A 57671-nucleotide genomic window follows, 5' to 3' on the forward strand; every position below is an offset into this window, starting at 1 on the left:
GTGGTTTCCATCAGTGCTTGAAGAGGAGCGATTAAGTGATCAGGAAAGATTAGACTCTGCTACTTACGCATGGATTTGGGAAGGCGCTTATCTTGAAAACTCCGATAAGCAGGTGTTGGCAAATAAATACGTTGTTAAATCGTTCCCTGACGACTTATGGCAGAAAGCAGACAGATTACTATTCGGTGCAGACTTCGGTTTTGCTAAAGATCCGAACACGCTATTGCGTCAGTTTATTCTGGATGATTGTCTGTACATCGAGTATGAGGTATACGGCGTAGGGGTTGAACTTGACCATATGCCAGCGTTTTACGACAAGATACCTGAATCACGTAAGTGGCCAATCAAAGCAGACTCCGCACGACCCGAAACCATCAGCTATTTAAAGCGTCAGGGATTCAATATTTCCGCAGCCAAAAAGTGGCAGGGTAGTGTAGAAGATGGCATCACGTATTTGCGCGGATTCAAGAAAATAATCATTCATCCTCGCTGTAAAGAAACAGCAAAAGAAGCCCGTCTTTACTCGTATAAAACAGACCGGATCACAGGTGAAGTTCTTCCCGTTATTGAGGATAAGAATAACCATTGCTGGGATGCGGTTAGGTATGGGCTTGATGGGTATATCACACAAAAATCAAATGCAGGCCTATTGGTTCCAAAACGATTACTGAGGCGATAATGCAAGAAAACATGAAACTAGCCGTCAATCACATGGTGAGTGATGCGATAGCTCGTGCCCGTATGTCTTTGGTTAATCCAACTATGGGGCTTGATGCGAAGCGATCATCTGCTTGGTGTGAATACGGATTCAAACAAGATTTAACCTTTGAGGATTTATATAAGCTATTTCGCCGTGGTGGCATTGCCTTTGGTGGGGTAACGAAACTCGTAGGTAATTGCTGGAAAACATCACCTCAAGTGATTGAAGGTGACAAAGCAGATAAATACAAGAAAGAAACCGCTTGGGAGGCTTCATTTAAAAAGTACGTGAATAAACGTATTTGGAAGGCTTTCAAAGAAGCAGATCAGAAGCGTCTTGTCGGTCGCTACGCAGGCTTGATCCTTCATATCAACGATAGCGGAAAGTGGCATGAGCCTGTCACGAAATCAAAGTTACTTAAGAAAGCCACACCAGCTTGGGCGAATGCAATTAAGCCTACTGATTGGGTGACGGATATTAACTCTCCTAACTACGGTCAACCTAGTATGTGGCAGTACACGGAGACGCTACCGAATGGTGGGACGAGAAATATCAATATTCATCCAGACAGGATTTTCATTCTTGGTGATTATTCGGTTGATGCTATCGGTTTTCTTGAGCCCGCCTATAACGCATTTGTAAGCCTTGAAAAGGTTGAGGGTGGTTCTGGTGAATCATTCCTTAAAAACGCAGCAAGACAGCTAAATATCAACTACGAAAAGGAAGCCAGCCTTGATGAAATGGCAAGAATGTATGGCGTTGACATTGCTGGGTTGCAGGAAATTTATAATGAAGTAGCAAGAGAAATCAACGCAGGTAATGACTCAGTTCTTGTTACGAAGGGCGCAAATGTTAGTCCTATGGTTACAGCTGTATCTGATCCGACACCAACTTATAACGTCAATCTTCAAACCGCATCAGCCGCAATGGATATTCCATCAAAAATACTTGTTGGTATGCAGACTGGCGAAAGAGCTAGTACCGAAGATCAGAAGTATTTCAATTCACGATGCCAATCACGCAGAGAAAGCGAACTGTCATTTGAGATAGAGGACTTCATCGACCACCTAATTAATATCAAGGTACTAGATCCTATCGGTGAGAAAACGGTTATTTGGGATGACCTAAACGAGCAATCATCTACTGAAAAACTAGATAGCGCTGAGAAGATGAGCCGAATTAATCAAACTGCTCTCGCCACTAGTGAGCCAGTATTTAGTGTCGAAGAAATTAGGGAAGCGGCTGGACATAAAAATGACAGCGAAGAGCTATTAGGTGAAACTGATGAAGATACAGAAGATAAGGACGGCGATAAGACCCGGAACGAAAGCTGATCCAACATCAGTCGATAAACTAGAACGTGGCGCAATGAGAGAGTTTGCGAAACGCATTCGAAGAATATCAAAAGGCTACATTCAACTTCTTAACAGAATCCCCTCTGAGCCAGTCGTCAATAGAAAATACCAATTCGATTTAGATCCTAACTATCTATCAATACTGTTGAGAGATGGTGAGCTAATGGTTGATGAGGTGCTTTTGAATGGCGGTGAGTTCGGTAACTTTCTTTTCCTCGAATACGTCAGTACAGCATACGAGAGAGGAACAGCGCAGCAGTACGCAAATCTAGCGCAGCAATCAACTGTCTACGCAGCTACTCAACAAAGTGTTGCAACGATACTGATGAGTGAACCATATCAGTTAAGAATGGCTCTAGTTCGCGCTCGTGTATTCGAGGAGATGAAAGGTTTATCTGGTCAGGTCAAAGCTGACATGGCTCGCATTCTTACAGATGGTATCGCGAGGGGTTTAAATCCTCGTGAAGTAGCGAGAAACCTAACCAATCAAGCTGGCATTGAAACTCGTCGAGCTAATCGTATAGCAAGAACAGAGATAACAAGCGCATTACGTAGAGCGCGATTAGATGAAGCTGACGAAGCCAAGGAAATGCTTAACCTTGAAACTCGTGAAATTCATATCTCCGCACTAAGCCCAACAACAAGACGCCATCATGCAGCTAGACACGGGAAGATGTTTACGTCTGATGAGCAACGTGATTGGTGGGCTCGTGACGCTAACTCAATTAACTGCAAATGCTCAACTGTAACCGTTCTTGTTGATAAAGATGGCAAGCCTTACAACAAGACTCTCATCAATAAACTGTTAGAGGAAAAAGAAGCCATGAAAGAACGTGGTTATCAATGGGCGGAGGAATAACTGATGCCAATTCAAGTAAACGTCACGACAAAAGTTAATAGCGCCTCTATTCGGCGTGAAACATACAACGGTCGTGAGCACATTATTATCCCAAGTTACACGCTTCCCGCAAACGTCATTATGAATGGCGAGTTTTACCCAGAATCAGAAATCAAAGCTAACTACAAGAGTATGGAGGGCACGATAGCGCCGCTAGGTCATCCAACGGTTGACGGCCATTTCGTTTCTGCTTTTTCACCGGAGGGACTTAACCAAGGATTTGTTGGTGCATGGAATAGAAACGTAACTTTAAAAGGTAATCGCGTTTATTCCGAAAAATGGGTGGATGTCGAAAAAGCTATGGAGTCATCTGGCGGTCAGCGACTCATGGCTAAGCTGGTAGCCTTGGAAAAAGGCGAATCGTCAGATCCTATCTGGTCAAGCGTGGCAGTATTCAGGGAGCGCACAGAAGCACCAAAAGAACTGCAAGAGCAGGGCGCACAGTGGGTGGTAAAAATACACTCTATTGATCATGATGCCATTTTGTTAGATGAGCCACCTGCTGCTGGGCCAGATAAAGGCGTCGGCTTAATGGTTAACGCAGACCAAGCCGTTTCACTAAAACCAAACTCTGGCGCTCTTATCGGTGAATCTTACAGAGAAAAAGAGAACAGAATTGAACAAGCAGTGAAAGATAAATTCGTTCTTGCCAAGGATGATTACGCTTGGGTTGCTGATTTCACAGACTCGCAACTCGTAATTATTAAAAATGGCGGTAAGGCCGAGGTATTTGGCTACACGGACGAAGGCGGAAAGATACTAATCGATGACTCTGGGACTCAGGTGGCTAGACAGGAGTCATGGGTAGTTATTGCTGCCAATAAATTTAAATCATTATTCAGTAAACCGCAGGCAAGCCCTGCAATCAATAACAGCACGGAGGGCGACATGCCTTTAACTCAAGAAGAAAAAACAGAGCTTTATTCAGAAATCGGCAATCAAATTGCTGCGAACGTAACAAAAGCATTGGAAGGCATTACGTCAAAAATTGATACGTTGCAAGCCAATCAAGATCAGTTAAAAGAAACTTTAACCGCAAACCAACGCGCAGAAGAAACAGAAATGCGTAAAGCCGTTGCCGAAAAATACGGTGAAGTAGTTGCAAACTCACTGCAAGGTCAGGCGCTGATCGACATGCATAAACAAATTGGTGACGCAGCAAGTTTGGCTGGTAACTCAGGCGCTCAACAAGAGCAAACTGGCGCACCAGACTATGCGGAATACTTTGGAGGTGCTAAATAATGGCTACTAGTCGCTATCGCCGTGTAAACCTTGACGGTAAATCAATCACAGAAACTCGCTCAGCAAAGGCGGTTACGTTGCCGGGCACTTTTGTTGTTATTAACGCAGACAATGAATTTGCTCAAGCTACCGCATTATCCGGTCGCATTTATGTAGCCAATCCAGCGTATCACCAAGGCCTATCTATTCGTGATGGCATTCCTGCTGGTGATTCTCTAGTTGGTGAGTATGTAGAGGAGGGGCGAGAGTTGGCTGTATTAGTTCCTGCTGGCACCTACAAAAAAGACTCTCCGATCAAGCTCGGAGCCAGCGGTAAAGGCGCTCTTGCATCCGCTGATACGGAATCAGTAATTGGCTACTCTCAGGATGAAGTGACGCTAAAAGCTGATGATTTCATTCGTGTTCGCTTTCGTGTTGGCACTGTGGCTGCTGCGTAATTAAAAGGAAAAAACTATGTTTTATACTGCTGAAACTTTAGCAACAAATAGCCGACTGCAACGCCAGTGGGATAGCTTATGGGCTACACGTAATATCTATAACACGCAACATAACCTGATGATTAACCAATATCAAAGCGTTATGGATGGTGAGACTTTAGCAGCAAACCAGTCAGGCGGTTTCTCTAAGGACTTTTGGAAAGAAGTTGATAACAACATTATTCAGTTGCGCGACCAAGAAACAGGCATGGAAATCGTCAATGATTTAATGGGCCTGCAAACAGTGTTACCAATTGGTAAGACAGCAAAGCTGTATAACGTGGTTGGTGACATTGCTGATGACGTATCAATCAGCATTGATGGTCAAGCGCCATACTCTCATGATCACACCGATTATGGTTCTGATGGCGACCCAATCCCAGTATTTACCGCTGGCTTTGGTGTTAACTGGCGTCATGCTGCGGGTTTAAGTACAGTTGGTATTGACCTTGTTCTTGATTCTCAAACTGCAAAAATGCGTCAATTCAATAAGAAAGTAGTTAACTACTTCTTAAATGGTGATGCATCAATTAGCGTTGAAGGTTATAAAGGCCAAGGCCTGAAAAATCACCGCAACACGGCGAAAATAGACTTAGGTGCTTCTGGTGCTAATATCGATTTAACCACTGCTGATTTACCTGCATTGTTAGCGTTCTTTGGTTTTGGTGGTGCGTTCGGTCAGACTGCATTCAACAACAAAGTGGACGCTTACGATGTTATGTGGGTGAGTTACGAAGCATGGGGCAACTTAATCAAGCCTGTGGTTGTTTCTGTCGGTGCTGGTGCTGGTAATAGCGTGGTAAATGGTCGCATTATCGATACATTACTACCGTATGCTGGCGTGAAAGAAATTCGCCCTACTTATGCGCTTAAAGGCACTGAGTTTATCGCTTATCAACGTCGTAAAGATGTAGTGACTCCGTTAGTTGGTATGGCAACAGGTGTTGTTCCTAAACCTCGCTTTATGCCACAGGAAAACTACAACTTCCAAATCATGAGCGCGGCAGGTCTGCAAATTACTCGTGACGGTGACGGCAAGTCTGGTGTGGTTTACGGTGCTAAACTGAGCTAAGGATCTGCAATGACAAAGTACGAGGTTATCATCCCTTGGCATGGTGTCGAAAAAGGTCAGGTGGTTGAGTTAGAAAATCTTCATCCAGCCTTTAAGGCTAATGTTAGAGCATTATCTAATGATGCCGCTGAATTGGTTCCAGCCACACCAAAAGCCAAGTCTAAAAAAGACAAAGACGAATAGCCGCGAAAGCGGTTTTTTTATGCCCTCGAAAGGGGGCTTTGCTTTGTGAGGTAATCATGATCACAAAAGAGCAAGCCAAAGAGTACCTGACAGGGCAGGGAATAGAATTACCTGATTTTATTCTCGATGCACTTATTGAACAGGTAGGCAGTATTCAAGAGTGTCTTGATAAACACTATCCATCAGCAACCGCACTATTAATCCAGATGTATCTACTGTCACTCATGGCGCTTGGTCAAGGTGATAAGTATATCAGCTCACAAACAGCACCTAACGGCGCATCACGTTCATTTCGATATCAATCGTTTGGTGATAGATGGAAGGCGGCTGCGTCATTACTGCGTGGTTTAGATAAGCACGGTTGTGCTAATGATTTAATACCAACCGATCCAACTCAAACTGCTCATGCTGGTTTGTGGATAGCGAAAGGTGGCTGTATGTGTAGGGGGGCGTAATGAGTTCAGTTGCAAATTGGGCTTACACCTCGTGGACTACTTTATGGAAAGCAAAGAAAGACAAAAACGGTAAGCCAGTATTCTCTGATCCGGTTCATTTTCTTTGCGGTTATGGTAGCGAGCTTAAATCTGGAAAGTTAGACATTGGCTCTGAAATCACCATCAAGTTAGTTTTCTGGACTGAATATGCAGATGCTAAAAAAGGTGATTTTATCGCTATCGGTAAGCACTCAGGCGATCCGTTATCTGCTGGCGCTGATGAAATCAAATTCATCAAACGTGATGAGGATTTATTCGAGCATATCGCAGATGACTACACCCTGATAACGGCGGTGTGATATGGGGGCAAAAGTAAGGGGTATTTCTCAGGCTAACGCAAACCTTAGAGCGCTTGTAGGTGATATACAGGGTAAGAGAGTGATGAGAGCTATTCAGTCGGCTTTATTGATTGGTAGTGCTCAGGCGGCTATATACACACCTATTGACACATCAACGCTTATCAACTCTCAATTCAGGGAGGTTACTGTTAATGGTACTAGAGTAACCGGTCGCATCGGATATACAGCAAACTACGCGGTTTATGTTCATGATCCAAGAATTAAGCAAAACTTTAGGCGATCAAGTGCTCGTAAAGAGTTCTTATCTCGTGGTTTTGAAGATGAACGCAAGGCTATTGATGATGCAGTGAGACGGGAGCTTCAAATATGATACATGAGAAGTTTGAGCGATACCTAAACAGAGGTAATTTGCTCGATGGTTTCATTGTTCAAAGGTTTGCGTGGGACGAAGATGAAGATACAAGACACCAGCAATATGCAGTTATTCAACCGGATGATAGTAGCGGTCGATTTGCTGATTTGGGTGCTGATGATTTCGTGGCGCTTATTCTTGTGTCTGCATGGAAAGACCCTGAGCCAACAGTGATAAGAGCTAATGAAATTCTAAATTATGTTGCTAACAACTCGTTAGATTGCGAACTCAATTCAATCTACAACTTAGGTGGTCTACCAAGACCCATACCAACAGAAGAAGGTCGGTTTATCCTCAAGCTTTCTTTCCGCTGTACATCTTAAATTAAACACATCTCAACAGGTCGCTTATGCGGCCTTTTTTATTTGCAAATAAAGAGGTTATAACATGGCACAATGCCCTGATGATAAAGGCCTAGTAATGGGTAACGCAGGTATTCTGCGCATTGCAAAAGGCTGTCCTGACCAAGTACCAGCACAAGATCAATTCTTGCGATTAGGTGCGCTAACAAGCAAGTCATTCGATTTCGGTATGGAGACAGTAACGTCTAATGCTGATGACACTAAAGGCTTAACTGAGTCAATTGTTACTGGCGCTGACTTTACGATTAGTTTTGATGGTGAATTAAAGAAAGCTGGTGTAACCGGCTCTACTTCCGCGTTTGATATTGCCAAAGAAATCCTTGATGAAATCAAAGCAAGTCGTCAACCAACATATTGGGTTCAACTTGATATGAAAGGCGATGGCTCTGATGTTGTTCAGGGCTATATGGCTTTCACGTCTTGGTCAATGGAGTTTCCAACAAAAGAAATTTCCACTTATTCAGGTGAATTGAAAGTCTATGACTCAGACACCGTTGAGTGGTTGCAAGAAGAAATCGTGGTTGAAAGCATTGCTGTCGAGCCAGCCACTCTGTCTGTAAAAGTTGGTGAAACTAAGACATTTACTGTCAAATTTACCCCAACCGATGCGACGAACAAAAACTACACCGCTGTAAGCGATAAGCCGAATTTTGCAACAGTTACCCAGCTTGTTAATGTGGTCACTGTGCGTGGTGTTGCTGAAGGTACTGCAAACGTTACTGTCACATCCGAAGATGGTAGTAAAACAGCAAAATGCGTGGTCACTGTTACCACTGCTTAATATTACAAAGGGTGCTTTTGAGTGCCCTTGATAATATTCAGGAGGGATTATGACGCCTATTTTAGAAATCGGTGAGATGGTTATCTCTACTGATAAAAAGGATTACTTATTTAGACCATCGTTCATCAATATGACAAGAATTGGTGAGCCTAAACAGATTGTGAGTGCATATGGTCAATTAAATGGCATAGAGGTGCAGGATTTAATTACTCGCGCCGTAATGAATTACAGGGTTATTCCCGATTGGTTAATAAAGGCCATTAGCAAGCCAATATACGGACGCAATATCCTACAAACTGCAATGATGGTGATGCAGGCGTGCTGTGATGATGACTGTTCTGAAATTATTGGTGAATGGAAATCGGGTAAGCGCGGCATTGTCTATAAAAACGGTAAGATGCCAATCGCTGACATTATCGTCATTGCCAGAGAGCTATTCACTCACGGAATTATCGGTAAAGCGAAGATCCGCAAACTTCAACGCAATGAAGGTAAAAGCGAATTCTCAGATGAGTTTATGGCAATTGATTACATCAGTTCTGCTCGTGCTCACTTTGGCATGAACCGTGATGAAGCCGAACAGTTAACAATGACTGAATTTCAGATGATGCTCAAAGCTAAATACCCTGATGAGAAAGGCTTCACCAAAGAAGAATACGACAACATCATGAAGCAAGATGATAAGCGCAATGATGAGCTGATCAGTGGTAAGCGTAGATTGGTGAGTAGAAAGAGAAAGTAGCCAATTATTAGGTTTGAGATGTTTTATAGTAAAGGTAGGAATATGCATAAAATCCTAAGGCAGTATCGATATATGAAGGTACCTTTATTTGAATCTGGATATATTATCTATTGTGGCTCTTGGGATGATTGGCGCTCTCTACATGAAAAACTAGGCATTGATGGTGGGGATAGTTTTGTTAACGGGGCAAGTCGTACAGTTACTAACGCTCAGTGTGTGCTCCATATTATTGGTGTGTTTAACGGTAAACCATCTACTCTAGCTCACGAATGTGCACATATGGCTTTCGACATTTGTCATCGCGTCGGTGTGAGCGTTGAAACAGGATCAGCAAATGAAACATTTTGTCATTTAATTAGCAGAATGATTGATTTCTGCCAAGCGGGATAAATAAATCATAGTTAGAATTTTTTAAGATCTGCGTATCTCGGATAATGACTTTGCTTTCTTTTGCATCACCATCTATATAACATAATAAATACTTTTATCTTTTAATAGCTTTGCTGGCATAAGACAGGATATTTATTATGATTAATGCAATTAGAGAGCAACTATCTAAAATAGCCTTTTTGGATAAAGATGAAATTGTAACGCTACATTTTTCATTGCTAGAAGAAATAAAAAAACAGAAAGCTAATAATAACCAAGAAAATGTTATTTTACTGTGTGAGAAGTCGATAGCCATATCATCAATTGTAATGCAAGCAATGAAGAAAAGGCACATAGAGGGTATGGATGAGTATTCAAGATCAACTGGAACTCTATCAAATAATAAATTTTATTACCCAAATCATTATGCGCTACCAATATTAAGCGGAATATACAAGAAAAATGGTGAGTTAAGTAAATTAAATGAAATGAATGATAAATTACTAAAAGAAGGTTGGAACACAGGGAAAGAAGAGGAATTGTATTTTCTGTAATTAACTCAACAAGGTAATATTGTTCAAACATTAACTAACGAGGATGGTGTTGTGAATTTAAAGCATGTTGGCGGGATATTATTAATAATTGGTATCGTGTCTATATTTTTAGGGCTAATGTCTTTTGTTAACACATCGAATTATAAGATAGCTGAACAAATGCCAAATATAACACTACTTGTGTTTGGCGGGTGCTTCTCATCATTAATAGGGGCTGTTTTCTTTGGTTGTGGATCAATTGTTGATGCGATTGAAGGAAAATCGATCTCATTAATAGAAAAAAGCAATATCTTAGATACACATTCTACTCAAGAAACAAATCACGAGAAAATAAAAGAAATCTTAAAAAGAAGGTAGTTTAAAAATAAACTAACCATAGAGGATGGTATTGTGAGAAAGATATTAGTTACACCACTCTGGGTATTATCTTCCTTATCTATTTTATTTAGCGCTGGTTCTATTGCTGCGGAAAATATAAAGATATCTGACATTGCAAAGGCTGCTTGTATTAACCATAAAGATAAAGAATCGTGCGAGGGTTTTGTTATCGCATCAATGGGGCATGCATTTGAACAGGGTAGAATTAGCATGGTTTGTGATTTGATGCGAGAGTCTGGAGAAAAAATATCAGAAGAACAAAAAGATAGATGCAGTGAAGCTAACGAGATGCTACGAGAAGTGCGAAGCTTTAAGTATTAACTTAATACAGTCATTAATCAAACTAACCCTGCCAATCGGCGGGGTTTTTCATTTTAAGGAGCCGGTAAATGGCAAATGTAGGCGAAATCGTTTATCAAGTTCAAATGGATGTTCAGCAATTACTCACATCTCAGCGTCAGTTAGAGCAACGCCTTAATCGTATGGATAGCAGTTTCAACCGAACGTCTCAGTCGATAAATAACACAGAGCGGTCAATACAGTCTCTATCCAAAGTTGCTGCGGCTCTTACTGGTTATTTATCGGCTTCAATGGTTGCTAGTTATTCTGAGGCATGGACTGAATTAAACAATAAGCTATCTAACTCAGTTCGTGCTAGCGAGTCGCTTATTGATGTAACTCAACGAGTATTTGATATCTCTCAAGCAACACGATCTAGTCTTGATGCCACAGCAACACTTTACGCACGATTAGAGCGAGGAACGAGAGAATACAATACATCAGCAGCAGACTTAGCAAAATTAACATCCATCATCAACCAAGGTTTTATTGTCTCCGGTGCTACTGCGCAGGAAGCAGAAAACGCCATTATTCAGCTATCGCAAGGTATCGCGTCTGGTGTTCTGCGCGGTGAAGAATTCAACTCAGTAGCAGAGCAGGGTAGCCGCTTAATGGTTGCACTTGCTGATTCACTAGGGGTAGGCATCGGTCAACTTCGTAAGATGGCAGCAGAAGGTAAATTAACTACTGATGTTGTTGTAAAAGGGTTATTGTCTCAGGGGGATGCTATTGGTAAAGAGTTCGCTAAAACCACTCGAACAATGTCGCAGGCATTTCAAGAAGCAGGGAATAACTTAACTAAGTTCCTTGGTGAGAATACAACAATAAAGGCATCTATTAACGTATTCAGCGATGCTGTAATTACTGCAAGTAAGAGTCTCGATGAAATGGTTTTAGCGGTTAGTCTAGTTGCCTCCGTTGTTGGCGGTAGATACATTGCCGCAATGGGGTTGGCTATCAAAGCTAAAATGCAATCAGCAGTTGCAGCAAGGCAAGAAGCGATAGCAAACCTTCAAGCTGCTAGAGTAGCTGAACACAATGCAATAATGACGGCAAGAAAGACCGCTTTAGATTTAGCAGCAGCCAGAGCGTTAGTTGAGAAAGCGAAAACCGAATTTGCGGCCGCAAGAGGAACAAACGCAGAAGCAACCGCGCTGGCAAATTTAATTGCCGTTAGATCTGCCGCAACAACCGCGGCGATAAATCATAAGCAAGCAACGCAGGCGCAGACAGCAGCAATGGCTAACTCAGCCGCAGCAGCAAGAGCCGCTTCTGTATCTATCGGTTTAGCTAATAAAGCTCTAGGTTTTGTTGGTGGCCCAGCAGGTATAGCAATGGCCGCGGGTGCTGCGATCATGTATTTCTACCAGCAGGCAAAAGAAGCAAGAGAAGAAGCAGTAAAACTTGCAGAGGGAGTAAATCAATTAACTGCTGAAATGAAAAACATGACAAGGGAACAAAAGAGGGCTGAATCTGCCAAGTTAAAAGAAGCGCTCCCTGAGTTAAAAAATGAAGTTCTAAACACCACTGTCGCTATGAAGCAAGCTGCGGAAAAAGTAAGAGAATTAGAGGCTGATTTGGCTTTAGCTAAAGTTGGAACAAGTAAATATGAATCCATAACAAAACAGCTAGCCGATGCTCAAGATAAGTTAGCAATTGCAACTGACAACGCAACAAAGGCGTCAAATAACTACAGTCGCACAAAAAATACCATATCTTTTATTCAAGCTGATCTTAATGGTGAGTTAAAAGAGGGAATTGATTTACTAAAAAGGGAAATATCTGTTCTGCCAAGTGGCGCAAAGGGATGGGATTCTTATGGTTTTTCTATTGATAGGGCGCTGCAAAAAAAGAAAGAGTTTAATGGTGAAAAAATATCTTTCGAATGGTCTAAGGAGGGGATGGATTTAAGAAAATCACTAGAGCGTGAAATGAAGCTAGCTAACGCCAAAAGTGAAGTTGATAAGAGATTATTGCAAGTTGATTTTTACATTGAAGATAAAGGGATAACAGACGAAAGGGAAATATATCAACTAAAGCAAATAGCAATAGCAACTCAAGAGGCTCAAGATGCAGCTGCTGAGCGTAACAAAACAACCAAGGAATCAACCAAAGCCACAGACGCAGCATACGAAGCATTAAAACGCCAGAGAGAAGAAATTGAGCTTTTAAACAAAGGTTACAAAGACGGCTCTCTTGAAATGGCTAAGTATGATGCGGTTAAGGCGTTGGGTGACAAGGCATCTCCTGAACAGATTAAACTAGCTGAGAAACTTGCAGAAGATAAATACAACATTGAGCGCAATCTAGCTGATAAGAAAGCTGCACTTGATCTTGATTTAGTCACTAAAGCTAAAGAATCTCACGATAAACAGCTGGCAGACTTAGAGCGGATAACAAAAGATGATGTATCTCTCACTGAACAGGCTGCAAGGCGTAAAGCTGAAATTGAAGCAGAATATCAGCAAAAAATAGCCGAAATACGGGCTAATAACGCTGTATCTCCCCAAGATAATTTAAAAGCACAAGTAGACCCTGTTCAGCAACTCAAAAACGAACACGAGCGTAAACTTGCGCTTATCCGTGAATTTGAGACTGAAAAAGGTGCTATCACTCAGCAAAGTTTGGCGTTAATGAATGCCGCCAACACTCAATATGAGCAAGCTAGAACTGATGCTATGTATGAGCTTTGGAGAAATCAATCATTAGGAAACGAAGCTGCCGCGGCTGCACTAGATGCATTCTCTGGTAGCGCATCAAATGCACTTACGGGAATAATAACCGGCTCAATGGAGGCTTCTGACGCATTAAGATCAATTGGTAATACAGTTTTGAATAGCCTAATTAACACCTTTGTTCAGGCTGGAATTGAGCAAGCTAAAGCTGCTTGGTTTGGCGCAGCAGCACAGCAAGGCGCTATCGCAGCAACAACGGCGGTGCAAACGGCTGCTATCGGAACGCAAACGGCAGTGAGTACGGCAGCAGCTGCCACAACAACAGCTGCTTGGACACCTGCGGCAATTATGGCATCAATCGCGTCAATGGGGACTGCAGCGAAAATAGGTTTAGCCGCAATCGCTGTGCTAGGTGTTGGTGCAATTGCAGGCGCCCGTAAAAATGGCGGCCCTGTTGATGCTGGTTCAATGTATCGGGTGGGTGAAGGTGGTAAGCCTGAGATATTCAAGGCTAATAACGGTCGCCAATACATGATACCCGGTGACAATGGAAAGGTTATTTCCAATAAAGATATGCAGGGTGGCGGTATGAATGTGAATGTTGTCTTTAATGACTATTCATCTGGTGGCCACAAGTTTGATGCGCAGACATCGCAAGATGGAAACACTATGACCATTCAGGCATTCATTATGGATATGGATAACAAAGGCCCTATGCTTCAATCCATAACAAGAAACACATCGGCAACAGCGAGAGCGAGAGGTTGATATATGGTTATTAATTACCCTGACTGGCTTCCTCTGGCGCAGAAAGCTGATAAAAGCATGACGCTAGATACTGGCTTCTTGACAGATCAGCCACAGGTAGGCGCACCTATATTTCAAAAACTCACTGATGACTTAAAAACTGTATGGAGTGTGAATTGGATATTTACACTTCAACAGGAGCGAGCGTTTGCGCAATGGTTGCGAAGTCCTAACTATCTTGATAATTGCAATCGCTGGTTCAGGATGAAAATTAATCTTGGTGGTAGTGGGTTGCAGGAACAGGAATTGCATTTTGTTTCCTATCCAGTGCAAACCAGTATTAATGGATCTTCTGTAACATGGACTGGTCAGGTTATTAGCAAGAAACTTTATAATTCAGATGATGAATTCGACGATATTATTGTTGAGTTTCCGCCATCATTTGGAAGTTGGCTTGATATTATCGTCACTGAGACTCTACCAAAGTATAAGGAGTTGTAATGCCTACACTAAGAGAGTATCGGGCACAAAGGCCAAACAGAATACTTTATGAGACACTGCAATTTAGTCATCCGTCATTTGGTGATATCTATCTTGTTTCTTATCAAGTATTCCCAAAGGTTCTAGGTGGGGTTGAATATCAGCCGTGTAATTTCGAACTATCTGACAGCCAGCAAAGCCGAACGCCCATCATTGACGCTAGTGTTAAATTCAGCCGTGTCGCACAAGACTTTAAACAGAAACTTAAACTATGGAAATCATTCAATAGAATGACACCCATAGAGGCTACTTATCGCTTATTTGATGAAAAAGACAAAGGCACAGCAATTACTCGATGGAAGTTATTTGTGAAAGATGTGTCGATGGATCATGAAAGCGTAACTGTCACGTTATCTATGAGTAATCCATTGAATAAAAACATTGGGCGCATTTATGAGCCACAAGAATGGCCTGGCTTGGAGGCTGTATGACAACTCAGGATTTCATCGATAAAACTATCGGTAAGCCATGGAAAAATAGGTCTTGTACATTTGACGCTATGGATTGCTGGGGTCTTGTTGTTCTCTATTATCGTCATGTGCTAGGTATTGAGATCCACCATGACGCTGGATATGAGTCTGAAACTGATTTTGTTACTTGCTATAAAAATGAAGTTGAGTTTTGGGAGAGAGTAAACAAACCAGAAAATAACGGAATATTTATAGGCTATATAGGCTCAAAACCCGCTCACATTGGCTTGATTATCGATGGTAACGCATTACATAGTCGAGGTGAAAACGGCTCTGTGAGAATGGATAGGTTGATTGTGCTCGAGAGAAAGTTCACTAAGTTGGAGCTTATGAAATATGCCAATGATTGAAATTCAGCGTGTCGCTGGTATGCCAAAAGAGAGAGTCGAGATAAAAGCCGGCTCTCTTTTTTTTGATTGGTTAAAAGAGCAAAACTTTCATCATGACGTTGATATCTATGTTAACGGCGTAAAGCTTAACGACGATGACAGTCTTGACTTTATTATTAGTGAATTTCATCACATTCAAATATTCGACCAACCAAAAGGGATTATTGGCGACATTCTTAATCCAGTATTTAAGTTCGTTTCCAAGATATTTTCATTCTTAGCACCCAAGGCTCCATCATTTAGCGCGGCGGATGTAAATGCAAAGGAAAGCCCTAATAATCGTTTAACAGGTCAAACTAATATAGCGAGAACATATCAGGCTAGACCTGAAATTCACGGACAAGTTAGAGCCTTTCCCGATCTCATTCAGCAATCAATGTTTGAATACATTGACAATAAAAAGATGGTTACCGAGTGGATGAACTTTGGTATCGGTTACTACACGATTGAGAATGTGAAATATTCAGAGTCTGAACTAATCGCCCTTGATGGTGCCAGTTATCATATATTCCAACCTGGTGAAGTGATCCCGCAGATATTCGAGGGCTTTGAGTTCCCTGATGTTGACGGACAAGAAATACCGGGGCCGAATGAAAGTGACGAAATTCCACAATATGAAGCCACTGCTAATAATGTTATTTCTGGTGAAATTAAAGGTGGTGAGGCAGCCATAAAGATAGAGAAGCAAGATGAGTTTCGATATTTTATGGATATCGTAAAGCCTCGCTCAGTAAGCCTTGTTGTTAATGTTACTTATGACACTCCACAGGGTGCGGTTACAAAGGATATTAAGGTTGATGCTTATTTATCCGATGCGAAAGAAAGTGATGATGGCGCTATTATTTCACCAAAATATTACTACGAATTCTTTTTCACTAACTTAACTGGTGGTGATTTAGCAACCCTTCCGCCAAACGCAATCGTTAACACATCAAAGTTTATTCTCTATGACAATCAGTTCCTGACAGTAGGGCCTTTCTTTTCCCCTTTAGATGGTGATGAGTTATGGGTGCATTTAAATGCTCAACTTGGTGATGGAGATTATGCTAATGCAAGAATTGAGTTTTGGAAGGTTGATGAGAATAACAATGAAATAGCTGGCACAAGAGAGTCATTCAATAGAGGCTTCCCATCTGCACCAAAAACAAAAACATACTATCTTACGAAAAAATTCAAGCCGTTAGCTGGATATGGAAGATATGCGCTTCAATTAACTCGATTAGAAAACAGTAATGACCACAGCATTCTTAAGCTAGAAGAAGTCTTTATTGTTAGAGAGAGGATTAAAGAAGCACATGAAGAAGATACGCTTGTTAAAGTAACAGTGCGGGCGACAGAAGCACCAACAGGGGCAAGGGAGCGTAAATATAACGCACTGGCTACACGTCATGTTATTAGTTACGACATGAATAGTCGTCGTGTTGATTATACTTTACGACCATCACGATCATTTGCTGATGCTGTCGCTCACACTTGGTTAGTTACCGCGGGACAGCCAGAAAGCACCATAGATTTATATGGTTTGTATTCAATCTATGAATCACTTCCAGATAAGCGTTTAGGATATTTTGATTACACGTTTGATGATGAAGATGTATCGCTGGGTCAGCGTATAGAAACAATATGCAATGTTGCTCGTGTTATTTCATTTTGGGATAACGGCGTGCTTACATTTACTCGTGAGGAGGAAAAGAAATATCCATCTGGCACCTTCAATAGAGCTAACACGACAGGAAATGGATTTTCTCTTTCTTATGATATGACAATGCCGAGTGGTAATAATGGTGTTGAAATCGAATATGTAAACCCCAAAACAAACAAAAAAACCTACCTTAAATATCGTATTGAAGATAACAAAATAGTTAACAAGCCAGCTAAAAACCCTAACAAAATAATCATTCACGGTTGTCGCAATGAGTATCAGGCGACAGATAGGGCACTATTAGAAATGGATAGGTTAATACATCAACGTATGAGTATCAGTGTGCAAACTCTCGCAGATGGTGATTATGTTTATCCGGGAGACTTAATTATTGTTGCTGACACATACGATAAGAATCAACAGGCTGGTTATATAGTTGAGAGGATCGGAAATCAATTTTCAACAAATGAAAAAGTTGTCTTTGATGGTGAAATGTTCGTTTGTATTACTGATCACCTAGGTAACACAACAGAAAGATTTAAAGCTACACCAAGAGGCGATACCGCTTATGGGTTTATCGCTGATATACCTAACATCCAGCTAAATATCTATGACGGCATGAATGTTCAATCGCCGTCACGTTACGTTATATCCAATATCGTTGAAATGGACTCAATGAGATGGATTGTAAGCGACAAAAAGCCTAATGCAGATGGAACTTATAGCATTACAGCAAGTGAGTATTTTTCTGCAAAGAAAGATTACAACGTTTAATTAAATTCATTTCAACCATGGCCAGCCTAAGTGCTGGCTTTTTTATTGGGGAAAATTATGTCTACAATTCCAACACAAAATCCAGTTCCAAGCGAAGCGGCGAAAGACCTGAAATTTAACTCAGGTAAAATTGACGAGTTCGTTACTTCAATGAAAAACAAATATATCGATAGATTCGGGCAAGAGCATTTTACAATCGAAGGGTTGCGCTGGATTGCTCAACAAGCAATATCTCAATTTGGATATATCACCTTAGACTCGTTCCAGAAAGGGGCTGAAATAACACTGCCAAATCAAGTTTTACGCGATGAGGTAACAGGCGAGTATTACCGTTGGGATGGTGCGTTGCCAAAAGTAGTTCCTATTGATTCAACTCCTGATAGTTCTGGTGGTATTGGTGTTGGTAGGTGGTTAAGTGTTGGTGATTCTACATTACGCCCAGCAGTTAAGATATTATCAGATAGAAGTGGTGAGATTTACGTAACAGATTACCTGAATTTTTCATCATCATTCTCTGACGCGCTTCAACTAGCTATTGATAATGCAAATGCCGATGACGGAGTGGGGCATGGAAATAAGGTTATACTTCCAGCCGGCAGGTTCAAAATAACAAAACGAGTTTTCATTCACGAAAAAGACGGACTGAATATCGTTGGTGCTGGTGACGGCGCAACAGTGTTTGTAGTCGATAATTTACTGTCTAACGTAGAACCTCAACATATTATGGACTTGAATGGTACTTACAGAGGTTATCAATACGACACATTAAATGCTCAGGCTATTTTTGTTATTACTGCGAGGCGTATAACTCAAAATGTTGGATTCGAGCGTCACAATGGTGCTGCTTGGAGACTAAAATTTAGCGACTTTTCTACTGAATGTGAAGATGGTGCATTTAAAAAAGTGTCCACATTTTATGCGCCGGAGATCGGTCTAAGTTCAATTTCTAACATAACAAACAGCGGAGTATATTCATGGTTAATATGCGCTGATATTTATAGTGTTAATTTAAATAGTATAAATATTAAAAACTGTGTCATTCCAGTAAAGCACGGGCTTGGTGATATTAGAAGAGGAACCTCTGTTAACCTAAATAGATGTAATGCATTTAAAACGGAGTTTGGGTGGTCATTTGGCGGTCTTGGATACTCCTCTTGGAACAACGTTGCATGTGATGCATGGGCAGATGGTTATGTTGGTAGTGAAATAAAACACTTTGCTTATGATCTGGATAATTGTCAGGTGGACATGAATGGATGTGGTTGCGAGTCAGCTCCTAGCGCGGCATTTGGGGTGCTTCGATTTACGGGTGGGTCATGCATAACAACAAATAACTGCGCGTTCATTGGTGGAAGAAGTACAGCTGAGGTATATCAATCATTCATTGATGGAATCGGTACGATTTGGGATTTAAATAATACGCTAATATCTCAGGGGGCAAGTAGTCATTTAAAGGTGAAGGTTTCAAATGGCGCGACAGTTAATATTTCATCAGCGTATAAATCAAATGTATCAGTTGGTGGATTTGTAAAACTAACAGATTTTATTACCTATGATGAGATCTCATCTGTAAATTTATTGGGTAAATTCAAATCATTATTATCGTTATCAAAAACAACCAGCTCACAACTATCAGTTGGCGGTTCTAGGGTAGGGTTTGATAAAATAGATTTTGATACATTAAAATTAATAACATCAACTGGATCTGATAGGCTGCCAATCCCTTATCATGGCGACTACAAGGTAGAGATATTTGTTGATTGCTCTCACCAGCAGGAATTAGTGTTAGGTCTGTATATTAATGATGATGTTGTATCTCAACTGCCAATAAAAAACATATACCTATTTTCAAAAATACTGAAACTCAAAAAAGGTGATATTGTTAGTATTAGAGCGCCATCATCCTTGCCATCACCAATTACTGTCAATCAATCAACATCTATATCTATACTAAAAGTATAATAATTTCTGCGAGCAACTCATTGTGCTCGCAGTTATTCCTCTGCTAAATATGAATGCAAATAAGATATCTTAATGTATAATTCGCAAATATTTTTTATCGTTGTAACAACAACCGTAATGTTAATTTTTGGATTTATTGTATGTTATCTTATAGAAAAGAACTCGATGGCATTAGGGCGTTAGCCGTTTTTGCTGTTATTTTATATCATGCTAACTTTCAAATGTTTGGGGACACTGTCTTTAAAGGTGGTTATCTCGGAGTTGATGTTTTTTTTGTTCTTTCCGGTTATTTAATAACAGGGATAATTAGAGATAAATTACAAAAAGAATCGTTCTCACTTTTAGATTTTTACTGGAGACGATTTAAACGAATTGTCCCCGCTTTACTGGCTGTATTGCTCGTTACATCTGCATTTGCTTATTTTATATTGCAGCCAGACTCTATCATTTCCTACGTGAAATCTCTGAAGTCGGCATTATATTTTGGTTCTAATTATTATTTCTTATCTGAAAATAGCTATGTATCAGAGGCTAGCATCAGAAAACCATTACTACACACATGGAGTCTTGCAGTAGAATGGCAGTTCTACATGGTTTTTCCTTTATTGATTTTGTTTATTAATAAATTTCTAAAGAAATACACGTTTGGAATAATGTTAATTTTGCTAATTATATCTATGCAATATGCAAATATAATAGTAAAAGTCAGACCAGATGATGCATTCTACCTTCTCCCGTCAAGAGCATGGGAGCTATTTGCTGGCGGTTTGCTGACATTTTTTGATAGACGTAATTTAGATAACATCAAGGATGGCACAATAAGCAGCATGCTTGTGAAGTCAATGCCAATAATAGGGTTATTTTTAGTTATTCATGGTATGATTTTCTTTGACCACAGCAATCCGCATCCTTCATTTTTAACCGCTGTTCCAGTTTTTGGTATCTGCCTTTTTATTCTTTTCACAACAAAGGGTGATATTACAAACTCTATTTTTTCATCAAAACCAGTTGTTTTTATTGGGTTAATATCTTATTCACTTTATTTATGGCATCAGCCTGTTTTCGTGTTTTTCAGGTTGTTAAAGCATGATGAAATAAATAATCTTCAACTATTGATGTTAATATCAATATCTCTTTTCTTGTCAGTGGCATCATATTATTTAATTGAGAATAAATTCAGAGTAAAAAACTTAGGTTATAAGAAAATTTCCATATTGGCAGTGATTGTATTGGCATTGGTGTCATTTTATATAGCCACCATTAATACAAAAGGCTTCTCTGGTAGATTTGAGGGCAAGCAAAAAGAGGTCAATGATTTATTTAGTGTCCTAGAATTTACAAAACTTAAAGACGAAGTGAACTTAGGGCATGGTTATTTTTCCAAAGATCCTCAAGAGCTATGTAACAAGCGAACTGTTGATACAGCATGTAAATTTGGCAATCAAGAATGGATAAATATAGGTGATAGTTTTGCTGGCCAACTTGATCCTGAACTTCATAAAATTCTAACAGAAAAAGGGCAGGGTCTAATTAGTTTGACGTATGAACAATGCCCGTTTGTTTCTCCAGATATATGGTTCGGGAAAGTTCCAGAATGCACCACTGTCAATGAGGAAAGAATTAAATTCTTATCAGGATTGAATGATAAAAAGAAAATCATAGTGACTGCAAACTACTGGCAATTTGAGAATCCCAAGAAAAGAATACCAGTAAACGGAGTATCCAACAGTAAACTGCCAGAAGATGCTGTTCTTGATAATGATGTCGCGTGGAAGAGTTATGCTGAAAATATAAAAATGCTTTTAAATAGTGGGCATGAGGTCTATGTTATTTATCCACTACCAGATCCAGCATCTGATATAAGAAAGCAACTTTTTGAACAGCTATCAGTAAACATGTCTTCATATAAGAAGGCTTATTCACAGAACAAGAATGCCTACGCAGATACTATTAAATTTGCAAATAAATTAGATTTATTTTTACCTGATGATAAAAGGTTACATAAAGTTTATACGTCTGATATTTTCTGTGAAAATGGACAGTGTTTGACGATAAATAATGACGGTGCAATATTCAGTCGGGGTGGTCACTTGACTAATAACGGCGCGAAAATGATTTTGAAAAAAATCTTCTAAATTACAAACCCACTTCGGTGGGTTTTTTATTGCTTACTCAGCTCTCAAATACTGCACTGAATTCCCATCAGGCAATTTCTTACTTCTCTCACGATAAAACGCTAATCGCTCATTAAAGTACTCGCGCAAATGTGCTGGTTGTTGTCGTTCAACTTCGGATGCAACAACTGGCATATTGAGACGTTCTTTATATGCGACACCTGAAGCAGCCAAGTCGACATTGATCTTGTCTTTTTCTTCTTGAGATAAGTTTGCGAGATTCATAACGGATCCGGTTAGTTTTTGGAGAGTGTAGCAGGGTGTGGAATTAAAAATGAGTAGGTGGTATAAAAGTATCACCTTTCTTTTTATTAATTCAAAATTATCTCCAATTCTTGCTGTGAGTACAGAATTGAGTACCAAATAAATCACCACTATAAATAAATTATTAAATATCAGCTAATTAAAATAAATTCACATAGTCATGAACGTAAAATGTGGGCGTTTTAGCTGAATTAGACAAGGTTTCCTACCGTAAATTTATTGATGATTTTTTTTAAATCATTACTCAATGAGTTGTATTGGGTTTAATTAAGACCATGGTAAACCATAATGCGGTAAACGTGAAATGTCAGATCAAAGCGTGCTTATGTAGTGTTTAATATAAGGTGTTGCTGTGAGAATAAGTAGGAGCGTACCACCGCTAATATTGATTACTTTTTTCATAATAACAATATTGATCTTTTGTGATGACAATAAAATAAAGCCACAGCAAGCAATTAGCCAGATACTCATCATGAAAATATGAATAGAAGATAAAGCAAGATAATTACCTAGTGTTGGCGTCGCACCAGCATAACTAGAAACAACCACAAGATATAACATAATTGCTTTAGGATTAAGCACATTAGCAATATAAGCTGTTTTGATAGAGACTTTTTGATGAATAATTGTGGTGTTTTTAGAGGCTTTTAATCCAGAACGTATCAAAGAAATTCCAAGATAAATTAAATACAAGTTACCAAGAATAGTTAATACCATAAAAGCAGAAGGGGACGAAACTAATAATTTTGTTATTCCTAATCCGACCAAAAGCCCGTGAGTAATAATGCCTAATGCGGTACCTATAATCGTGATCAATAACCCTTTTATGCCATAGGTTAAGGTGTTATCTAAAGCAATTGTAAAACTTGCACCCGGTGAGATAATTATAGGTAGTAACGTAATAATAAAACCAAGTATATCCATAGTATTGTCTTAGATAGTTTTAAGCGAATTATGGAGGACACTGTTATTTTAACAAAGGAGATTAAAGAAAAGGGATTATATGATGCCTTTTCGTGCGTTTTACTGTCAGTAATGGCAATAAAGATAAAGGTAGATCTAGAGCACATAACTCAAGTTGTTAACGTTAACTTATGTGCCTTATGTCACATTAAAGCGATATAATTGTTTGTGAACTTAAAAGTTAACGTTAACATTTAAGGGTGAAATGACTTTATAAGGCGCTCAACCAATGAACAAAGACTCAAAAAAATACTATGCGATCTTAAGTGCGCTGTTGTTTTTCTTCTTTTTTACCTGGTCTTCATCCTTTTCATTAGTTTCTATTTGGTTAAATCAGTATGTAGGATTAAAAGCGACAGATACTGGATTGATATTCTCTGCAATTTCTCTGATTGCGTTATGTGCTCAACCTCTATATGGCTTTATTCAAGATAAATTAGGACTAAGAAAGAATTTATTATTAGTGATTGCAGTATTACTTATTCTTTCTGGACCATTTTTTCTAGGTTTCGCATCAATACTTCGCTGGAATATTTTTGTTGGCTCCATTCTAGGAGGTTTATATGTAGGTATGACATTTAATGCGGGGATTGGCGTATTAGAGTCATATACAGAGCGTGTTAGTCGTATTCGTGGTTTTGAATACGGTAGGGCGAGAATGTGGGGATCGCTAGGTTGGGCATCTGCAACATTTATTGCAGGACACAATATAAACATCGATCCTAATTATAATTTTGTGATGGCTTCTGTTTCTGGTGTTGTGTTCTTAATTCTTTTAACACTGTTAAAAACAGATAAATCAGACGCATTTAATCAATTAGAGCATGGTAAAACATCGGCTATTACCATAAAAGACGCACTGAATTTACTTTCGCTGCCTCGTTTTTGGGCGCTTATTTTGTTTGTTATTGGCACCTGTGTTTATGGGGTTTATGACCAACAGTTTCCCGTCTTTTTCTCATCGCAATTTGCAACCTTACAGCAGGGTAATGAGATGTACGGATATCTGAATTCATTGCAGGTATTCTTAGAAGCTGGTGGTATGTTTGTCGCGCCTTTTCTGGTCAATAGAATAGGTGCTAAAAACGGCTTATTACTGGCAAGCAGTGTTATGGCGGCACGTATTATTGGCTCAGGACTAGTCGAAGGGCCAGTCTTGATCTCTTGTATGAAATTATTACATGCTGTTGAGTTACCTATTTTATTAATTTCAATTTTTAAATATAACAGTCAACACTTTGACAAACGTTTATCTTCAACACTCTATTTAGTCGGTTTTCAATGTGTTAGCTCTATTGTTGCTACATTATTATCTCCATTAGCGGGTTATGGTTATGATCATTATGGTTTTGCACCAACCTATATGGTGATGGGATGTATTGTGATAGGGACAACACTTTTCTCAGCAATGTTTTTACGTTCAGATGCGGAAGCATTACTGCCACTTGATGGTTTACAACATGAAGATCAAAACAAAACACAGACTATTTAATCGCTGATTAATTTATCCTTTGTAGTATCGATTTGGGCTACCAGTAAAAATGTGTAGCCATTTTTTTATCATTAATTAAGTGAACATTTACGAGTTAAAGAATGTTGACTATATTTATTAATGCATATCATCCTAATTAATTGTTAATTAAGCAAAATCAATTAAATTTGTAAACTTTGCTTGTTTATTGACACGATTAAGCGATAATCTTAAACAGAACTATTTATCTTAAATATCAATTGTAAAGGTGTAGGAAATGGATAACGCAAACAAGCCGTCTTTCCAAAACGTACTGGAGTTTGTGCGTATGTATCGTCGTAAAAACAAAATCCGTCGTGAGATCACTGACAATGAGAAAAAGATCCGTGATAACCAAAAACGTGTTCTTTTGTTAGACAACTTAAGTGAATACATTAAACCGGGTATGTCGATTGAAGATGTATTGGGTATTATTGCTAATATGCGTAGTGACTATGACGATCGTGTTGACGATTACATTATTAAAAATGCCGATCTGTCTAAAGAGCGCCGTGAATTATCTAAGCAGTTAAAAGCGATGGGTGAAATTAAAAATCTTCCTGATCTAAAAGACTGATTGTTTTACTAAGAATAAGAAATCGAAGGCCTCTGAATTGAATATTCAGGGGCTTTTTTATGTTGGCTTAATAAATACTCAGTTAATTTGCTAATAGTTACCCAAAAAAAGAACCCACTAAAAAGTGGGTTCTCAATTTAGAAGTATTATCAAGATATTCTTAATAACACCTTATTATCAGTTTTGACTTTCAGCTTTAGTCATTTCTGAAGAAGAGTGATTAGTAGAACAATGTCCACCCGCACCTGTGCGGCCTTTCTTATCAAAAGCTGGACGTGTTTCCCATGCTTTGATTTCAATTGCCACAGGTGTTTCATCAGCGGCTGGCGCTTTTGTCATTGGTGAGCTTGCATGTAGTTGGCGTGCAACTGCAACAGGCTCTTGACGAATAACGACTTCAGTTGGTTTGCTTTCTGTTACCGTATCAATTTCCACCGCAGAGATTGCGTTTTCTTCTGGCTGGTCTTCAATAACAGTTTCAACAACGGTTTCAGCAGTAACTTCTTTATGTTGTTCAACAGTTTCTTCAGTAGCTACTATTACTGCTTCAACAGGCTGAGGCTCAGGCGTTGATATTTCACTCTCTACTGGTGCAACTGTATCTTGTGCAACTTTTTCTGGCGCGATGTTTGTTTCAGCCTGTTGTGAAGTTTCATGCATATAAGCTTCAGTGGTATTTAATACCGCTGAAATGTTCTCTTTACGAGTAACATGCTCTTCTGTGTTCACTTCATTAATGACATCACTGATAACGTTGTTTTCAATAATGTCGTTAGTTTCAACAGGCACAGCTTGTGGCTCTACTGCAATAATTTCAGTAACAGCCTCTGTGGTTGATTCAGTACTAACCGTGACAGAATAAGTTGATTCAGTCGATCCTACCTGTGCAATATCAGCAACAATGGCTTCTGAAACCTCTGGTGCGATAGCGACCATTTGTGGATCTTGATGAGTAATAATGTGGTTTTCAACAGAAACGTCATTGTTGTTTTCAGCATTATTCTCAATAAATGGTGCATCACTTATTGGTGTGATTGGATAGCGAATGAAAACTTTACCTGAAGCAAGTTCAGGAGAAGCCACCGCCATTGCCAGAGGCATTGGTGATACTGTTAAGGTACGCTCATCACGATAGCGACGACGACGTTGACCACTTACACGTAAATGACGAGGTGAACGGCGAGAACGACGTGGCATAACATTATCTTGCCCGTTATTATCTTCGTTTTTATTGTCATCTTGTGATTTAGTTGCATCAGGTAATGCTTTTACAGCTTGTGCTTCATTAGCTTCAACTTTCGCAACAGCGACTGCTTTAGGTGCTGATTTTTCTGTTGGCGCAACTTTAGTTTGTGTTGTTGCAACAGGAGGCTCAGAAACGGCTTTTTCAGTCACAACGGGTACAACAGCCAATGCATTATCATTGTCAATTACGCGTACAGATTGTGCTAATTGACGACGATTACGGCGTTGCATAGCAGGGCGACGAGGTTCTTCTTTCTTCTCATCAGCACTATCTTTTGCAACGGTATCATTTTCAGCAAGAGCCGCTTGTGCTTTAGCCGCTTCTTGTTGCTGTTGACGTTTTTCTTCTTGACGACGACGCTGTTCCGCACGTTGTTCACGACGCTGTTGGCGACGAGCTTCGCGTTCTGCAATCTCTTGCTCACTATTAACTTCAGTTGTTGGCGTTGTTTGTGGTTTTTGATTGCGATTTTTGCGATTGTCTTCGCTATTTGCGTTATCACGATTACGATCGTTATCACGGTCACGGCGATTATTGTTATTACGTCGATTATTGTTATTACGACGATCACGACGATTGTCGTTATTTTCTTTCTTATTTTCCTGTGGTTTTTCTGGTGTTACCACAGGCTCTGGTTCACTACTAAATAAGTTAGAGAAGAATTTTGCGATAGAGGCAAAGAAACCTGTACCTTGAGCTTGTTCTGATTTAACAGGTTTAGCTTGAGGCTGAGGTGCTTTTTTGCTTTTCGTCGCTTCAATCGGCTCTTCTTCTTGCAATCCAAAGGCTGAAATAGCAGGTTGTTCAGGCGCTTTGCGCTCTGTAACAACATCGTCCTCAGCTTCATTTAACTGGCTCTCATGGAATTGCGCTAAGTTGTAGCTCAGAGAGGTAATTTCTTCGCCTTTACGCACACGAATAACAGAGAAATGAGGCGTTTGCATTTGGTCATTAGGAACAATAACCACTTTGACATTAGATTGACGTAATTCAATGTCAGTCACTGCTTTACGTTTTTCGTTAAGCAAATAAGAGGCGATTTGAACAGGTACAATCGCATGTACTTCATGTGTATTTTCTTTAAGTGCTTCTTCTTCGATAAGACGTAACACAGAAAGTGACAGTGATTCGTTATCACGAATAGTACCGGTGCCTAAGCAACGCGGACAAACGTGATGGCTAGATTCACCTAATGAAGGGCTTAAACGTTGACGAGACATCTCTAATAAACCAAAGCGAGAGATGCGTCCAATTTGAATGCGAGCACGATCTTGGCGAACAGCTTCGCGCATTCTGTTTTCAACTTCACGCTGATGGCGCACAGGCGTCATGTCGATAAAGTCGATAACAATTAAACCACCTAAGTCGCGTAAACGTAATTGGCGTGCGATTTCGTCAGCCGCTTCTAAGTTAGTATTGAACGCAGTTTCTTCGATATCACCGCCACGGGTTGAGCGTGAGGAGTTGATATCAATCGCTGTTAATGCTTCAGTTGTATCAATAACTAAAGCGCCACCAGAAGGAAGGCGAACTTCACGCTGAAAAGCAGATTCAATCTGTGATTCAATCTGGTAATGGCTAAATAGAGGTACTGCACCTGTGTAATGGCGAATTTTGCTAGCAAAATCACCACGACCAATCGCTTCAATATGGCTACGCGCCATTTCAACGACTTTTGCGTTATCAATTAAAATTTCGCCAATATCAGGACGTAAGTAGTCGCGGAATGCGCGAACAATTACGTTACTTTCCTGATGAATTAAGAATGGCGCAGGGCGATTCTCAGCCGCTTTCTTAATAGCATCCCAGTGTCTTAAACGATAGCTTAAGTCTTGTTGTAGTGCTTCGGCAGATTTACCAACACCTGCTGTACGTACAATCAGACCCATACCATCTGGGATTTCAAGGCTTGATAAAGCTTCTTTGAGTTCAGTACGGTCTTCACCTTCAATACGGCGAGAAATACCACCCGCACGAGGATTATTTGGCATTAATACCAAATAACTTCCTGCAAGGCTGATAAAAGTGGTTAATGCTGCACCTTTATTACCACGCTCTTCTTTATCAACTTGAACAATAACTTCCTGACCTTCTTTTAAGACATCTTTGATGTTAGGACGACCATGGGAGTGATAATTACTAGGAAAGTATTCGCGGGCTATTTCTTTGATAGGAAGGAAACCGTGGCGTTCCGCACCATAATCAACAAAAGCGGCTTCTAAGCTGGGTTCAATTCTAGTGATTTTACCTTTATAGATATTCGCTTTTTTCTGTTCATGACCGGGGCTTTCGATATCCAGATCGTACAAGCGTTGCCCATCGACAAGGGCAACACGCAACTCTTCCTGCTGAGTTGCGTTAATTAACATTCTTTTCATATTGTGACTTACTCGTTATTTTCACGTTTTATAATGTGCCACTAACATACGTAATTACACTATTGATAACCGATGACCTCGTGTCTTTTACAAATGCGTCAACCTCACGGTTGTCGGTTGTATAGAGGTGCAATATGTCGGTGAGTCTGATTTTTAGTTCAAAAATTCAGCACTCTTTAATTGAACACGATGTTTCAACTCAATAAGCGATGTATTTATGGCATACTAAATTGTTTGATTTTCGACTATGTCTTACGCCATTGCTGCATTTTGAAAATCAAACAAACAAAATTTTCATAAATATACCTGATAAACATAATCAGGAGAGTCTGCATTATTCCATTGGTGTTAGGGTTATAGCAAGATGACTTTTCTGCTTTGGTGACTTTTTCTGTATAAATATGAGAGATTAGCTAATGTTTCGTCTTTTTCCCATTATTCGGGTTAAAATAGACGACAGATTTGATGTTATTTTGTACACCACAAAGTTGTTTGTTATTTTTATTTTAAGAGAGCCAAAGAATCGCCACTATGAAATCATTTAATCAAGTTCAGTTCGTCACCATTGATGGCGATGAAGCAGGCCAGCGTATCGATAATTTTTTACTGGCACGCTTAAAAGGTGTACCAAAAAGTATGATTTACCGAATTATCCGTAAAGGGGAAGTTCGAGTTAACAAAGGGCGAATTAAACCTGAATACAAACTCAATACGGGTGACAGCATCCGTATACCTCCTGTGCGAGTATCGGAAAAAGAAGAAGTCGCGGTATCACCAAAGCTTGATAAAGTCGCTGCATTGTCAAATTGTATTTTATATGAAGACGACCATTTAATGCTCATCAATAAACCTTCTGGTACGGCTGTACATGGGGGAAGTGGGTTAAGTTTTGGTGTGATTGAAGGTTTACGTGCATTGCGCCCAGAAGCGCGTTTTTTAGAGCTTGTACATCGTCTTGATAGAGATACATCGGGTGTTTTGCTAATTGCAAAAAAACGTTCAGCATTACGTGCTTTGCATGAGCAATTACGCTTAAAACAGATGCAGAAAGATTATTTAGCCTTAGTGCGTGGGCAATGGCAATCTCACACTAAAGTTGTTCAGGCACCGTTGTTGAAAAATATTCTTCAAAGTGGTGAGCGAGTCGTTAAAGTAAGCAATGAAGGAAAACCTTCTGAAACGCGTTTTAAAGTGGAAGAGCGTTTTGAATTTGCCACATTAGTGAAAGCAAGCCCTGTGACAGGAAGAACACACCAAATTCGTGTGCATACATTACATGCAGGTCATCCTATTGCATTTGATGATCGTTATGGTGATCGTGATTTTGATTCACAATTGGTAGGAACAAAACTTAATCGCCTATTTTTACATGCCAGTTCTTTGACATTTACTCATCCTTCAACGGGTGAACAAATGCGAATTGAAGCGCCAATGGATAATCAGCTACGCCATTGTTTGCAAGTATTACGTAGTCAAAAATCTTAAGTCGAAAATTTTTATTTCAACAGAAAATCCGAATACTCAATACGCCCAGTTTGTTGGGCGTATTGCTTTTCTTAAACCACAAAGAAAGTGAGTGGAAAATGGAATTAACCTTCCACTTTTGTCATGCATTGCTCAACAATTTTATCAATATCCCACTCTTTAGGCAGTGATTTTGAGCCGTTTTTGCGCATTTCCATATCTACACGGATAAATTCGTTAATTCCGTAATTTTTAATAATGCCGTCGTAAGTACATTCACACACTTCGGCAATTTGAGGAATTAGCGCATCATCAGTAATGCCCGAACCTAATATGCAGCTACTGACGAAATTCTTTTTAAATAAGGATTTGCTGTCATCTTTTTTGTCTGAAATCACACTGTCTTGGATAGTATTTGTCGTGTTAGTTGCTTTTGTTGTTGAAATTTCAGTGTCTTTTTCATCAGAACAACCCACTAATGCTGTTGCCATCACTAAAGCTGTTAAGACTGATGCTAATTTATTCATAATACGCTTTATCGCTACATAAGATTAAAAAATAAGATGACCAGATTCATTTGTGATCATCAGAGAAAAATAATGGGTTTATTCTTTGCGAGAGCAACATTTTATTCAATCGGATAAGTGGTAAACCAATTAAAGAATTTGGATCATCGCCGACAAGTTTATCAAATAGAGTAATGCCTAGTCCCTCAGATTTAAAACTTCCAGCACAATTGAAAGGCATTTCTTTATTTAAATAACTGATAATTTCTTCATCAGTTAAATGACGAAAGTAAACTTGAAATAATTCACAATGAGTTTGGTGTTCTAAAGTTAGGCTATTATATACAGTTAATCCGGTGTAAAACGAGATACATTGTCCTGAAGCTTGTTTTAATTGTGCAAAGGCATTATCAAAATTATGGGGTTTTCCCGTGATCTTTTTATTCAGTACACAAACTTGATCAGAGCCAATTATAAGGTGATGTGGAAATTTTGCTTGTAAAGCGCTGGCTTTTTCATAGGATAAGCGACTGACAAGATCTTGAGCGTACTCTGTGGGCATCGGGGTTTCGTCAATCTCTGGAGATGCCTGTATAAAGGGCATTCCAAGCTTTTTCAGCAACTCAGCTCGAAAGGGTGAAGTAGACGCAAGGACGAGTGGCAACATATTTTTTTTAAAATCCGTAGCAAAATGATGCCTGACATTCTAAACTATGCGCCGCTGATAAAGCGAATTTTGGTGGAAAGGTGTAGATAACCCGCCTTTTTCTTTGACTATATTCCATTACAAAGATAATATGCGCGCCTTATGCAAAAGGTAAAATTACCCCTGACCATTGATGCGCTGCGAGCAGCTCAAAAGAATTTAGACTATGACGGTCATTATTCTCCAGAGCAAGTAAGCCGCTTAGCTGAATCGGTGGTCAGTGTGGACAGTAATATTGACGTGGCTTTATCATTTGATATTGACCATCAACGTCTTGCCGTGATTAAAGGGCATTCCGATGTGGATGTGACTTTAGAATGTCAACGTTGTGGTGGCCATTTTCCGTATCATGTTCACGCAACATATTGTTTTAGCCCTGTTGTCAGTGATGAACGGGCCGAGACATTACCGGAAGAATATGAACCAGTTTATGTAAACGAATTTGGTGAAATAGATTTGCTGGCAATGATTGAAGATGAAATAATCCTCAACTTGCCGGTGGTTCCGGTACATGATTTTGAACACTGTGAAGTGTCCGACGCGGATATGGTGTTTGGTGAACTCCCTGAAGAATTATCAGAGAAGCCAAATCCATTTGCCGTATTAGCCAGTTTAAAGAAAAGTACTAAGGAGTAAGGTCAATGGCCGTACAACAAAACAAACCAACTCGTTCTAAACGCGGTATGCGTCGCTCTCATGACGCGCTGACAGTAACTCAAGTTTCTGTTGACAAAACTTCTGGTGAAACTCACCTGCGTCACCATGTAACTGCTGACGGTTACTACCGTGGTCGCAAGGTTATCAACAAGTAATTAGCTTTATAGCTCGTTGATACCTTGACAAATCTAACCATAGCGTTAGATGCGATGGGCGGGGACTTCGGTCCTCGCATCACAGTGCCTGCTTGTTTGCGGGCGCTGGCATCTAATCCTCATTTAAAAATATTGCTGGTAGGTCAACCAGACTCTATATCTCCTCTGCTTGCAAATCAAAATGCTGAGCTAATCTCCCGTTTACAAGTTATACCCGCAGAACATATTGTCGCCAATGATGCCAAACCTTCACAAGCTATTAGAGCAAGTAAAGGGACATCAATGCGAGTGGCACTTGATCTCGTGAAAACAGGGGAAGCACAGGCTTGTGTAAGTGCAGGGAATACTGGCGTGTTAATGGGATTAGCAAAACTTCGACTTAATGCAATTGATGGAATTGAACGTCCCGCACTGGTTTCGATATTACCTAATCAGAAAAAAGGCAAGACGGTTGTTCTTGATTTAGGCGCTAACGTTAACTGTGATAGCAAAATGCTGGTGCAGTTTGCGGTAATGGGCGCAGTTATGGCCGAAGAGATAGCAGAGATTGATTCACCGAAAGTGGCGCTTTTAAATATTGGTGAAGAAGAGAGCAAAGGATTAGATAATATCCGCGAAGCTGCTACGGTATTAAAATCGACACCGAATATTAATTATATTGGTTATGTTGAAGGTAATGAATTACTGACAGGCAAAACTGATGTATTGGTGTGTGACGGCTTCGCAGGTAATGTCTCCCTTAAAACGATGGAAGGGGTTATCAGAGTTTTCCTTTCATTGATTAAATCTTCTACTACCGAAAATAAAAAAACGTCGTGGTGGATGAAAATATTGAAGAAGTGGTTACAAAAGCGGCTAATTAAGCGTTTTGGACATATGAACCCCGACCAGTATAACGGTGCTTCTCTGTTAGGATTACGCGGTATCGTCATTAAAAGCCATGGTGGCGCAAATGAAAGCGCGTTTACAGCAGCAATAGAACAGGCTGTTCATGCCGTTGAGCGAAAAATTCCAGAGCGAATTGCTTCACGACTGACAACAGTATTACCCAAGAGCGATTGATAGAATGTATACAAAAATCTTAGGTACTGGTAGTTACTTGCCTGTACAAGTGCGAACTAATGCCGATTTAGAAAAAATGGTTGAAACATCTGACGAGTGGATTGTTACCAGAACGGGTATCCATGAACGTCGAATTGCAGCAGAAGAAGAAACTGTTGCCGTGATGGGAGCGGGTGCTGGCGAAAAAGCATTAGAAATGTCAGGTATTGATAAGCAAGACATTGGATTGATTATTGTTGCAACTACATCTGGCTCTCATGCATTTCCAAGTGCGGCTTGCCAAATTCAAAATGCATTAGGTATTAGTGATTGTATTGCTTTTGATGTTGCGGCTGCATGTTCAGGTTTTGTTTATGCATTAAGTATTGCGGATCAATTTATTAAAGCTGGCTCTGTTAAAAAAGCACTGGTTATTGGTGCTGACAGATTATCTCACGCTTTAGATCCAGAAGATCGCGGCACGATTATCCTATTTGGTGATGCGGCAGGTGCTGTGGTTGTTGGCGCATCAGAAGAAGAAGAAGGCATTATCTCTACTCATTTACATTCTGATGGCCGTTTTGGTGATCTATTAGCACTACCTTATCAGAGTAGAGAAAATGACGATTTACCTGCTTACGTGACTATGGCAGGAAATGAAGTTTTTAAAGTCGCAGTTCGTGAGCTTGCCCACATTGTGGATGAGACACTTGAAGCTAACAAAATTGATAAATCTGAACTGGACTGGCTTGTGCCTCATCAGGCAAATTTAAGAATTATTTCAGCGACAGCGAAAAAGCTGGATATGACAATGGATAAAGTAGTGGTGACATTAGATCGCCACGGCAATACGTCAGCAGCATCAGTCCCAACAGCATTAGATGAAGCTGTAAGAGATAATCGCATTCAACGTGGTCAGTTAATCTTACTAGAAGCGTTTGGTGGCGGTTTTACTTGGGGGTCTGCACTTATCCGTTTTTAATATTATCAGGAAAATAAACATGACTGATTTTGCAATGGTTTTTCCCGGACAGGGATCACAAGCTGTTGGAATGCTTGCAGAACTTGCAGAGCAATATCCAATCGTGACTGAAACATTTGCTCAAGCATCTGATGTATTGGGTTACTCTCTTTGGGACTTAGTTCAGAATGGTCCAGAAGAAGAGCTAAACAAAACATGGAAAACACAGCCAGCATTATTAGCAGCTTCTGTTGCTATCTGGCGTGTATGGCAAGAAAAACAAGGCAAAATACCACAAATGATGGCAGGTCACAGTCTTGGCGAGTATTCTGCTTTAGTGTGTGCGGGAGTTATTGATTTCGCTGCGGCAATTAAATTAGTAGAATTACGTGGTCAACTGATGCAAGAAGCCGTACCTGCGGGGACGGGTGCAATGTATGCGATTATTGGCTTAGATAATGACGCTATTGCAAAAGCCTGTGAAGAAGCAGCACAAGGACAAGTTGTCTCACCTGTAAACTTTAACTCACCGGGCCAAGTTGTTATTGCGGGTAACAAAGAAGCCGTAGAGCGTGCTGGTGTGTTATGTAAAGAAGCGGGTGCTAAACGTGCTTTACCACTAGCAGTAAGCGTGCCTTCTCACTGTGCTTTAATGAAACCGGCTGCTGATAAGCTAGCGGTTGCATTACAAGAAATCGAATTTAAACAACCTGAAATTCAGGTCGTTAATAACGTTGATGTGATAGCACAAACTGATGCAAATGCAATCCGTGATGCATTAGTTCGCCAGCTTTATAATCCAGTTCGCTGGACTGAAACGGTTGAACTTATTGCTGAAAAAGGTATCACACAATTATTAGAAATCGGGCCAGGAAAAGTATTAACTGGCTTAACAAAACGTATTTCTAAAGAAATGAACGCTGCAGCAGTTAATGATATTGCATCATTAGATGTTGCATTAGGAAATGACTGAGGGATCTCATGGGATTTGACGGAAAAATAGCGCTAGTTACTGGTGCAAGCCGTGGTATTGGCCGTGCGATTGCAGAAGATTTAGTTGCACGCGGTGCGACAGTAATTGGTACAGCAACGAGTGAAAACGGTGCGAAAGCTATCAGCGAATATTTAGACGGTAAGGGTAAGGGTTTTGTGTTAAATGTCACAGAAAACGACTCTATCGAAAAATTTTTAGCCGATGTGCGCGCTGAATTTGGCGAAATTGATATTTTGGTCAATAATGCAGGTATTACTCGTGATAACCTGTTGATGCGCATGAAAGATGATGAGTGGCAAGATATCATTGACACTAATCTTTCATCAGTCTTCCGTCTGTCTAAAGCAGTTATGCGTGCTATGATGAAAAAACGTTATGGTCGTATAATTACGATTGGTTCTGTTGTTGGAACCATGGGTAACGCAGGACAGGCAAACTACGCGGCGGCGAAAGCGGGTGTGATTGGTTTTAGTAAATCATTAGCACGCGAAGTTGCTTCCCGTGGCATTACGGTGAATGTTGTTGCTCCAGGCTTTATCGAAACTGATATGACTAGAGCATTAACAGACGACCAAAGAGCAGGTATTTTATCTCAAGTCCCTGCTAACCGTTTAGGTGATGCCAAAGAGATTGCCAGTGCTGTAGCTTTCTTAGCTTCTGATGAAGCAAGCTATATCACGGGTGAAACATTGCATGTCAATGGTGGCATGTACATGATCTAATTATGGGGACGTCTTTATATTTGCTTTTTGCGTACAATATAATGCAAAATATAGCAAATAAAGTAGTCCACACAGTCGGGATTGGTTAGATCTTTTCCTGTATTTATAAACTAAGAAAATCATCGCGCAAGCGAGTTTTGATAGGAAATTTAATAGTATGAGCACTATCGACGAACGCGTTAAGAAAATCATTGTTGAACAACTGGGTGTTAAAGAGGAAGAAGTTGTAAATTCAGCTTCATTTGTTGATGACTTAGGCGCTGATTCTCTTGACACAGTTGAGCTGGTAATGGCTCTGGAAGAAGAATTCGATATCGAAATCCCAGACGAAGAAGCAGAAAAAATTACTACAGTTCAAGCTGCTATTGATTACGTTGAAAACGCAGGTAAATAAGCTTGCTAATCTAGGCGGTCACTCGACCGCCTATATTTTTAATCCTAAACTTTTTCCCTCCTTGGAGGATAAGCGTGTCTAAGCGTCGTGTAGTTGTGACCGGACTAGGCATGTTATCTCCTGTCGGTAATAACGCAGAAGCTTCTTGGGAAGCAGTGTGTGCCGGACAGAGTGGTATCGGCCTTATCGAAGATTTTGACACCAGTCATCATGCGACTAAATTCGCTGGATTGGTAAAAGATTTCAATCACGAAGATTATAATCTTTCGCGTAAAGACGCGCGTAAGATGGATCTTTTCATTCAATATGGTATTGCAGCAGGTGTGCAGGCCATTGCGGATTCAGGTCTTGAAGTAACAGAAGCCAATGCAAGTCGTATCGGAGCTGCTATTGGTTCTGGTATTGGTGGCTTAGGCCTTATCGAAGAAAACCATACATCTATGATGAATGGCGGCCCTCGTAAAATTAGCCCATTCTTTGTACCTTCAACCATCATTAACATGGTTGCAGGGCATTTAAGCATTATGTATGGTCTTCGTGGCCCTACAATCTCTATTGCAACAGCGTGTACTTCAGGTGTTCATAATATTGGACATGCTGCACGTATTATCGCTTATGGTGATGCAGATGCAATGCTGGCAGGTGGTGCCGAAAAAGCAACCACACCATTAGGTTTGGGTGGTTTTGGTGCTGTTCGTGCATTATCAACACGTAACGACAATCCTCAAGCGGCTAGCCGCCCATGGGATAAAGATCGTGATGGTTTTGTATTAGGTGATGGTGCGGGTGTTCTTGTTCTTGAAGAGTACGAACACGCTAAAAACCGTGGCGCTAAAATTTATGCTGAAGTGGTTGGTTTTGGTATGAGCAGCGATGCTTATCACATGACTTCACCGGCAGAAAATGGCGAAGGCGGTGCGCTGGCTATGACAAATGCACTGAAAGATGCGGGTATTGCCTCATCAGAAGTGGGTTATATCAACGCACACGGTACATCAACAAATGCAGGCGATGTTGCTGAGGCACAAGCAGTAGAAAATGTATTTGGCAAAGGTACTGATGTATTAGTTAGCTCAACAAAATCTATGACAGGTCACTTATTAGGTGCTGCGGGTGCAATTGAGTCTATCTTTACAATCCTTTCGTTACGTGACCAAATCGTACCTCCAACAATAAACCTAGATAATCAAGACGAAAATTGTCATCTTGATTTTGTTCCACATAAAGCACGTAAAGTTGAGAACATGGAATATGCTCTGTGTAACTCATTCGGCTTTGGTGGTACCAACGGTTCAATTCTCTTTAAGCGCGTATAACCCGTTTTTTGTAGAAAACTGAAAAATACCTAAAGGCCCAGGATTATTCTGGGTCTTTTATTTTGTCCTTTTACTGCCAGTTGTTTTATCATGTACAGATTGATATCAATAACATAGATGTAGGGTGTGTTAGATGTATTGGGTAAATGGACAACAGCAACAAAATGTCGATGTAAGTGACCGTGCAATACAGTTTGGTGATGGTTGTTTTACTACGCTTGCCGTTGAGTATGGCAACCCAATTTTGTTACCTGCCCACATCAATCGCTTAAAACAAGGTTGTGATGCGCTTTTTCTACCACATCCTAATTGGTCTGACTTAGAAAGGCACATTATAGATATTGCCTCAGACACTCAAACGAAAGGTGTTATTAAGGTTATCATTAGTCGTGGCTATGGTGGACGAGGATATTCCTCCAATGGATTTATAACGCCGACCGTAATAATGTCACTATCATCTTATCCTACCCATTATCTCCACCAGCAAAGTGAAGGTGTATCGCTTGGTATAAGTCCTGTTACCTTAGGGCAAAATCCTTTGTTGGCAGGGATAAAACATCTCAATCGCTTAGAACAAGTCCTTATCAAATATCATTTAGAAAAAACAGAATTTGATGATGTTTTAGTGTGTGATCATGAAGGATATTTAGTTGAAGCCAATGCGGCGAATCTTTTTTGGCGCAAAGGAAATAGGCTTTTTACACCAAATCTGACTAACTCAGGGGTAAATGGCATTATGCGTCAATCCATTTTTCAATTAGCTCAAAAAAATCATTGGGAAATTGATATTGTGAGAGAAAAACCTGAAACACTTTATCAAGCTGATGAAATATGGTTAACAAATGCGTTGATGCCAGTGATCCCCGTTTCACAAATCACTTTTTCAGATGATAAGCGCTATCAATATCCTAGTAGGGATTATTATCATGTTGTTTTACAACACAGTTTGTCACTTAAATAGAATTTAATGAGTTATAAATGAAGATAAAAAAAATAGTATGGATAGTTTTTTTTGCCTTATTAATTAGCCTTGGTGCAATGGCGTTATATGTGATGCAACATATTCGAGGCTTAGAAGAAAATGTTATTGTAAAACAAGATGAAATGTTACTTACTGTTCCAGCAGGAACGGGACGTGTTGCCATGGAGCAACTGCTAATAAAAAATAATCTGCTTAATGAAGGGGATTATTTCCAAATTTTGCTAAAAGCAAAGCCAGAACTAAGCCAATTTAAAGCGGGGACTTATCGCTTAACAAAGGGTATGACGTTACGTGATGTTTTACTGCTTATCAAAAGTGGTAAAGAGGCACAGTTTACAATCCGTTTTATTGAAGGAAGCCGTTTAAAAGATTGGCAATCTATTTTTGAGCAAGCGCCTCAACTAACAACCGTTGCACATACTCTGGACGCTGATAAATTACGCCAAGAAATAGGAATAAGATCTGAAATTACTAATCTAGAAGGTTGGTTTGCGCCAGATACATACCATTACACCGCGGGTACGACTGATGTCGCAATTTTAAAGCGTGCCTACCAACAAATGGAAAAAACATTAGAAGAAGAGTGGATTAAACGCGATAGTGACTTACCGTATAAATCCGCTTATGAAATGCTTATCATGGCATCAATTATTGAAAAAGAGACGGGTATTGATGCTGAAAGAACAAAGGTTGCGTCTGTTTTTGTCAATCGATTAAAAACTAATATGCGATTACAGACTGATCCAACAGTCATCTATGGTTTAGGTGATAAATATAGAGGCACGATTTACCGTAGTGATTTAAACGGCTATACACCTTATAACACGTATCAAATTGATGGCTTACCACCAACACCAATAGCAATGCCTGGTGTTGCTTCAATTAGAGCTGCTGCACATCCAGCGGATACACGTTATCTCTATTTTGTTGCGGATGGAACGGGTGGTCATAAATTTTCAACCACACTCAATGAACACAATAAGGCCGTCGCGCAATACCGACGCTTACAACAAAGATAATTATGAACAACAGCAAATTTATTGTAATTGAAGGATTAGAAGGCGCTGGAAAAACCAGCGCAATTCAAACGGTTATTGATACATTAAAAGAACAAGGTATCACTAATCTGGCTTTTACGCGTGAACCCGGTGGCACACCACTTGCTGAAAAACTACGTGAACTCATCAAGCAAGGTATTGACGGCGAAAAAGTGACAGATAAAGCAGAGCTTTTAATGCTATATGCAGCGCGTGTTCAGCTTGTTGAGAACGTGATAAAACCTGCGCTTGCAGAAGGTAAATGGGTGATTGGAGATAGACACGATCTCTCTTCACAAGCTTATCAAGGTGGTGGGCGCGGCTTAGATAAAGATCTTATGTTGTCACTTCGTAATACGGTTCTTGGTGATTTTCGCCCTGATTTAACCTTATATCTTGATTTAGATCCGGCTATTGGTCTTGCCAGAGCGCGTGCTCGAGGCGAATTAGACCGAATTGAAAAAGAATCAATGGATTTCTTTTATCGTACTCGTGAACGTTATCAGGCCTTAGCCAAAGGTGATGACTCTATTATCACAATAGATGCATCTCAAGCTATTGAAAAAGTACAAGCAGATATCCGTCAAACATTAACAACGTGGCTAGTTCAGCAGGAAAATAAATCACTATGAATTGGTATCCTTGGCTAAATCAGGCATATCGACAACTTATTAGCACGTATCAAGAAGGGCGTGGTCATCATGCTTTGCTTTTACATGCGATAGAAGGCATGGGAGGAGAAGCACTCTCTTATGGGTTAAGTCGTTGGTTAATGTGCCAGAATAAACAGGGATTAAAAAGTTGTAATGAATGCCATAGCTGTCGTTTGATGCTTGCTGAAACACACCCTGATTGGCATGTTTTGCAGAGTGAAAAGGGTAAGTCCTCGATTGGTATTGAAGCAGTAAGAAAAGTGACTGAAAAGCTGGAGCATCATGCTCAGCAAAGTGGTTTTAGAGTTGTTTGGATAAAAGACGTTGAAGCATTAACTGAAGCGGCAGCCAATGCATTGCTTAAAACGTTAGAAGAGCCGCCTAAAAACACCTATTTTTTACTGAATTGTCAGCAACCAGAGGTTTTATTAGCGACATTGCGTAGCCGTTGTTTTTATTACCATTTGGCAACGCCAGATCTCCAACACGCAACGCACTGGTTACAGCAACAATTACCAAATATACCTTATGCAAATAGTGTGACGGCATTAAATTTATCTCAGAATGCCCCCGTTTTAGCGCTTTCATTATTGAAAGATGAGTGGAAAGAAAGAGAGGCTTTTTGCCAAGCTTTATATACAAGCATCCAACAACGTGATTTATATGCATTTTTACCACAATTAAATCAAGATAATGCAGAACGTCGCTTGTATTGGTTATTATCACTACTGCTTGATGCATTAAAATACCAAACCAATGCACAAGTGTATTGTGTGAATCAAGACCAGCAAGCATTGATTATGGCGTTATCACAATGGCCTTCGGATATTTTATTATCCACTATTGATGGATGGAAACAGTGTCGTTATCAGTTAATGACCATTCCTGCATTAAATAGAGAGTTATTACTAGTAGAACAGCTACTAGATTGGGAAAATCAGCTAATCACAAAAAATTAATTAGCTATATATTAATTATGGATTAGCTGTAATAAAAAACACCTATACTCTAAATCATTCGAGTTGTAGGTAGGCGGCAAGCAAAGATATCCTGATGAGCATACTCATTTATGTGATTCGGATAGCTGAGCGTAGCCAACCCCCTGCAACTTGAAGGATGACGAGTATATAAGTCGTACCAGATAAATGAGAGTAAGTTATGTTTTTAGTTGATTCACACTGCCATCTCGACAGCTTAGATTATGAAAAATTACATGAAAATATTGATGATGTTGTCGAAAAAGCACAGCAGCGTGATGTTCAATATATGTTAGCAGTGGCAACCACATTACCGGGCTTTAAGAGTATGCGTGAGCTAATCGGTAAACGTGACAATATCGCCTTTTCTTGTGGGATCCATCCTTTAAATTTAGATGAAGGTCATGATATTGAAGAATTAGCACGTTTAGCCGCTGCCCCTGATGTTGTGGCTTTAGGTGAAACAGGGCTAGATTACTATTACCAACAAGAAAATGCGGCTTTACAGCGTGAAATTTTCCGTGAGCATATTCGTATTGGACGCCAAGTTAATAAACCCGTTATTGTGCATACACGCAGTGCTCGAGAAGATACTTTATCCATTTTAAAAGAAGAGAAAGTTCAAGATTGTGGCGGTGTTCTGCATTGCTTTACTGAAGATAAAGAAACTGCAACAGCATTACTTGATCTTGGAATGTATATTTCTTTTTCTGGCATCGTAACATTTAGAAATGCTGAACAAATTAGAGAAGCTGCTCGCATTGTTCCTCTTGATAGAATTTTAGTTGAAACAGACTCCCCTTATTTAGCGCCAGTTCCTCATCGCGGAAAAGAAAACCAACCAGCTTATGTCCGTGATGTTGCAGAATATATGGCTGTCTTAAAAGGCGTCAGTGTTGAAGAGTTAGCGCAACAAACAACACGCAATTTTGCTAAGCTCTTTCATATTCAAAACTTACCTGCTTAATAGAATTAATCAGGAATTAAAATAAATAATAAGGTGATGGAAATGGCAGAAGAAACAATTTTCAGTAAAATTATTCGTGGTGAAATCCCAGCCAATATCGTTTTTCAAGATGATACAGTGACTGCATTTCGTGATATTTCACCTCAAGCACCCACTCATATTTTAATTATTCCTAATAAACTTATTCCTACTGTAAATGATGTTACTGCGGAAGATGAGCAAGTATTAGGACACCTTTTTGTAGTTGCGGCAAAAATTGCACAACAAGAAGGCATTGCTGAAGACGGTTACCGCTTAGTGATGAACTGTAATAAACATGGTGGACAAGAAGTTTTCCATATTCATATGCATTTGCTTGGCGGAAAACCATTAGGGCCATTATTAAGCCAGTAATGGATGTGATGCTAACAGCAGGATAACAGGAAGTAATACATGATAAGACAAGGTAAGGCCATTTGTTCATTACTTATCGCTGTGTTTATGACGACATTGCTTTCAGGATGTTTATCATCTCATTCAGATAATAAACTCTATTTCAATCGTCAGCAGGCTATTATTATGGAGCCTTCGGTATTAGTTGTAGGCGTTGTTGCTGGTCAGCCAACCATTGAACACCATGCTAATGGCACAAAAGCGACAGTCATGTTATCAAATACACAATCTTACCCTGTTTCTATTCGCTATCGTTTTTATTGGTATAACGAACAAGGACTTGAAGTTTCTCCTGCTGGGAATGTAAATGATGTGACTATTCTTGGTGATGGTGATGCCGAAATTAGTGGTGATATACCAGATAAAACCATTAGTTATGTCAGAGTTTATCTCTTTACTTAGGATAAGGTAACACGATCATGAAAAGAGTTCTATTTGTGGCGATGTCTGTATTTTTATTAGCGGGTTGTCCATCTATGTTGCCACAACAACCGCCTGTACCTGTAGAGCCTGTGACACCTACAGAGCCAGTAGAGCCACCTAAACCGATAGAGCCACCAATTGAAGTTGTGCCAACGCCACCTAAAATCACGAGTATTAATTGGAATGCTGCTGTCACTCCTTTAATTAGAGAAATGGCGGTTACTGGTGATTTAGAGGCAGGTAAGCTTATCGTTGTTGATAATGTTAAAAATAATTCGGGTGGAAACATCCAAGCGGTAAATGCGACAAATACGATTATCGAATCAGTTAATAGTATTAGTGCGTTACAAACCGTGCCTTACACGCAAATGATGTCAGCACGAAAAGCCCTCGGTTTATCTGGTGAAGATAGTCTAGGTCTTCGTAGTGCAGCGATTGGCTTGGCCCGCTATTTGAAAGCTGATTATATTTTATTCTCAACCGTTGATGGTAAAAAAGATAACCGTGTGATCAGTATGCAGTTAATGTCGGTTTCTTCTGGTGAAATTCTTTGGAACGGGCGCCATAAGGTTGAGTGATCTGCATTACTCAAGTTTGCTTAATGCCTTGCAAGCGCTTTTCCCTGCAACGGCATTAAGCAAATGGAAAATCACAGCATTAGAAGGCGCTGGTGGTGGTGCTTTTCGCGTGCAATGTGCAGATATTGACTGGGTTGCTCGCTATTATGGCGATGAAAAAAAAGCGCTTTATGTACATGGAAGAAAAGAATACGCCATTTTAAAACAGCTATCAGGATCTAATTTATCACCTAAAGTTGCCACACGTTATAAAGAGTGGTTTTTTCTTTATTGGTTACAGGGCGAACATCTTACTCACCAATCACTTTTTAGTACTTATTTAAAACCGTTGGCTGAAAAAATAGCAATACTTCATCAACACACACCGTTAGGTTTTCCTCTTAACCTAAATCATGAATTATTAATTTATTGGCAGAGTATTGATAGAAAACGTTTATCTGCTAAATGGTTACGCTTACAACAACATTTTTTACGCCAACCGCGATGCAATCTCATAAAATACGCGCCTGCTCACATGGATTTGCATGTTGAGAATATTCTTCTTAGTGATTCCAGTATAAAATTTATTGATTGGGAATATGCAGCCGATATTGATACAGCGGATTCATTGATGACGTTCTTTGCAACAAACCAACTCAATGAAGCACAACAAAATACGTTTTTGGATTATTATTATTCGTATCATTGTCATTATGCTCAATCCAGAGAGACGGATGTTTATTCTGTGAAGGAATTGAGAAAACGTATTTTTTCAAGAGAGCCATTCATTTTTTATATGATGCTAATGTGGTATGAAGTCCGTTGGCAACAAACAAAAGATGGATCATTTTTAATAATGTCTGAACCTTTACGTCGCTATTTCAGTCTGACGAATTAAAGACATTATCTTGTCACAATTACAAAGAGAGGAATGTTATGGGTCCGGTAATGCTTGATGTTGAAGGATATGAACTCGATAGTGAAGAGCGTGAAATTTTAAAGCATCCTCTTGTCGGTGGATTAATCCTTTTTACCCGCAACTTCCACGATGCTGAACAATTAAATGAATTAGTTCGCCAAATTCGTGATGCATCTCATGAGCGCCTTGTGATTGCAGTAGACCAAGAAGGGGGACGTGTACAACGTTTTCGTGATGGTTTTACACGACTGCCTGCGGCTCAATCTTATGCGGCATTAAATGAAGGTTATCAAGCGAGCCATTTAGCACAAGAGGCTGGATGGTTAATGGCATCAGAAATGATTGCCATGGATATTGATATCAGTTTTGCACCTGTGCTCGACTTAGGTCATAACTGTATCGCCATTGGCGAGCGTTCTTTCCATGATTCACCAGAAATTGCTATGACAATGGCTGAGAGCTTTATCAAAGGTATGCGCTCTGCGGGTATGAAATCAACAGGCAAACACTTCCCTGGTCATGGTGCTGTAAGGGCTGATTCTCATAAAGAAACGCCTCGTGATGATCGCTCTTTAGATGATATTCGCCAACATGATATGTCCATTTTTAAAGATTTTATTCAACGCCAGTTATTAGATGCCATTATGCCAGCTCATGTCATTTATTCTCAGATTGATGAGCGTCCGGCAAGTGGCTCATCGTACTGGCTGAAATCCATTTTACGTGAACAATTAGGCTTCCAAGGCGTTATTTTCTCTGATGATTTATCGATGGAAGGTGCAGCTATTATGGGAAGTTACGCAGAAAGAGCACAACGTTCGCTAGATGCTGGTTGTGATATGCTTTTAGTGTGTAATAACCGAAAAGGGGCGGTGAGTGTGTTAGATAACCTGTCCTCTGTCAAAGCAGAACGCATTTCCACATTGTACCATCACCGAGGTCGTTACACATTGAGTGAGCTACAAACCTCTGATCGTTGGAAAAAAGCGAATCAGTTGCTGACCCAATTACAGGAGCAATGGCAGGAGCGAGCATGATTATATATTTACATGGTTTTGATTCCACAAGTCCTGGAAATCATGAGAAAGTTTTACAGCTACAGTTTATTGATCCTGATGTCCGCTTTTTAAGCTACAGTACGTTGCATCCTCGTCATGACATGCAACACTTACTGAAAGAAACGGATAAAGTGATTAAATCCACGAAAGAGCCAGTATTAATTTGCGGCGTAGGATTAGGTGGATATTGGGCAGAGCGTATTGGTTTCTTATGTAATATTCGTCAGGTAATGATTAATCCTAATCTTTTTCCTTACGAAAACATGACAGACAAAATCGACAGACCTGAAGAATATTTAGATATCTCAACGAAATGTATTAAAGATTTTCGTTCTAAAAATAAAGATAACGCTTTAGTGATTTTATCCCGTAATGATGAGGTTTTAGATAATCAGCGTTCTGCTGATGAATTATCACCTTATTACTCCGTAATTTGGGATGAAGTCCAAACGCATAAATTTAAGAGCCTCTCTGAGCATCTATTTAAAATTAAAGCGTTTAATCGCAAAGAGTAAGACTAAAGTCATATGTTTAAAATGGATGGTGTTTGTTCCATCCATTTTTTTTATCTAACGTAGTTAAAACGTTCATAGCGTCCTCTTTACCAATCTCTTTTCGACCCCTTATTTTTAACACCTCAATGATCACGACTGATTTTAACAATCCTTTTATGCTTATTTTTCTAGTTCATTGTATTAATTGATAAAACCAATATCCCTATGTTTTAAATGGTGATTTATTTGTCACTAAAAGGCAAAAAACGACTATTTTCTTCAAAAAATAGATATGAATATTCAAATATTTTTGATATAAATCAACTTTGGTATGACCATCTTTCCAATTAACTTGCTTAAGAACAAAAATAACAGCAGAAACGATTTAACTGTCATTATTTAAGTAGATTTCACTAAGGCTATTTAAATAACAACAGTAAATATCTTTATGGAGTGACGTTAAATGTCATTAAAAAAAATTGTTATTGTCGGTGGCGGCGCTGGTGGTTTAGAACTGGCGACCAAATTAGGCAATAAATTAGGACGCAGCAAAAAAGCAGAGATCACCTTAGTGGATCGCAACAACAGTCATCTATGGAAACCCCTTTTACATGAAGTAGCAACAGGCTCTTTAGATGATGGTGTTGATGCTTTAAGTTATCTAGCACACGGCTATAACCATCATTTTAATTTCCAATTAGGCTCATTAACAGGGCTTGATCGTGAGCAAAAAAATATCACATTGGCTGCTATTTATAATGAAGAGCAAGAATTGCTCGTACCTGAACGTACATTAGACTACGATATTTTAGTGATGGCGTTAGGCAGTAAATCAAACGATTTTGGCACACCAGGTATTAAAGAGAACTGTATTTTCTTGGACAGTCCCCAACAAGCACATCGTTTCCATAACGAAATGTTAAATTTATTTTTAAAATACTCAGCAGATACCAATGCACAAGAAGAAAATCGTAAGGTAAATATTGCGATTGTGGGTGGTGGTGCAACGGGTGTTGAACTTTCAGCTGAATTGCATAATGCAGTACGTCAGCTTAATAGTTATGGATTAAAAAAATTAGCACCTTCAGCATTAAATATTACTTTGGTTGAAGCTGGAGAGCGTATCTTACCGGCATTACCAGTGCGTATTTCTAGTGCTGCACATCAGGAATTAACCAAATTAGGTGTGCGAGTGATGACCAAAACCATGGTCACAAGCGCAGATGAAGGTGGATTAAACACCAAAGATGGTGAGCATATTGATGCTGACTTAATGGTGTGGGCAGCGGGTATTAAAGCGCCTGATTTTATGAAAGAGATTGCTGGCTTGGAAACTAACCGTATTAATCAGTTGGTTGTTAAACCTACCTTACAAACAACCTTAGATGAGTCTATCTTTGCAATTGGTGACTGTTCTTCTTGTCCAAGAAAAGAAGGCGGTTTTGTTCCACCAAGAGCACAATCCGCACATCAAATGGCAAGTCGCTGTTACAGCAATATTTTAGCAATGTTAAAAGATAAACCGCTAAAAGATTATGTGTTTACCGATCACGGCTCATTAGTTTCACTCTCTAAATTTAGTACCGTGGGGAGTTTGATGGGGAATTTGATGAAGGGGGACATGATGATCGAAGGGCGCATAGCGCGTATTGTTTATATCTCTTTATATCGAATGCATCAAATAGCGTTGCATGGTTATATCAAAACTGGACTTATGATGTTAGTCGGATCAATCAACCGAGTAATTAGACCTAAACTAAAACTTCATTAATTTATCTTTTGCTTTACAGATAAGACAAAAGTTACTTTTTTAAACCCTCATATTTTATGAGGGTTTTTTATCTATTTTTTATTTTAAATTAAATAATTAAATGAGAATATCCAAATAAAATAAATAATCACAGCATAAAGCACTAGATGATTTGTCTGCCCATATCAGAAATAACCGATAACGCTAAAACTCAATAGAGTAATGATAAATATAATTTTATTATTAAGGTTAAACTTGTAATATTAAAGATAACATTTATTTTATTTATTACGCTAAATTATTTAAGACTTTTCTTAAATAAAAAACGATGTTTAATTCATTAATTCATCAAATAAAATGTTATGGTGTTTCGTAGATTTGTATTAGAAAGATAATAAGTGAAAATTATTAGAAATAAGCTTAACTTGTTATTTTTACTCGTATTTAAATGGGTAAAATAATTTTACAAATCTTAAAAGTAAATTTTATAATATGCGTTAAATATGGAATATCGCCTATTTTTAGGCGACATTTGTTAACTTGGTGTTATCATAATGATGTATTATAAGTAGCATGACGATTTTTATTTTTTCAGCTTAATAAATTAAGATCTATCTTAATATAATGTGTAAGTCCTAAGAATGTAGTTAGTATTTAATTAAGTAATTAAAACAGAAATAAGTGGTGTATTTAACATGTCATAAATACGTGGTTTACTTATTATGTTAATCAGCATGGATGTTGAATTAAGCTATCAGATTAGAGAATTCATTTATTGAATAGTAAATATATTAGCCAGTTAGAGTGAAATAGTGGCTTTTATTACGTATCTGTGGCAATTAAGGATAAAACAAATAAAAAGGGGTAAAAGTGGGTGTTAATGTCAGAAAGTACACACTAATAGGACTAATCATAGTATTAGCTATTCTTTCATTTATTGCATGGAGGTGGGTATTTCCCCAGCCTCAATACGCTCATGTCGTTTCGGCTACGCCTATTAAATCGACCGTTTTTGTGACAGAAGAGTATTGTCACCGAATTGGCTTACCGACACCTTTTACACCAGAAAAACTGTCACGATTTCACCCCGCAGAGCAAGAGTGTCGAGTGTTTTATATGATTGAAGCACTCAATAACAGTAATATTGCTAATTTCCCTTATCCTCAATTTAAAGAGTGCATTCCGATTTATCGTCAAGAGCGTAGAATTGTTGGTTATGATGTGCTTTATACTATCGATGGAACACCGGGCAAAGTACGTACCACGTTTAAACCTGGTGAAATTATCGCATTAGATTCTGATGGTAGGCTGATTTTAGAACAAGAACCTTATTGTTCTATGAATGAAAAAGTACCTTGCCGTAAAGATTAAATCTAAAGAATAAAAAAGGCGTAATGAAGGAGTGAAACCACTTCAATTACGCCTTTTTACTGATTCAAAAAATCATAAATATGTGGTTATTTGATCTTATGATCATCGAACGCACTTAACATATCATCAATAAAAGTGAGTCGTTTCTCACGTTCAGTGAGATCTGTAATAAATTTCAGTTTTGATGGACCATCTAAACGGAAAATAGCAGGTTGTTCTTGAAGTAGGCTGATTAAATATCCTGGTTCAACCTTATTCTTTTCACCAAACTCAATAAATCCACCTTTATCATGAGCTTCAATTCGAGTGATACCCAAGCTCATTGCACTTAAGCGAATAGCAGCATTACGCAGTAGATAGCGACCTGCATCAGGCAGCTTACCAAATCTATCAATTAACTCGGCTCTTAGATCATTAAGCTCTGTTAAGTCGATCGCACTGGCAATTCGTTTATAGAATGAAAGTCTGACATTTACATCAGGAATGTAATCATCAGGCAACAAGACTGGCATTCTTAATTCAATTTCAGTTTGTTGATTGGTGAGATCTTCAAGTGATGGCTCTCTACCCTCTTTAAGCGCTTCTACTGCACTTTCTAGCAATTCCATATAAAGAGAGAAGCCGACGGTATTCATTTGACCGCTCTGCTCTTCACCTAATAGCTCACCCGCGCCCCGAATTTCTAAATCATGAGTGGCTAATGCAAAACCAGCACCCAGATCTTCCAGTGAAGCAATCGCTTCTAAACGTTTATGAGCATCCTTTGTCATTGCTTTAGGATGAGGTGTCAACAAATAAGCATAAGCTTGATGATGAGAACGACCTACACGACCACGTAACTGATGCAATTGCGCTAAACCAAAGTGATCTGCACGTTCAATAATAATGGTGTTCGCGGTTGGTATATCGATACCTGTTTCAATAATTGTGGTGCAAAGTAACACATTAAAACGTTGGTGATGGAAATCATTCATCACACGTTCAAGTTCACGCTCACGCATTTGTCCGTGACCAATACCAATACGTGCTTCAGGAACGAGTGTAGCCAGTCTCTCACGGGCTTTTTCGATATTCTCAACATCGTTATACAAGTAATAAACTTGTCCGCCACGCAATGTTTCACGCAAGATAGCTTCGCGCACCACTAAGTCATCATATTCTCGCACAAAGGTTTTCACCGATAAGCGACGTGCTGGTGGTGTTGCAATAATAGAAAGATCACGCATACCGCTCATTGCCATATTCAACGTACGAGGAATAGGCGTTGCTGTTAGCGTTAATATATCGACATTAGCACGCATGGCTTTTATTCGCTCTTTATGGCGAACACCAAAGCGGTGCTCTTCATCGACAATTAATAGCCCCAAATCTTTCCACTGAATATTTGGTTGAAGCAATTTATGTGTGCCAATGACAATATCAACTGTACCTTCGGCCAGTTTTTCTGTGATTTGCTGTTGCTCTTTTGCGCTACGAAAACGTGAGATCATCTCAATGTTAACGGGCCAATTAGCAAAACGATCACGGAAATTATCAAAATGTTGCTGAGCCAATAGGGTGGTTGGTACTAAAATAGCGACTTGTTTATTGTTGTTAACAGCAAGAAATGCAGCGCGCATCGCCACTTCTGTTTTACCAAATCCGACATCGCCACAGACGAGTCTATCCATTGAAATGGCTTGGCACATATCGCTAAGCACAGCATTGATAGCCATTTCTTGATCAGGTGTTGTTTCAAAAGGAAAGCTTTGGCGGAATGATTGGTATTGCTCTTTATCCATTTTAAAGGCGAAGCCTGTTTTTACTTCGCGTTGAGCATAAACATCTAATAACTCTGCTGCGACATCTCGCACTTTTTCAGCGGCTTTTTGGCGAGCTCTTACCCATGCATCGCCACCCAATTTATGTAGTGGGGCATTTTCATCTGCGCCACCAGAATAACGACTGATTAAATGCAGTGATGAAACAGGGACATAAAGCTTGTCATTACCTGCGTAGCTTAACATCAAATATTCAGCTTTAACGCCACCAGCTTCTAGTGTTGTCATTCCTTGATAGCGCCCAACACCATGTTGAAGATGAACAACGGGCTGTCCTATGCTTAATTCAGCAAGGTTGCGAATTAAGGTATCTGTATTAATAGCACGACGATTGTCTTGGCGACGACGATTAACGCGTTCCCCTAACATATCACTTTCACAGATCATGGCTAATTGACGATGGTTATCAATAAATCCATGTTCAGCAGCACCAATGATAAAGTAAAAACCTTTCTCTTGAGCATCAGATAATTCAATGATTTGCTTAGGTGCTATTTTTATCCGCGATAAAAGCTCTTGTACGGTTTCGCGTCGTCCTTCACTTTCAACAGAGAAAATAACACTACCTGAAAATTGTTCTTGGAATCGGCGTAAGTTATCTAAAGGTGATTTGCTTTGAGCGTTAATCGATAAATCAGGAAGAGGTTGATAGCCTAAATTGGTCTGTCCCGCTTTTTCTGGCAACGTTTCTGTTTTAAGTTGAATACGAGGCCACTGTTTTAATTCTTTATTAAATTTATCAACATTCAGCCAAATATCATCTGGTGGTAACAGTGGTCGCATAGGATCAACGCGACGGCTTTCAAAACGTTGATTAATATCTTGCCAAAATTTTTCTGCAAAATCTTGTAGATCTTGCGTCACTATCAATGTGTTTTTAGGGAAATAAGCAAATAAATTAGATAAAGGCTGTTCAAAAAACAGGGATTGCCAATATTCAATTCCCGTTGGCAATATGTGTTTACTTACTTGCTGATAAATATGTTCAGGATCACGTCTTACATCAAACCGTTCACGCCATTGGCTACGGAAAGTTTCTATCGCATTTGCATCTGTTGGGAATTCATGTGCAGGCAGTAAATTAATTTGATCAACTTCAGCTAATGTCCGTTGTGTATCGACATCAAAAGTACGCAGGCTATCTATTTCGTCATCGAAAAAATCAATACGATAAGGAAATTCACTTCCCATAGGAAATAAATCTAATAATGCACCACGCGTTGCGTATTCCCCATGTTCTAATACTTGTTCGACATGGCGATATCCCGCTTCATCTAATGTTTTACGTAAATTATCACGAGAAAGTACCTCTCCTTTTTGCATTACCAACGCATGACTTGCGAGATAATCCGTTGGGCAGACTTTCTGCATTAACGTATTGACAGGTAAGATTAAAATTCCCTTGAGAAGTGATGGAATACGGTATAGCGTAGAAAGGCGGTTTGAGATGATTTCTTGGTGAGGTGAAAAACTGTCGTATGGCAGCGTTTCCCAATCCGATAATGTCTCTACTGGATAATCACAAAACTGATGGATTTCATCTTGTAAACGCAATGCATTTTGCATATCACGAGTAACAAGAACGACTAATCCAGAGTGACGTTTGATGATCTCTGCACATTCTAGAGCACAAGCGGCACCAGTCAGTTGACCTAGCTGACGAGTATCCCCTTGTTTTATAGGAAGTTGATAACGATATTCTGAGGACATAAGCGTGTAATGTGAACTCTTTGTTGTAGTTAACTCCCAACACATCTTTAGCTTAATGGCTAAAGCTTAAACTGGCGGGCAGGTTAAGATAAAAGAAAAACCACAGTTTGGGAATAGAGTGGTTCCATTCAGTAAGACTACCCTTTATTATCCCTGAACACTTCGCATTAGCAACAGGAACAGCACAGATTTCATGTACAATTCTGTCTCATTTTATATAGGGCTCCGTTATATGCGGGGTCGTGCGGTCGATAAATTCGGTCGCTTCGTCTCATGGCTATCCGCTTTAGGGATTATGTTAGGTGTAGCGGCACTGATCACAGTGACTTCTGTCATGAATGGCTTTGAACGTTCATTGCAAGAAAGCATTCTTGCTTATATTCCACAAGCCATTGTGACATCACCTAGCGGACAATTACCCCGAGATCCAAATATAGCGGAAAGATTACTGACGCGTGAAGGTATCATAAACGTTACCCCTTTAGTAGAAGGCGATGTCGTTTTGCAAAGTAAAGACAATATCAGCGTTGGTGTCATGTTGGGTATAGAAAAAGAGCAAGATGAACCTTTAACGAAACATATTCGTTATGGCGATTTTTCTATGCTGAAAGCGGGTGATTATGGTGTGATTTTAGGAAGTGGCCTTGCTAAACAGTTAAAAGCAAAAGAAGGCGATAACATCCGCCTTATTGTGCCAAGCATAAGCCAATTAACACCAATGGGAAGATTACCTAGCCAACGGTTATTTACCGTTAAAGGTATTTTCCAAAGTGGTGGCGATGCAGATGCCTCACAAATCTTAGTTAATCAGCAAGATGCGGCACGTTTAATGCGTTATCAGCCGGGTAATATTACAGGATGGCGTCTTTTCTTTACTGATCCTCTCAATATTGAAAAATACAGTGCACAATCTTTAGATAAAAATCTAAGTTGGAGAGATTGGCGCGAACGTAAAGGTGAATTTTTCCAAGCTGTAAAAATGGAAAAAAATATGATGGGATTATTATTAAGCTTAATTATAGCAGTGGCAGCTTTTAATATTATTACCTCACTTTCTTTGTTGGTCATGGAAAAACAAGGTGAAGTTGCTATTTTGCAAACTATGGGTTTAAAACGCTCTCAGATTATGTCCATTTTTATGCTACAAGGTGCAGGTGCTGGTATTTTAGGGGCGGTAGCTGGTGGTCTGTTAGGCGCATTACTCTCAAGCCAATTAAACGTTATTATGCCAGCGGTAGGACTTATCCCTCAAGGTGTGGAATTGCCCGCAACACTTGATTGGGGACGCGTCTTTATGATTGGTTTCTCCGCTATTATCATTTCCCTTTTATCCACTTTATACCCGTCTTGGCGGGCCGCGGCTATTCAGCCAGCAGAGGCGCTACGTTATGAGTAATTCTTCTTTGAATAAACAACCAATGGCATCAGAAAAACAAATGCACATTAATAAAGATGGTTTATTGGATTGCCACGCCCTATGTAAACAATACCAAGATGGTTCTATTTCCACACAAGTGCTGAAATCAGTCTCTTTTAAAATGGATAAGGGCGATTTTCTTGCCATCGTGGGGAGTTCCGGCTCAGGAAAAAGTACCTTATTACATTTACTGGGTGGATTAGATTCTCCAACATCAGGTGAAGTCTTTTTTAAAGGGCAATCACTTAATAAATTATCCTCTTCTGAAAAGGCTGATCTACGTAATAGCCAATTGGGTTTTATTTATCAATTTCATCATCTATTACCTGATTTCACCGCACTTGAAAATGTTGCTATGCCACTGATGATCGGTGGCACGAGCGCTTCTGTTGCAAAAGAAAAAGCGATGTCTTTACTTGAAGCTGTTGGGTTAAAAGATCGCGCTCATCACCGTCCTTCAGAGCTTTCTGGTGGTGAGAGACAACGCGTTGCGATTGCGAGAGCATTAGTGAACGATCCAGCATTAGTCCTTGCTGATGAACCAACGGGTAATCTTGACCAGAAAAATGCAGAAGGGATTTTTGAATTGTTGATTAAGTTAAACAAAGAAAAACAAACTGCTTTTCTGGTCGTAACGCATGATTTGTCACTGGCGGCTCGTTTTCAGCGCCAACTTGAAATGAAAGATGGTCAACTACAGTCACAAAACGCAATTTCAGGAGTGAAATAATGGCGCAATTGCCACTTGCATTAGTGACCGCATTACGTTTTTCAAGAGGGCGAAAACGTGCGGGAATGGTTTCTTTAATTTCAGTTATTTCAACACTGGGTATTATGCTGGGTGTTGCTGTCTTAATTATTGGTTTAAGTGCCATGAATGGCTTTGAGCGTGAATTAAAAAACCGTATTTTATCAGTTGTGCCTCACGGACAAATTTATTCAGTAGAACAGCCATTTATACAATGGCAATCAGCATTACCTCGTATTGAAAATACTCAAGGTGTTGTCGCTGCTGCTCCTTATATTTTACTCACTGGATTGTTAGAAAAAGGAACAGAGTTAAAGGCAGTGCAAGTGATGGGTGTCTCACCTGAAAAACAAGGTGATATCAGCCTGTTGCCTCGATATGTACAAAACAATGCATGGCAAAATTTTAAGGCAGGTAAACAACAAATTATTATAGGGCAAGGTGTTGCCAATGCGTTGAAAATAAAACAAGGTGACTGGCTGACGGTATTAATTCCTAATAATGACGATCCTACTAAGCTTTTACAGCCTAAGCGTATTCGCTTACAAGTGAGTGGTATCTTTAAACTCAGTGGAATGCTTGATCACCAATTAGCCTTAATTCCTTTAGCCGATGCGCAACAATATATGGATTACGGCCAAGGTATTACAGGGATTGAAGTGAAAACGGTAGATCCTTTTTTCGCGAATGAAATTATTCATAATGCGGGTTTAAACAGTAAAGAATATGTTTATGCAAAAAGCTGGATAAGTGACTATGGCTATATGTATAGCGATATTCAGATGATCCGTAGTATTATGTATTTATCGATGATCTTAGTGATTGGTGTTGCTTGTTTTAATATTGTCTCAACGCTGATTATGGCGGTGAGAGATAAAAGTAGTGATATTGCTATTTTACGAACGTTAGGTGCACGAGATAGCCATATTCGTAATATCTTTTTATGGTACGGTTTATTATCAGGCATGATTGGTTGTGTCGCTGGTGTGATATTTGGTGTATTGGTTGCTTATAATTTAACGCCATTAGTGTCTGTTATTGAATCATTAACGGGACACAGTGTGTTGTCAGGCGATGTTTATTTCGTCGACTTTCTACCTTCAGAAGTTCATTTAATTGACGTTTTCTCTGTATTTATTACCACTGTGATCTTAAGCCTGATTGCAAGTTGGTATCCTGCACGCCGAGCCACTAAACTAGATCCCGCAAGAATTTTAAGTGGACAATAAGTTTATTGACATACAAAGAAGAAAAAACGCTTAAACTAGTGAAGATAAGAAACGCGATATTTAAATTTGAAAACCAAGGATTGTAATGATGAAACTTAAACTTCGTCATCGTCGGCTTAGGAAGTTTCGTAAGATCAAAAATTTACGTAGGCAGCATTCACGTTGTCGTTATTTTCATCTCACCCATAAAACGGAACATGAAATGAATTTACCCAAAGTTGTCGTATTAACAGGGGCTGGCATTTCTGCTGAATCAGGAATTAAAACATTCCGATCAGAAGATGGATTGTGGGAAGAACATCGCGTTGAAGATGTTGCAACACCTGAAGGTTATCAACGCAATCCCCAATTGGTTCAACAGTTTTACAATGAACGTCGCCGCCAATTGCAACAACCTTCTATTCAACCTAATGAAGCGCATTATGCATTAGCGAAACTAGAGCAACGTTTAGGTAAAGACAATTTTTTACTCGTTACGCAAAATATTGATAATCTGCATGAAAAAGCAGGTAGTAAACATATTTTGCATATGCATGGTGAATTGCTAAAAGTGCGTTGCCCTCAATCTCGTCAAGTATTTGAGTGGAAAGGGGACTTAGAAATAACCGATCATTGTCATTGTTGCCAATTCCCATCGCCACTACGCCCGCATATTGTCTGGTTTGGTGAAATGCCAATTGGTATGGAAGAGATTTATCGCGCTTTGGCTGAGGCTGATATTTTTATCTCTATCGGCACATCTGGAAATGTTTATCCAGCAGCTGGTTTTGTCCATGAAGCTCGGTTAACAGGCGCTCATACCGTTGAATTAAATCTTGAACCCAGTTTGGTTGAAAGTCAGTTTGAAGAAAAACATTATGGTCCTGCAAGTCAGGTCGTTGATGAATATGTTCATAAATTGTTTGAATTAATTAATGATCCTAAAGCTGATTTGACGCAATAATTATTTTATAGAGTTCCCTATTATTGTTCTTAGAGAGAACTTAGGGGGCAAAATGGATAAATTATTAGAACGTTTTTTTGAATATATTAATTTTGATACACAATCAAAACCATCTTCAAAAATGTCACCAAGCAGTGATGGACAATTAAAACTTGCCAAGGCATTGGCTCAAGAATTAAAAAAACTGGGCTTTTCCGATGTAATGCTCAGTGACAAGGGATGTGTAATGGCAAGTTTACCATCCAATGTATCTTGGCCAGTGCCAGTTATTGGCTTTATTTCGCATCTTGATACATCTCCT

The 57671-nt window shown here is 39.5% G+C and carries 59 protein-coding genes (2 of these 59 running past the window's edge); 53 read left to right on the forward strand and 6 right to left on the reverse strand.

Features of this window, described 5'->3' with window-relative positions:
- From F1325_RS07415 to F1325_RS07530, 24 genes are all read left to right on the forward strand, one after another.
- Positions 1–679, forward strand: the 3' portion of a protein-coding gene (locus F1325_RS07415; protein ID WP_160230235.1) for a PBSX family phage terminase large subunit. 566 nt of this gene lie to the left of the window's left edge; only the last 679 of its 1245 coding nucleotides appear in the window; its start codon lies beyond the left edge, outside the window; its stop codon occupies positions 677–679.
- On the forward strand, positions 679–2034 hold the full coding sequence (locus tag F1325_RS07420; protein ID WP_160230236.1) for an anti-CBASS protein Acb1 family protein: 1356 nt from the start codon (positions 679–681) through the stop codon (positions 2032–2034). The genes F1325_RS07415 and F1325_RS07420 overlap by 1 nt, the downstream gene beginning before the upstream one ends.
- Positions 1985–2914 (forward strand): phage minor head protein, encoded by a 930-nt coding sequence (locus F1325_RS07425; protein ID WP_160230237.1) that lies wholly within the window; start codon positions 1985–1987, stop codon positions 2912–2914. The genes F1325_RS07420 and F1325_RS07425 overlap by 50 nt, the downstream gene beginning before the upstream one ends.
- Positions 2915–2917: 3 nt before the next feature.
- Complete coding sequence (locus tag F1325_RS07430) at positions 2918–4195, forward strand: hypothetical protein (protein ID WP_160230238.1); 1278 nt, start codon at positions 2918–2920, stop codon at positions 4193–4195.
- Positions 4195–4632, forward strand: coding sequence for a phage cement protein (locus tag F1325_RS07435; RefSeq protein ID WP_160230239.1), 438 nt, complete (start codon positions 4195–4197; stop codon positions 4630–4632). The genes F1325_RS07430 and F1325_RS07435 overlap by 1 nt, the downstream gene beginning before the upstream one ends.
- Positions 4633–4648: 16 nt before the next feature.
- Complete coding sequence (locus F1325_RS07440; protein WP_160230240.1) at positions 4649–5743, forward strand: major capsid protein; 1095 nt, start codon at positions 4649–4651, stop codon at positions 5741–5743.
- A 9-nt stretch (positions 5744–5752) separates the two neighbouring features.
- Positions 5753–5926 (forward strand): hypothetical protein, encoded by a 174-nt coding sequence (locus F1325_RS07445; protein WP_004247764.1) that lies wholly within the window; start codon positions 5753–5755, stop codon positions 5924–5926.
- Between the two features lie 56 nt (positions 5927–5982).
- Positions 5983–6381 carry a DUF7370 family protein gene (locus F1325_RS07450; RefSeq protein ID WP_160230241.1) on the forward strand — a complete coding sequence of 133 codons (399 nt, stop codon included), beginning with the start codon at positions 5983–5985 and terminating at the stop codon, positions 6379–6381.
- Positions 6381–6719: a hypothetical protein gene (locus F1325_RS07455; protein ID WP_160230242.1), complete on the forward strand. Its 339-nt coding sequence runs from the start codon at positions 6381–6383 to the stop codon at positions 6717–6719. The genes F1325_RS07450 and F1325_RS07455 overlap by 1 nt, the downstream gene beginning before the upstream one ends.
- A gap of 1 nt (position 6720) precedes the next feature.
- Positions 6721–7089 (forward strand): HK97 gp10 family phage protein, encoded by a 369-nt coding sequence (locus tag F1325_RS07460; protein WP_160230243.1) that lies wholly within the window; start codon positions 6721–6723, stop codon positions 7087–7089.
- The gene (locus tag F1325_RS07465) at positions 7086–7454 is read left to right on the forward strand and encodes a phage tail termination protein (RefSeq protein WP_160230244.1); all 369 of its coding nucleotides are present in this window, start codon (positions 7086–7088) and stop codon (positions 7452–7454) included. The genes F1325_RS07460 and F1325_RS07465 overlap by 4 nt, the downstream gene beginning before the upstream one ends.
- Positions 7455–7518: 64 nt before the next feature.
- Positions 7519–8274, forward strand: a complete 756-nt coding sequence (locus tag F1325_RS07470) for an Ig-like domain-containing protein (protein WP_160230245.1) — start codon at positions 7519–7521, stop codon at positions 8272–8274.
- Between the two features lie 49 nt (positions 8275–8323).
- Complete coding sequence (locus tag F1325_RS07475; RefSeq protein ID WP_160230246.1) at positions 8324–9016, forward strand: DUF6246 family protein; 693 nt, start codon at positions 8324–8326, stop codon at positions 9014–9016.
- A gap of 72 nt (positions 9017–9088) precedes the next feature.
- On the forward strand, positions 9089–9406 hold the full coding sequence (locus tag F1325_RS07480) for a hypothetical protein (protein WP_244313551.1): 318 nt from the start codon (positions 9089–9091) through the stop codon (positions 9404–9406).
- A gap of 137 nt (positions 9407–9543) precedes the next feature.
- Positions 9544–9939, forward strand: coding sequence for a hypothetical protein (locus F1325_RS07485; protein WP_160230248.1), 396 nt, complete (start codon positions 9544–9546; stop codon positions 9937–9939).
- 51 nt (positions 9940–9990) lie between these two features.
- The gene (locus F1325_RS07490) at positions 9991–10296 is read left to right on the forward strand and encodes a hypothetical protein (protein WP_098943632.1); all 306 of its coding nucleotides are present in this window, start codon (positions 9991–9993) and stop codon (positions 10294–10296) included.
- A 33-nt stretch (positions 10297–10329) separates the two neighbouring features.
- Entirely contained in the window at positions 10330–10638 is a 309-nt protein-coding gene (locus F1325_RS07495; protein WP_098943630.1) for a hypothetical protein, read from the forward strand.
- A 68-nt stretch (positions 10639–10706) separates the two neighbouring features.
- A complete protein-coding gene (locus F1325_RS07500; protein ID WP_160230249.1) occupies positions 10707–14099 on the forward strand; it encodes a tape measure protein in 3393 nt (1130 codons plus the stop codon).
- A gap of 3 nt (positions 14100–14102) precedes the next feature.
- Complete coding sequence (locus tag F1325_RS07505) at positions 14103–14579, forward strand: hypothetical protein (RefSeq protein ID WP_109409994.1); 477 nt, start codon at positions 14103–14105, stop codon at positions 14577–14579.
- Positions 14579–15049, forward strand: coding sequence for a DUF1833 family protein (locus F1325_RS07510; RefSeq protein ID WP_004247776.1), 471 nt, complete (start codon positions 14579–14581; stop codon positions 15047–15049). The genes F1325_RS07505 and F1325_RS07510 overlap by 1 nt, the downstream gene beginning before the upstream one ends.
- Positions 15046–15438, forward strand: coding sequence for an NlpC/P60 family protein (locus F1325_RS07515; RefSeq protein WP_160230250.1), 393 nt, complete (start codon positions 15046–15048; stop codon positions 15436–15438). The genes F1325_RS07510 and F1325_RS07515 overlap by 4 nt, the downstream gene beginning before the upstream one ends.
- The gene (locus tag F1325_RS07520; RefSeq protein WP_160230251.1) at positions 15425–17893 is read left to right on the forward strand and encodes a host specificity factor TipJ family phage tail protein; all 2469 of its coding nucleotides are present in this window, start codon (positions 15425–15427) and stop codon (positions 17891–17893) included. Before F1325_RS07515 ends, F1325_RS07520 begins: the two co-directional genes overlap by 14 nt.
- Positions 17894–17950: 57 nt before the next feature.
- Positions 17951–19855 (forward strand): hypothetical protein, encoded by a 1905-nt coding sequence (locus tag F1325_RS07525; RefSeq protein WP_160230252.1) that lies wholly within the window; start codon positions 17951–17953, stop codon positions 19853–19855.
- A 140-nt stretch (positions 19856–19995) separates the two neighbouring features.
- Positions 19996–21990, forward strand: a complete 1995-nt coding sequence (locus F1325_RS07530) for an acyltransferase family protein (protein ID WP_160230253.1) — start codon at positions 19996–19998, stop codon at positions 21988–21990.
- A gap of 33 nt (positions 21991–22023) precedes the next feature.
- Here the strand turns inward: F1325_RS07530 and F1325_RS07535 are convergent, their stop codons facing one another.
- A complete protein-coding gene (locus tag F1325_RS07535) occupies positions 22024–22254 on the reverse strand; it encodes a DNA polymerase III subunit theta (RefSeq protein ID WP_160230254.1) in 231 nt (76 codons plus the stop codon).
- A gap of 351 nt (positions 22255–22605) precedes the next feature.
- Complete coding sequence (locus F1325_RS07540) at positions 22606–23217, reverse strand: LysE family translocator (protein WP_109372872.1); 612 nt, start codon at positions 23215–23217, stop codon at positions 22606–22608.
- Positions 23218–23485: 268 nt separating this feature from the next.
- On the opposite strand from F1325_RS07540, the gene F1325_RS07545 reads away from it, so the two are divergent.
- Entirely contained in the window at positions 23486–24748 is a 1263-nt protein-coding gene (locus F1325_RS07545) for an MFS transporter (protein ID WP_160230255.1), read from the forward strand.
- Between the two features lie 256 nt (positions 24749–25004).
- Positions 25005–25343 (forward strand): PTS system regulator TmaR, encoded by a 339-nt coding sequence (gene tmaR / locus F1325_RS07550; RefSeq protein ID WP_036937771.1) that lies wholly within the window; start codon positions 25005–25007, stop codon positions 25341–25343.
- A gap of 177 nt (positions 25344–25520) precedes the next feature.
- Here the strand turns inward: tmaR and rne are convergent, their stop codons facing one another.
- Entirely contained in the window at positions 25521–28967 is a 3447-nt protein-coding gene (rne, locus tag F1325_RS07555; RefSeq protein ID WP_160230256.1) for a ribonuclease E, read from the reverse strand.
- Between the two features lie 531 nt (positions 28968–29498).
- Here rne and rluC point away from each other — a divergent pair.
- On the forward strand, positions 29499–30452 hold the full coding sequence (gene rluC / locus F1325_RS07560) for a 23S rRNA pseudouridine(955/2504/2580) synthase RluC (protein ID WP_109372875.1): 954 nt from the start codon (positions 29499–29501) through the stop codon (positions 30450–30452).
- Positions 30453–30556: 104 nt separating this feature from the next.
- Here the strand turns inward: rluC and F1325_RS07565 are convergent, their stop codons facing one another.
- Together F1325_RS07565 and F1325_RS07570 are read right to left on the reverse strand one after the other, a co-directional pair.
- Positions 30557–30958 carry a hypothetical protein gene (locus F1325_RS07565; protein WP_109372876.1) on the reverse strand — a complete coding sequence of 134 codons (402 nt, stop codon included), beginning with the start codon at positions 30956–30958 and terminating at the stop codon, positions 30557–30559.
- A 46-nt stretch (positions 30959–31004) separates the two neighbouring features.
- Complete coding sequence (locus F1325_RS07570) at positions 31005–31604, reverse strand: Maf family protein (RefSeq protein WP_160230257.1); 600 nt, start codon at positions 31602–31604, stop codon at positions 31005–31007.
- Between the two features lie 141 nt (positions 31605–31745).
- Here F1325_RS07570 and yceD point away from each other — a divergent pair, with 141 nt between their 5' ends.
- From yceD to umoD, 21 genes are all read left to right on the forward strand, one after another.
- Positions 31746–32279 (forward strand): 23S rRNA accumulation protein YceD, encoded by a 534-nt coding sequence (yceD, locus tag F1325_RS07575; RefSeq protein WP_023582576.1) that lies wholly within the window; start codon positions 31746–31748, stop codon positions 32277–32279.
- Positions 32280–32284: 5 nt separating this feature from the next.
- The gene (gene rpmF / locus F1325_RS07580) at positions 32285–32455 is read left to right on the forward strand and encodes a 50S ribosomal protein L32 (protein ID WP_006537252.1); all 171 of its coding nucleotides are present in this window, start codon (positions 32285–32287) and stop codon (positions 32453–32455) included.
- Positions 32456–32479: 24 nt separating this feature from the next.
- Positions 32480–33517, forward strand: coding sequence for a phosphate acyltransferase PlsX (gene plsX / locus F1325_RS07585; protein WP_109372878.1), 1038 nt, complete (start codon positions 32480–32482; stop codon positions 33515–33517).
- 4 nt (positions 33518–33521) lie between these two features.
- Positions 33522–34478, forward strand: coding sequence for a beta-ketoacyl-ACP synthase III (locus F1325_RS07590; protein WP_160230258.1), 957 nt, complete (start codon positions 33522–33524; stop codon positions 34476–34478).
- Between the two features lie 19 nt (positions 34479–34497).
- Complete coding sequence (gene fabD, locus F1325_RS07595) at positions 34498–35430, forward strand: ACP S-malonyltransferase (protein WP_160230259.1); 933 nt, start codon at positions 34498–34500, stop codon at positions 35428–35430.
- Between the two features lie 8 nt (positions 35431–35438).
- A complete protein-coding gene (fabG, locus tag F1325_RS07600; protein WP_109372881.1) occupies positions 35439–36173 on the forward strand; it encodes a 3-oxoacyl-ACP reductase FabG in 735 nt (244 codons plus the stop codon).
- 157 nt (positions 36174–36330) lie between these two features.
- Positions 36331–36567 (forward strand): acyl carrier protein, encoded by a 237-nt coding sequence (gene acpP / locus F1325_RS07605; RefSeq protein WP_004247087.1) that lies wholly within the window; start codon positions 36331–36333, stop codon positions 36565–36567.
- Between the two features lie 74 nt (positions 36568–36641).
- Positions 36642–37883: a beta-ketoacyl-ACP synthase II gene (fabF, locus tag F1325_RS07610; RefSeq protein WP_099076186.1), complete on the forward strand. Its 1242-nt coding sequence runs from the start codon at positions 36642–36644 to the stop codon at positions 37881–37883.
- Positions 37884–38016: 133 nt separating this feature from the next.
- Positions 38017–38844: an aminodeoxychorismate lyase gene (gene pabC / locus F1325_RS07615; protein ID WP_109372882.1), complete on the forward strand. Its 828-nt coding sequence runs from the start codon at positions 38017–38019 to the stop codon at positions 38842–38844.
- A gap of 17 nt (positions 38845–38861) precedes the next feature.
- Entirely contained in the window at positions 38862–39884 is a 1023-nt protein-coding gene (mltG, locus tag F1325_RS07620; protein ID WP_109372883.1) for an endolytic transglycosylase MltG, read from the forward strand.
- A 2-nt stretch (positions 39885–39886) separates the two neighbouring features.
- The gene (gene tmk, locus F1325_RS07625) at positions 39887–40534 is read left to right on the forward strand and encodes a dTMP kinase (RefSeq protein WP_109372884.1); all 648 of its coding nucleotides are present in this window, start codon (positions 39887–39889) and stop codon (positions 40532–40534) included.
- Positions 40531–41514, forward strand: a complete 984-nt coding sequence (gene holB / locus F1325_RS07630; protein ID WP_160230260.1) for a DNA polymerase III subunit delta' — start codon at positions 40531–40533, stop codon at positions 41512–41514. The genes tmk and holB overlap by 4 nt, the downstream gene beginning before the upstream one ends.
- 199 nt (positions 41515–41713) lie before the next feature.
- Positions 41714–42499, forward strand: a complete 786-nt coding sequence (locus F1325_RS07635) for a metal-dependent hydrolase (protein ID WP_109372886.1) — start codon at positions 41714–41716, stop codon at positions 42497–42499.
- A 42-nt stretch (positions 42500–42541) separates the two neighbouring features.
- Entirely contained in the window at positions 42542–42892 is a 351-nt protein-coding gene (gene hinT, locus F1325_RS07640) for a purine nucleoside phosphoramidase (protein ID WP_036913377.1), read from the forward strand.
- A gap of 39 nt (positions 42893–42931) precedes the next feature.
- Positions 42932–43333: a YcfL family protein gene (locus F1325_RS07645; RefSeq protein WP_109372888.1), complete on the forward strand. Its 402-nt coding sequence runs from the start codon at positions 42932–42934 to the stop codon at positions 43331–43333.
- Between the two features lie 17 nt (positions 43334–43350).
- Positions 43351–43932, forward strand: coding sequence for a penicillin-binding protein activator LpoB (locus F1325_RS07650; protein WP_109372889.1), 582 nt, complete (start codon positions 43351–43353; stop codon positions 43930–43932).
- Positions 43925–44809, forward strand: coding sequence for a phosphotransferase (locus F1325_RS07655; RefSeq protein WP_160230261.1), 885 nt, complete (start codon positions 43925–43927; stop codon positions 44807–44809). Before F1325_RS07650 ends, F1325_RS07655 begins: the two co-directional genes overlap by 8 nt.
- A 38-nt stretch (positions 44810–44847) precedes the next feature.
- Positions 44848–45867, forward strand: a complete 1020-nt coding sequence (gene nagZ / locus F1325_RS07660) for a beta-N-acetylhexosaminidase (RefSeq protein WP_109372891.1) — start codon at positions 44848–44850, stop codon at positions 45865–45867.
- On the forward strand, positions 45864–46403 hold the full coding sequence (gene ycfP / locus F1325_RS07665) for an alpha/beta hydrolase YcfP (RefSeq protein WP_109372892.1): 540 nt from the start codon (positions 45864–45866) through the stop codon (positions 46401–46403). The genes nagZ and ycfP overlap by 4 nt, the downstream gene beginning before the upstream one ends.
- A gap of 442 nt (positions 46404–46845) precedes the next feature.
- Complete coding sequence (locus F1325_RS07670) at positions 46846–48153, forward strand: NAD(P)/FAD-dependent oxidoreductase (protein WP_109372893.1); 1308 nt, start codon at positions 46846–46848, stop codon at positions 48151–48153.
- Positions 48154–49002: 849 nt separating this feature from the next.
- A complete protein-coding gene (umoD, locus tag F1325_RS07675; protein ID WP_109372894.1) occupies positions 49003–49503 on the forward strand; it encodes a flagellar biogenesis regulator UmoD in 501 nt (166 codons plus the stop codon).
- Between the two features lie 86 nt (positions 49504–49589).
- Here the strand turns inward: umoD and mfd are convergent, their stop codons facing one another.
- Entirely contained in the window at positions 49590–53033 is a 3444-nt protein-coding gene (gene mfd, locus F1325_RS07680; RefSeq protein ID WP_160230262.1) for a transcription-repair coupling factor, read from the reverse strand.
- Positions 53034–53226: 193 nt separating this feature from the next.
- On the opposite strand from mfd, the gene lolC reads away from it, so the two are divergent.
- The 5 genes from lolC to pepT all read left to right on the forward strand — a co-directional run.
- On the forward strand, positions 53227–54429 hold the full coding sequence (gene lolC / locus F1325_RS07685) for a lipoprotein-releasing ABC transporter permease subunit LolC (RefSeq protein ID WP_109372896.1): 1203 nt from the start codon (positions 53227–53229) through the stop codon (positions 54427–54429).
- Between the two features lie 40 nt (positions 54430–54469).
- Positions 54470–55180 (forward strand): lipoprotein-releasing ABC transporter ATP-binding protein LolD, encoded by a 711-nt coding sequence (lolD, locus tag F1325_RS07690; RefSeq protein WP_232799426.1) that lies wholly within the window; start codon positions 54470–54472, stop codon positions 55178–55180.
- Positions 55180–56427 (forward strand): lipoprotein-releasing ABC transporter permease subunit LolE, encoded by a 1248-nt coding sequence (gene lolE / locus F1325_RS07695; protein WP_109372897.1) that lies wholly within the window; start codon positions 55180–55182, stop codon positions 56425–56427. The genes lolD and lolE overlap by 1 nt, the downstream gene beginning before the upstream one ends.
- A gap of 85 nt (positions 56428–56512) precedes the next feature.
- A complete protein-coding gene (gene cobB, locus F1325_RS07700) occupies positions 56513–57370 on the forward strand; it encodes a Sir2 family NAD+-dependent deacetylase (protein ID WP_109372898.1) in 858 nt (285 codons plus the stop codon).
- 52 nt (positions 57371–57422) lie between these two features.
- On the forward strand, positions 57423–57671 hold the 5' portion of the coding sequence (gene pepT / locus F1325_RS07705; protein ID WP_109372899.1) for a peptidase T. It continues 996 nt past the right edge of the window; 249 of the gene's 1245 nt are visible here — the first part of the coding sequence; it begins with the start codon at positions 57423–57425; the stop codon falls past the right edge of the window.

Source organism: Proteus columbae, assembly GCF_009914335.1.
In the GTDB taxonomy this organism is placed as follows: domain Bacteria; phylum Pseudomonadota; class Gammaproteobacteria; order Enterobacterales; family Enterobacteriaceae; genus Proteus.

Bases quoted from the DNA above. Each gene is read 5' to 3' on its own strand.
- F1325_RS07420 (WP_160230236.1), top strand. From the start codon at position 679: ATGCAAGAAAACATGAAACTAGCCGTCAATCACATGGTGAGTGATGCG.
- F1325_RS07425 (WP_160230237.1), top strand. From the start codon at position 1,985: ATGAAGATACAGAAGATAAGGACGGCGATAAGACCCGGAACGAAAGCT.
- F1325_RS07430 (WP_160230238.1), top strand. From the start codon at position 2,918: ATGCCAATTCAAGTAAACGTCACGACAAAAGTTAATAGCGCCTCTATT.
- F1325_RS07435 (WP_160230239.1), top strand. From the start codon at position 4,195: ATGGCTACTAGTCGCTATCGCCGTGTAAACCTTGACGGTAAATCAATC.
- F1325_RS07440 (WP_160230240.1), top strand. From the start codon at position 4,649: ATGTTTTATACTGCTGAAACTTTAGCAACAAATAGCCGACTGCAACGC.
- F1325_RS07445 (WP_004247764.1), top strand. From the start codon at position 5,753: ATGACAAAGTACGAGGTTATCATCCCTTGGCATGGTGTCGAAAAAGGT.
- F1325_RS07450 (WP_160230241.1), top strand. From the start codon at position 5,983: ATGATCACAAAAGAGCAAGCCAAAGAGTACCTGACAGGGCAGGGAATA.
- F1325_RS07455 (WP_160230242.1), top strand. From the start codon at position 6,381: ATGAGTTCAGTTGCAAATTGGGCTTACACCTCGTGGACTACTTTATGG.
- F1325_RS07460 (WP_160230243.1), top strand. From the start codon at position 6,721: ATGGGGGCAAAAGTAAGGGGTATTTCTCAGGCTAACGCAAACCTTAGA.
- F1325_RS07465 (WP_160230244.1), top strand. From the start codon at position 7,086: ATGATACATGAGAAGTTTGAGCGATACCTAAACAGAGGTAATTTGCTC.
- F1325_RS07470 (WP_160230245.1), top strand. From the start codon at position 7,519: ATGGCACAATGCCCTGATGATAAAGGCCTAGTAATGGGTAACGCAGGT.
- F1325_RS07475 (WP_160230246.1), top strand. From the start codon at position 8,324: ATGACGCCTATTTTAGAAATCGGTGAGATGGTTATCTCTACTGATAAA.
- F1325_RS07480 (WP_244313551.1), top strand. From the start codon at position 9,089: ATGAAGGTACCTTTATTTGAATCTGGATATATTATCTATTGTGGCTCT.
- F1325_RS07485 (WP_160230248.1), top strand. From the start codon at position 9,544: ATGATTAATGCAATTAGAGAGCAACTATCTAAAATAGCCTTTTTGGAT.
- F1325_RS07500 (WP_160230249.1), top strand. From the start codon at position 10,707: ATGGCAAATGTAGGCGAAATCGTTTATCAAGTTCAAATGGATGTTCAG.
- F1325_RS07505 (WP_109409994.1), top strand. From the start codon at position 14,103: ATGGTTATTAATTACCCTGACTGGCTTCCTCTGGCGCAGAAAGCTGAT.
- F1325_RS07510 (WP_004247776.1), top strand. From the start codon at position 14,579: ATGCCTACACTAAGAGAGTATCGGGCACAAAGGCCAAACAGAATACTT.
- F1325_RS07515 (WP_160230250.1), top strand. From the start codon at position 15,046: ATGACAACTCAGGATTTCATCGATAAAACTATCGGTAAGCCATGGAAA.
- F1325_RS07520 (WP_160230251.1), top strand. From the start codon at position 15,425: ATGCCAATGATTGAAATTCAGCGTGTCGCTGGTATGCCAAAAGAGAGA.
- F1325_RS07525 (WP_160230252.1), top strand. From the start codon at position 17,951: ATGTCTACAATTCCAACACAAAATCCAGTTCCAAGCGAAGCGGCGAAA.
- F1325_RS07530 (WP_160230253.1), top strand. From the start codon at position 19,996: ATGTTATCTTATAGAAAAGAACTCGATGGCATTAGGGCGTTAGCCGTT.
- F1325_RS07535 (WP_160230254.1), bottom strand. From the start codon at position 22,254: ATGAATCTCGCAAACTTATCTCAAGAAGAAAAAGACAAGATCAATGTC.
- F1325_RS07540 (WP_109372872.1), bottom strand. From the start codon at position 23,217: ATGGATATACTTGGTTTTATTATTACGTTACTACCTATAATTATCTCA.
- F1325_RS07545 (WP_160230255.1), top strand. From the start codon at position 23,486: ATGAACAAAGACTCAAAAAAATACTATGCGATCTTAAGTGCGCTGTTG.
- tmaR (WP_036937771.1), top strand. From the start codon at position 25,005: ATGGATAACGCAAACAAGCCGTCTTTCCAAAACGTACTGGAGTTTGTG.
- rne (WP_160230256.1), bottom strand. From the start codon at position 28,967: ATGAAAAGAATGTTAATTAACGCAACTCAGCAGGAAGAGTTGCGTGTT.
- rluC (WP_109372875.1), top strand. From the start codon at position 29,499: ATGAAATCATTTAATCAAGTTCAGTTCGTCACCATTGATGGCGATGAA.
- F1325_RS07565 (WP_109372876.1), bottom strand. From the start codon at position 30,958: ATGAATAAATTAGCATCAGTCTTAACAGCTTTAGTGATGGCAACAGCA.
- F1325_RS07570 (WP_160230257.1), bottom strand. From the start codon at position 31,604: ATGTTGCCACTCGTCCTTGCGTCTACTTCACCCTTTCGAGCTGAGTTG.
- yceD (WP_023582576.1), top strand. From the start codon at position 31,746: ATGCAAAAGGTAAAATTACCCCTGACCATTGATGCGCTGCGAGCAGCT.
- rpmF (WP_006537252.1), top strand. From the start codon at position 32,285: ATGGCCGTACAACAAAACAAACCAACTCGTTCTAAACGCGGTATGCGT.
- F1325_RS07590 (WP_160230258.1), top strand. From the start codon at position 33,522: ATGTATACAAAAATCTTAGGTACTGGTAGTTACTTGCCTGTACAAGTG.
- fabD (WP_160230259.1), top strand. From the start codon at position 34,498: ATGACTGATTTTGCAATGGTTTTTCCCGGACAGGGATCACAAGCTGTT.
- fabG (WP_109372881.1), top strand. From the start codon at position 35,439: ATGGGATTTGACGGAAAAATAGCGCTAGTTACTGGTGCAAGCCGTGGT.
- acpP (WP_004247087.1), top strand. From the start codon at position 36,331: ATGAGCACTATCGACGAACGCGTTAAGAAAATCATTGTTGAACAACTG.
- pabC (WP_109372882.1), top strand. From the start codon at position 38,017: ATGTATTGGGTAAATGGACAACAGCAACAAAATGTCGATGTAAGTGAC.
- mltG (WP_109372883.1), top strand. From the start codon at position 38,862: ATGAAGATAAAAAAAATAGTATGGATAGTTTTTTTTGCCTTATTAATT.
- tmk (WP_109372884.1), top strand. From the start codon at position 39,887: ATGAACAACAGCAAATTTATTGTAATTGAAGGATTAGAAGGCGCTGGA.
- holB (WP_160230260.1), top strand. From the start codon at position 40,531: ATGAATTGGTATCCTTGGCTAAATCAGGCATATCGACAACTTATTAGC.
- F1325_RS07635 (WP_109372886.1), top strand. From the start codon at position 41,714: ATGTTTTTAGTTGATTCACACTGCCATCTCGACAGCTTAGATTATGAA.
- hinT (WP_036913377.1), top strand. From the start codon at position 42,542: ATGGCAGAAGAAACAATTTTCAGTAAAATTATTCGTGGTGAAATCCCA.
- F1325_RS07645 (WP_109372888.1), top strand. From the start codon at position 42,932: ATGATAAGACAAGGTAAGGCCATTTGTTCATTACTTATCGCTGTGTTT.
- F1325_RS07650 (WP_109372889.1), top strand. From the start codon at position 43,351: ATGAAAAGAGTTCTATTTGTGGCGATGTCTGTATTTTTATTAGCGGGT.
- nagZ (WP_109372891.1), top strand. From the start codon at position 44,848: ATGGGTCCGGTAATGCTTGATGTTGAAGGATATGAACTCGATAGTGAA.
- ycfP (WP_109372892.1), top strand. From the start codon at position 45,864: ATGATTATATATTTACATGGTTTTGATTCCACAAGTCCTGGAAATCAT.
- F1325_RS07670 (WP_109372893.1), top strand. From the start codon at position 46,846: ATGTCATTAAAAAAAATTGTTATTGTCGGTGGCGGCGCTGGTGGTTTA.
- mfd (WP_160230262.1), bottom strand. From the start codon at position 53,033: ATGTCCTCAGAATATCGTTATCAACTTCCTATAAAACAAGGGGATACT.
- lolC (WP_109372896.1), top strand. From the start codon at position 53,227: ATGTACAATTCTGTCTCATTTTATATAGGGCTCCGTTATATGCGGGGT.
- lolD (WP_232799426.1), top strand. From the start codon at position 54,470: ATGCACATTAATAAAGATGGTTTATTGGATTGCCACGCCCTATGTAAA.
- lolE (WP_109372897.1), top strand. From the start codon at position 55,180: ATGGCGCAATTGCCACTTGCATTAGTGACCGCATTACGTTTTTCAAGA.
- cobB (WP_109372898.1), top strand. From the start codon at position 56,513: ATGATGAAACTTAAACTTCGTCATCGTCGGCTTAGGAAGTTTCGTAAG.